56 protein-coding genes and 1 tRNA gene (1 of these 57 running past the window's edge) are annotated in these 57671 nt (G+C 54.4%); 20 read left to right on the plus strand and 37 right to left on the minus strand.

Features of this window, described 5'->3' with window-relative positions:
- Positions 1–204 precede the first annotated feature (204 nt).
- Together KA369_22140 and KA369_22145 are read right to left on the minus strand one after the other, a co-directional pair.
- Positions 205–846, minus strand: a complete 642-nt coding sequence (locus tag KA369_22140) for a phosphohydrolase (GenBank protein MBP7738692.1) — start codon at positions 844–846, stop codon at positions 205–207.
- On the minus strand, positions 843–1268 hold the full coding sequence (locus KA369_22145) for an Rrf2 family transcriptional regulator (protein MBP7738693.1): 426 nt from the start codon (positions 1266–1268) through the stop codon (positions 843–845). Before KA369_22145 ends, KA369_22140 begins: the two co-directional genes overlap by 4 nt.
- Before the next feature lie 241 nt (positions 1269–1509).
- Between KA369_22145 and KA369_22150 the strand changes: the two genes are divergently transcribed.
- The 6 genes from KA369_22150 to KA369_22175 all read left to right on the plus strand — a co-directional run bounded on the left by KA369_22150 (position 1510) and on the right by KA369_22175 (position 7656).
- Positions 1510–3261, plus strand: a complete 1752-nt coding sequence (locus tag KA369_22150; GenBank protein ID MBP7738694.1) for a hypothetical protein — start codon at positions 1510–1512, stop codon at positions 3259–3261.
- 29 nt (positions 3262–3290) lie between these two features.
- Positions 3291–3830 carry a GTP-binding protein gene (locus KA369_22155; protein MBP7738695.1) on the plus strand — a complete coding sequence of 180 codons (540 nt, stop codon included), beginning with the start codon at positions 3291–3293 and terminating at the stop codon, positions 3828–3830.
- A complete protein-coding gene (locus KA369_22160; protein ID MBP7738696.1) occupies positions 3827–4960 on the plus strand; it encodes an HD domain-containing protein in 1134 nt (377 codons plus the stop codon). The genes KA369_22155 and KA369_22160 overlap by 4 nt, the downstream gene beginning before the upstream one ends.
- 81 nt (positions 4961–5041) lie before the next feature.
- On the plus strand, positions 5042–5635 hold the full coding sequence (locus KA369_22165; GenBank protein MBP7738697.1) for a flavodoxin family protein: 594 nt from the start codon (positions 5042–5044) through the stop codon (positions 5633–5635).
- On the plus strand, positions 5632–6546 hold the full coding sequence (locus KA369_22170; protein MBP7738698.1) for a 2-dehydropantoate 2-reductase: 915 nt from the start codon (positions 5632–5634) through the stop codon (positions 6544–6546). Before KA369_22165 ends, KA369_22170 begins: the two co-directional genes overlap by 4 nt.
- Before the next feature lie 156 nt (positions 6547–6702).
- Entirely contained in the window at positions 6703–7656 is a 954-nt protein-coding gene (locus KA369_22175) for a hypothetical protein (protein ID MBP7738699.1), read from the plus strand.
- A gap of 104 nt (positions 7657–7760) precedes the next feature.
- On the opposite strand, the gene KA369_22180 is transcribed toward KA369_22175, so the two are convergent.
- Positions 7761–8204 carry a hypothetical protein gene (locus tag KA369_22180; protein ID MBP7738700.1) on the minus strand — a complete coding sequence of 148 codons (444 nt, stop codon included), beginning with the start codon at positions 8202–8204 and terminating at the stop codon, positions 7761–7763.
- A 152-nt stretch (positions 8205–8356) separates the two neighbouring features.
- Between KA369_22180 and fdhD the strand changes: the two genes are divergently transcribed.
- Positions 8357–9064: a formate dehydrogenase accessory sulfurtransferase FdhD gene (gene fdhD, locus KA369_22185; GenBank protein MBP7738701.1), complete on the plus strand. Its 708-nt coding sequence runs from the start codon at positions 8357–8359 to the stop codon at positions 9062–9064.
- Positions 9065–9110: 46 nt separating this feature from the next.
- Here the strand turns inward: fdhD and KA369_22190 are convergent, their stop codons facing one another.
- The 4 genes from KA369_22190 to fdnG form a co-directional block, all read right to left on the minus strand.
- Complete coding sequence (locus KA369_22190; protein MBP7738702.1) at positions 9111–9956, minus strand: formate dehydrogenase accessory protein FdhE; 846 nt, start codon at positions 9954–9956, stop codon at positions 9111–9113.
- 24 nt (positions 9957–9980) lie between these two features.
- Positions 9981–10556 carry a molybdenum cofactor guanylyltransferase gene (locus KA369_22195; protein MBP7738703.1) on the minus strand — a complete coding sequence of 192 codons (576 nt, stop codon included), beginning with the start codon at positions 10554–10556 and terminating at the stop codon, positions 9981–9983.
- A gap of 107 nt (positions 10557–10663) precedes the next feature.
- Positions 10664–11467 (minus strand): 4Fe-4S dicluster domain-containing protein, encoded by an 804-nt coding sequence (locus tag KA369_22200; GenBank protein MBP7738704.1) that lies wholly within the window; start codon positions 11465–11467, stop codon positions 10664–10666.
- 3 nt (positions 11468–11470) lie between these two features.
- Entirely contained in the window at positions 11471–14449 is a 2979-nt protein-coding gene (fdnG, locus tag KA369_22205; GenBank protein ID MBP7738705.1) for a formate dehydrogenase-N subunit alpha, read from the minus strand.
- Between the two features lie 444 nt (positions 14450–14893).
- Here fdnG and KA369_22210 point away from each other — a divergent pair, with 444 nt between their 5' ends.
- Together KA369_22210 and KA369_22215 are read left to right on the plus strand one after the other, a co-directional pair.
- Positions 14894–15499: a peroxiredoxin gene (locus KA369_22210; protein ID MBP7738706.1), complete on the plus strand. Its 606-nt coding sequence runs from the start codon at positions 14894–14896 to the stop codon at positions 15497–15499.
- Positions 15500–15520: 21 nt separating this feature from the next.
- Positions 15521–16021, plus strand: a complete 501-nt coding sequence (locus KA369_22215; GenBank protein ID MBP7738707.1) for a hypothetical protein — start codon at positions 15521–15523, stop codon at positions 16019–16021.
- Between the two features lie 101 nt (positions 16022–16122).
- On the opposite strand, the gene KA369_22220 is transcribed toward KA369_22215, so the two are convergent.
- Positions 16123–16335 carry a hypothetical protein gene (locus KA369_22220; GenBank protein MBP7738708.1) on the minus strand — a complete coding sequence of 71 codons (213 nt, stop codon included), beginning with the start codon at positions 16333–16335 and terminating at the stop codon, positions 16123–16125.
- A gap of 82 nt (positions 16336–16417) precedes the next feature.
- Here KA369_22220 and KA369_22225 point away from each other — a divergent pair, with 82 nt between their 5' ends.
- The 3 genes from KA369_22225 (at position 16418) to KA369_22235 (ending at position 18766) form a co-directional block, all read left to right on the plus strand.
- The gene (locus tag KA369_22225) at positions 16418–17518 is read left to right on the plus strand and encodes a CoA transferase subunit A (protein ID MBP7738709.1); all 1101 of its coding nucleotides are present in this window, start codon (positions 16418–16420) and stop codon (positions 17516–17518) included.
- Positions 17519–17558: 40 nt separating this feature from the next.
- Positions 17559–18350, plus strand: a complete 792-nt coding sequence (locus tag KA369_22230) for a hypothetical protein (protein MBP7738710.1) — start codon at positions 17559–17561, stop codon at positions 18348–18350.
- Positions 18351–18487: 137 nt separating this feature from the next.
- Positions 18488–18766 (plus strand): hypothetical protein, encoded by a 279-nt coding sequence (locus KA369_22235; protein MBP7738711.1) that lies wholly within the window; start codon positions 18488–18490, stop codon positions 18764–18766.
- A gap of 44 nt (positions 18767–18810) precedes the next feature.
- Here the strand turns inward: KA369_22235 and KA369_22240 are convergent, their stop codons facing one another.
- From KA369_22240 to KA369_22250, 3 genes are all read right to left on the minus strand, one after another.
- The gene (locus KA369_22240) at positions 18811–19290 is read right to left on the minus strand and encodes a GNAT family N-acetyltransferase (GenBank protein MBP7738712.1); all 480 of its coding nucleotides are present in this window, start codon (positions 19288–19290) and stop codon (positions 18811–18813) included.
- Between the two features lie 78 nt (positions 19291–19368).
- Entirely contained in the window at positions 19369–21378 is a 2010-nt protein-coding gene (locus tag KA369_22245; GenBank protein ID MBP7738713.1) for a response regulator, read from the minus strand.
- Positions 21379–21585: 207 nt separating this feature from the next.
- A complete protein-coding gene (locus KA369_22250; protein ID MBP7738714.1) occupies positions 21586–22296 on the minus strand; it encodes an alpha/beta hydrolase in 711 nt (236 codons plus the stop codon).
- 258 nt (positions 22297–22554) lie between these two features.
- Here KA369_22250 and KA369_22255 point away from each other — a divergent pair, with 258 nt between their 5' ends.
- A complete protein-coding gene (locus KA369_22255; protein MBP7738715.1) occupies positions 22555–23259 on the plus strand; it encodes a lysoplasmalogenase in 705 nt (234 codons plus the stop codon).
- A 37-nt stretch (positions 23260–23296) separates the two neighbouring features.
- On the opposite strand, the gene KA369_22260 is transcribed toward KA369_22255, so the two are convergent.
- Positions 23297–23370: transfer RNA gene (locus tag KA369_22260), tRNA-Val, on the minus strand.
- Positions 23371–23583: 213 nt separating this feature from the next.
- On the opposite strand from KA369_22260, the gene KA369_22265 reads away from it, so the two are divergent.
- Together KA369_22265 and queD are read left to right on the plus strand one after the other, a co-directional pair.
- A complete protein-coding gene (locus KA369_22265) occupies positions 23584–24882 on the plus strand; it encodes a serine hydroxymethyltransferase (GenBank protein ID MBP7738716.1) in 1299 nt (432 codons plus the stop codon).
- Positions 24883–24887: 5 nt separating this feature from the next.
- On the plus strand, positions 24888–25253 hold the full coding sequence (gene queD / locus KA369_22270; protein ID MBP7738717.1) for a 6-carboxytetrahydropterin synthase QueD: 366 nt from the start codon (positions 24888–24890) through the stop codon (positions 25251–25253).
- Between the two features lie 19 nt (positions 25254–25272).
- On the opposite strand, the gene KA369_22275 is transcribed toward queD, so the two are convergent.
- A complete protein-coding gene (locus tag KA369_22275) occupies positions 25273–26034 on the minus strand; it encodes an AAA family ATPase (protein ID MBP7738718.1) in 762 nt (253 codons plus the stop codon).
- A gap of 177 nt (positions 26035–26211) precedes the next feature.
- Here KA369_22275 and KA369_22280 point away from each other — a divergent pair, with 177 nt between their 5' ends.
- Positions 26212–27003, plus strand: coding sequence for an EFR1 family ferrodoxin (locus KA369_22280; protein ID MBP7738719.1), 792 nt, complete (start codon positions 26212–26214; stop codon positions 27001–27003).
- An 11-nt stretch (positions 27004–27014) separates the two neighbouring features.
- Here KA369_22280 and KA369_22285 read toward each other — a convergent pair whose 3' ends face one another.
- The 19 genes from KA369_22285 to KA369_22375 all read right to left on the minus strand — a co-directional run bounded on the left by KA369_22285 (position 27015) and on the right by KA369_22375 (position 47440).
- Positions 27015–27686, minus strand: a complete 672-nt coding sequence (locus KA369_22285; protein MBP7738720.1) for a DUF3786 domain-containing protein — start codon at positions 27684–27686, stop codon at positions 27015–27017.
- Positions 27687–27944: 258 nt separating this feature from the next.
- Positions 27945–29108 (minus strand): hypothetical protein, encoded by a 1164-nt coding sequence (locus tag KA369_22290; protein ID MBP7738721.1) that lies wholly within the window; start codon positions 29106–29108, stop codon positions 27945–27947.
- 15 nt (positions 29109–29123) lie between these two features.
- Positions 29124–29684 carry an RNA polymerase sigma factor gene (locus tag KA369_22295; protein MBP7738722.1) on the minus strand — a complete coding sequence of 187 codons (561 nt, stop codon included), beginning with the start codon at positions 29682–29684 and terminating at the stop codon, positions 29124–29126.
- Between the two features lie 184 nt (positions 29685–29868).
- A complete protein-coding gene (locus tag KA369_22300) occupies positions 29869–30942 on the minus strand; it encodes a hypothetical protein (protein ID MBP7738723.1) in 1074 nt (357 codons plus the stop codon).
- Positions 30943–31065: 123 nt separating this feature from the next.
- Positions 31066–32268 (minus strand): hypothetical protein, encoded by a 1203-nt coding sequence (locus tag KA369_22305; protein ID MBP7738724.1) that lies wholly within the window; start codon positions 32266–32268, stop codon positions 31066–31068.
- Positions 32269–32444: 176 nt separating this feature from the next.
- Complete coding sequence (locus KA369_22310; protein ID MBP7738725.1) at positions 32445–33131, minus strand: NAD(P)H-dependent oxidoreductase; 687 nt, start codon at positions 33129–33131, stop codon at positions 32445–32447.
- Positions 33112–33663 carry a flavodoxin family protein gene (locus tag KA369_22315; protein ID MBP7738726.1) on the minus strand — a complete coding sequence of 184 codons (552 nt, stop codon included), beginning with the start codon at positions 33661–33663 and terminating at the stop codon, positions 33112–33114. Before KA369_22315 ends, KA369_22310 begins: the two co-directional genes overlap by 20 nt.
- Before the next feature lie 274 nt (positions 33664–33937).
- Entirely contained in the window at positions 33938–34303 is a 366-nt protein-coding gene (locus KA369_22320) for a hypothetical protein (GenBank protein MBP7738727.1), read from the minus strand.
- Positions 34304–34420: 117 nt separating this feature from the next.
- Positions 34421–34984 (minus strand): hypothetical protein, encoded by a 564-nt coding sequence (locus tag KA369_22325; protein ID MBP7738728.1) that lies wholly within the window; start codon positions 34982–34984, stop codon positions 34421–34423.
- A gap of 7 nt (positions 34985–34991) precedes the next feature.
- Entirely contained in the window at positions 34992–36062 is a 1071-nt protein-coding gene (locus KA369_22330; GenBank protein MBP7738729.1) for a DUF1207 domain-containing protein, read from the minus strand.
- 19 nt (positions 36063–36081) lie between these two features.
- Positions 36082–37416, minus strand: a complete 1335-nt coding sequence (locus KA369_22335) for an acetyl-CoA decarbonylase/synthase complex subunit gamma (protein MBP7738730.1) — start codon at positions 37414–37416, stop codon at positions 36082–36084.
- A 119-nt stretch (positions 37417–37535) separates the two neighbouring features.
- Positions 37536–39740, minus strand: coding sequence for a CO dehydrogenase/CO-methylating acetyl-CoA synthase complex subunit beta (gene cdhC, locus KA369_22340; GenBank protein MBP7738731.1), 2205 nt, complete (start codon positions 39738–39740; stop codon positions 37536–37538).
- Between the two features lie 238 nt (positions 39741–39978).
- Positions 39979–41925, minus strand: coding sequence for an anaerobic carbon-monoxide dehydrogenase catalytic subunit (gene cooS, locus KA369_22345; protein MBP7738732.1), 1947 nt, complete (start codon positions 41923–41925; stop codon positions 39979–39981).
- A 22-nt stretch (positions 41926–41947) separates the two neighbouring features.
- The gene (locus tag KA369_22350) at positions 41948–42892 is read right to left on the minus strand and encodes an acetyl-CoA decarbonylase/synthase complex subunit delta (protein ID MBP7738733.1); all 945 of its coding nucleotides are present in this window, start codon (positions 42890–42892) and stop codon (positions 41948–41950) included.
- A gap of 38 nt (positions 42893–42930) precedes the next feature.
- Positions 42931–43149: a hypothetical protein gene (locus tag KA369_22355; GenBank protein MBP7738734.1), complete on the minus strand. Its 219-nt coding sequence runs from the start codon at positions 43147–43149 to the stop codon at positions 42931–42933.
- A gap of 95 nt (positions 43150–43244) precedes the next feature.
- Positions 43245–44138, minus strand: a complete 894-nt coding sequence (locus tag KA369_22360; protein ID MBP7738735.1) for a bifunctional 5,10-methylene-tetrahydrofolate dehydrogenase/5,10-methylene-tetrahydrofolate cyclohydrolase — start codon at positions 44136–44138, stop codon at positions 43245–43247.
- A 134-nt stretch (positions 44139–44272) separates the two neighbouring features.
- Positions 44273–44668 carry a FosX/FosE/FosI family fosfomycin resistance hydrolase gene (gene fosX, locus KA369_22365; protein MBP7738736.1) on the minus strand — a complete coding sequence of 132 codons (396 nt, stop codon included), beginning with the start codon at positions 44666–44668 and terminating at the stop codon, positions 44273–44275.
- A gap of 40 nt (positions 44669–44708) precedes the next feature.
- Positions 44709–45467 carry an AAA family ATPase gene (locus KA369_22370; protein MBP7738737.1) on the minus strand — a complete coding sequence of 253 codons (759 nt, stop codon included), beginning with the start codon at positions 45465–45467 and terminating at the stop codon, positions 44709–44711.
- Positions 45464–47440, minus strand: a complete 1977-nt coding sequence (locus tag KA369_22375; GenBank protein ID MBP7738738.1) for a DUF4445 domain-containing protein — start codon at positions 47438–47440, stop codon at positions 45464–45466. The genes KA369_22370 and KA369_22375 overlap by 4 nt, the downstream gene beginning before the upstream one ends.
- A 412-nt stretch (positions 47441–47852) precedes the next feature.
- Here KA369_22375 and KA369_22380 point away from each other — a divergent pair, with 412 nt between their 5' ends.
- Positions 47853–48908, plus strand: coding sequence for a DUF2279 domain-containing protein (locus KA369_22380; protein MBP7738739.1), 1056 nt, complete (start codon positions 47853–47855; stop codon positions 48906–48908).
- 29 nt (positions 48909–48937) lie between these two features.
- Here KA369_22380 and KA369_22385 read toward each other — a convergent pair whose 3' ends face one another.
- A complete protein-coding gene (locus KA369_22385) occupies positions 48938–50707 on the minus strand; it encodes a formate--tetrahydrofolate ligase (GenBank protein MBP7738740.1) in 1770 nt (589 codons plus the stop codon).
- A gap of 108 nt (positions 50708–50815) precedes the next feature.
- Positions 50816–51265, minus strand: coding sequence for a hypothetical protein (locus KA369_22390; GenBank protein MBP7738741.1), 450 nt, complete (start codon positions 51263–51265; stop codon positions 50816–50818).
- Between the two features lie 690 nt (positions 51266–51955).
- On the opposite strand from KA369_22390, the gene KA369_22395 reads away from it, so the two are divergent.
- The gene (locus KA369_22395) at positions 51956–52186 is read left to right on the plus strand and encodes a hypothetical protein (protein MBP7738742.1); all 231 of its coding nucleotides are present in this window, start codon (positions 51956–51958) and stop codon (positions 52184–52186) included.
- A gap of 25 nt (positions 52187–52211) precedes the next feature.
- Here the strand turns inward: KA369_22395 and KA369_22400 are convergent, their stop codons facing one another.
- Entirely contained in the window at positions 52212–53519 is a 1308-nt protein-coding gene (locus tag KA369_22400; GenBank protein MBP7738743.1) for a 4Fe-4S binding protein, read from the minus strand.
- 159 nt (positions 53520–53678) lie between these two features.
- On the opposite strand from KA369_22400, the gene KA369_22405 reads away from it, so the two are divergent.
- A complete protein-coding gene (locus tag KA369_22405) occupies positions 53679–54695 on the plus strand; it encodes a HEAT repeat domain-containing protein (GenBank protein ID MBP7738744.1) in 1017 nt (338 codons plus the stop codon).
- A gap of 44 nt (positions 54696–54739) precedes the next feature.
- On the opposite strand, the gene KA369_22410 is transcribed toward KA369_22405, so the two are convergent.
- Positions 54740–56140 (minus strand): sodium:alanine symporter family protein, encoded by a 1401-nt coding sequence (locus KA369_22410; GenBank protein ID MBP7738745.1) that lies wholly within the window; start codon positions 56138–56140, stop codon positions 54740–54742.
- Between the two features lie 105 nt (positions 56141–56245).
- Positions 56246–57073, minus strand: a complete 828-nt coding sequence (locus tag KA369_22415; GenBank protein ID MBP7738746.1) for a thymidylate synthase — start codon at positions 57071–57073, stop codon at positions 56246–56248.
- Positions 57074–57395: 322 nt separating this feature from the next.
- Here KA369_22415 and KA369_22420 point away from each other — a divergent pair, with 322 nt between their 5' ends.
- Positions 57396–57671: the start of a M20/M25/M40 family metallo-hydrolase gene (locus KA369_22420; protein ID MBP7738747.1), read on the plus strand. Its footprint extends 972 nt past the window's final position; 276 of the gene's 1248 nt are visible here — the first part of the coding sequence; its start codon is at positions 57396–57398; the stop codon falls past the right edge of the window.

Raw genomic sequence — 57671 nt, forward strand, 5'->3', positions numbered from 1 at the left:
GCAGATAAATTTTAGTTTTTATAGGTTGGGCTATATTGATTTACACAAAAAGAGAGTTATTAGAACCTTGTTAAAAGTGTAACCTATGTGCCCAGTTTAAAATGTAACCCATGTGGCCGTTCCAACAACCCCCAGCCCCCTCTCCTTGGTCAGGAGAGGGGGAAATGCTGGATTTATAAAAGTGTGCGCAGAGGGCGTGCATTTTCAATTGCCACGCATCGAAGGGCCGCGGGATTCCATGACAATGCGGTATTCAGCTGTATCTATCGGCGTTCCCCGGTGAAAGGCCCGGATGATGGCGCAGGTATCTTCAATGTCGCCGCGGTCCGCTCCTGATAATCGCAGGATTTTTTCCGTTACCGGTAATGGCATATTTTCAGGGGATTCTGTCCGCCCATCGGCAAGGCCGTCGCTTCGATGATCGCCGTCGGCCATGAGAAGAAGAACGGCGGGAATGACAATACGGGGATTTGCCGGTGATGATTCCAGGAGAGAATTTGCCCGCCCGAGGGCTTCCATGGCTTCGAGGGCAACATCGCTGGAAGGGCCGAATTCTTTTAAAATCAATTCGACAAGAGAGTCGGCCATGGAGGATCCCGCGGTGATGGCGTCGGTCAAATTTTCCGTGGGGTCATAGCCGAGGCACTCCTTTGCGTGACCGCACCACCGGGCGCATCCCATGGAGAGGCGGGGATTCTGCACGGTGGCGCCGCATTTATTGCAGCGTCGCCGCGCGTCGTCCTTGAAAAACTCAACGTCGTTCCCGCACGAAGAGCACCGGACATTGAAAATGTCACCGGGACGCCAGTAGCGAGTGTCCTGGCCGGGGCACATGGTTTTGTTCATCTGGGGGCCTCCACTCTGTAGGCTTCGGAAATATCGGAAATATATGTGGATTTCAGGTGCTTCCTGAAAATATCCCACATCGTTCCCATCGAATCGCCCAGTATGCAGCGCTTTTTGTTGCAGGTCTTTTTACGCATCAGGCAGGCCCTTTCTTTCAGAGGACCCTCAATGGCCTCGTACACGTCAAGAAGGGTGATGGCACCGCTCTTTTTTGCGAGAGTGAATCCTCCCCGGGGGCCGCGGGTCGACCTGACAAGGCCGCACCGGGCCAGGCGCTGTAGCACCTTGGCCAGGTGGTGTTCCGATACGCCAAGGCGCCCGGCAACGTCCTTTGCGCTGGAGAGGCCGTCCCTGGAAGCCATGACGGCCATGGAGTGCATCGCCAGCGAGACCGCGTCAGAAATGAGAATGCCCTGTGACATGATCTGATTCCTTAAAATGGTATTTCGGTACAATAATACCTAATAAAAGCGGATATGTCAATCGAAAAATTAATGCGGAGATCAAGCCGGTGACTCATGTCGTCACCATGTCATTGCCGGAGGCAACGGGAGGTATGGCATGAAAAAATTCAAATTCGCGCTTGACATTGATTGAAGACGGTATTTTAAAAAAGAGAGCGTCAATGACCATTTTAATCGGAAGCAATCAGCCAGGTATGGTATGCAGGAAAAAACAGACAAACAAGCTCTTTCCGGTTTCAGCCTCATACGCAAGGTCAGTGCTATCGATAACCCGATTCTCCGTCATTTTATAAAAAAGCATAAACTGGACGATCGTGACTCGCTGCTCCTTGGGGTCCTCCTGGACCTGACCGACCAGATGAAGACACCCATCAAGACCACCTATCGCGCTATTGCGGACACGACTGAACTCACGACCATGCAGGTCTATCGCAGTATCGGATCCCTCCATCGGAACCGGATCATAGAGTATAAACCGAGCGGCGATTATGTCCACATATCATTCAGGGATATCGATGAATCGATCGAGGAGATTACTCTCGCCTATGAGAACGCGAAAAAGATAAAAAAGATAGAGGAGTATCTCGCCTTTATCCGCGCGCAGAAATATGTTCCTTCGGCCGAACTATACGACCTCATGTATCCTCTTGTCGGAAGGCTTGTGATGGCCAAAGTGGCGGAAGCCTTTCGTTCGCTGGTCAATTATATCAATGCCCGCCTCGAATCTTCGTTCAGCATCGCCATGTGGAAATACCGGATCACGAGCTTTCGAACGGGCATACCGCTGGCGGAAATCGTATTGAGAGAGTCGCTCCCGTATTATATCGACGAGATATTCCTTCTTCAGAAAAGGTCGTCGATCCTGCTGGGGCACGTGTCGCGTGACGACGAAAGATCGGTCGACAAGGATCTCGTGGGCGGGATGCTGGGCGCCATCAATGATTTTATCAAAACATCTTTTAAAAAGTCGAAGTCAGGCGTCGGAGAGATCCAATTCGATGAATACCGGATCATGATTTTCGAAAGCATGTATTTTTATGCGGCAGTGGTCCTGTACGGCTCGCCGGACATGGATTTCCTCCATAGGGTCGACGCCGTCCTGAACGGGATTCATCAAGCGTACTCGCGCCGCTTGAAAAATTTCGACGGCGACATGGCGAAGCTTCAAGGCATCGACGCCCAGCTGCGCGACCTTGTCGACGCGACCAATACCTCCGGGGGTTCCGGGGAGAAGGCGTCGCTTGCCAGGGTGAAGGCCGCCGGTGCCCTGCTCGCGATGTTCGCCGTGGCCGGCGTCGTCTGGCTGGGCTACACGTCATATAGGGACCGGCGGCTCGAGGGGAGGATCTCACATCGAGTCAACCAGGCGCTGCCTCCCTACTCCCATGATGTCGACATCGATGTCAGCGGCGATACCGCCTCGGTCACCGGCACGGTCAGTTCGCGGCAGGCGGGGGACGCTATTTCCAGGGAAATACGTGCTTTTAAGGAGATCAGCCAGGTGCGCAACAGGACAGTGACGGCCGATTTCCGTTCCGTGGAGGCGTATAAAAAGGACCTCGATGAAATGCGGTCACGCCTTGAGTCCTTCCAGCTGGTCGCGGCACGGCAGGAGCTTGAGAAGATAGTCGTTCAGTTTCCCGCAGGCGTGTCCGCCATGGACAATCCGCAAACGCTCCAGGTCAGGCGGGCCTATGAGATTTTAAAGCAATATCCGCGCGTCCATGCGGATATTGTCGCCTTCAATGATCCCGCAGGCGGGTACGATGTCAACAAGGCTCTTGCGGAGAAGCGGATGAGATCGGTGCGCGATTCCCTGGCGGCCATGGGTATCGCCGGGGAACGGCTTCACCTGGTTGATTTTGATCCGGACATCCTTACCTCCGATTCGCGTTATACCGAATTCAGCGATCGCAGGGGGATCATGATGTTCGCACGGTATCCTGATTGATGAACGGTTATCTGGAGGGAGAGGGAAAAATGAGCACGGTTGAATTCAAGTTTAAAATCGTCATGCTGGGGGACTTTGCCGTCGGGAAGACCAGCCTCGTCAAGCGGTTCGTTTATAATGTTTTCGACGATATGTACCTGACCACGATAGGAGTGCGGGTGATGAAAAAGGAGGTCGTCATCAACGACAGGGGCCAGATTCAAATTACCCTGCTTCTCTGGGATATCGGGGGTCATCAGGATTTTCAGGAGGTCACACCCCAGTATCTTCAGGGCGCAAGCGGCGCCATTATCGTCGCGGATCAAACGCGCATACAGACGATGGAAAAAATTGAAAGCCACATCGGGCAGTTCAGGGCGGAAAATCCCGGCGGCGCCATTGCCATTGCCTTCAACAAGAACGACCTGCGCCTGGAGACGGATAATCCTGACGGGGCGGAGCGACAGATCGCATTGAACCGGGAACGCCATGGCGATGCGGTATTCAGGACCAGCGCCAGAGACGGTGAAAATGTCCAGGATCTCTTTATATACCTTGCCGGAACGGTCTTGGGCGGGTTGCGCCGATGAAGGATGAACGGCTCAGCTTTTTAGTCGTCCGCTTCGGTATCTATTACGGAACAGTGGATAAGAAGCTTCGGGTGCGTTTCAGTGACGACGGCGTATTCGCGTTTCTCGGGGAAGAACCGGTAAACATGTGGATGATTCTCTCCGATTTTCTCCCTGAAACGGTGGGAATGGAAAAGGAAATAATGCGCATTATCAGCGGGGAGAAGGATGAGTGCAGCATTCTGAGCGTGAACAGGCAAACCGGCAACGAAATATTCTTCAACATCTATTTTCTGCGCGATCACCGTGAACCTGACAATTGCATCGTTGTGATCAAGGACCTCACCAATGAGCTACTCTATCGACAGGCCATTCAGCAGAAAAAAAACGAGATCGAGCTCCTGCACCAGATTCTGATGAAAAAGAACGCTGACCTGGACATGGCAAACCAGGAGCTGATGAAAAGCCACGATGAGCAATTCCGTCTGAACCAGAGCCTGGAGATAAAGGTTCACGAACGAACGCACCAGCTGGAGGAAAGCACCATGCTTGCCCGGAGGCTCTTCAGCCAGACCGTCAACGCGCTGATGCTTGCCCTAGAAAAGCGCGACACCTATACCGTGGGCCATCAGCAGCGGGTCTCGGAGCTTGCCTGCGCTATAGCCAGGGAAATGAGGCTGGATGAATTCATCGTCGAGGGAATAATCGTGGCCGGAAATCTCCATGATATCGGCAAGATCTATGTTCCCAGCGAGTTCCTGACTAAGCCCGGCGATCTTTCCGAGGAGGAGTTCGGCGTGATGAAGGCCCATCCGAAAATCGGGTTCGATATCCTGAGCGGAATCGAGTTCCCCTGGCCCGTGGCGGCCATCATCCTGCAGCATCACGAGCGCCTTGACGGGAGCGGGTACCCTTACGGTCTGACGGAGAAGGATATCCTTCTCGAGGCCAAGATTTTAAGCGTCGCGGACGTGGTTGAGGCAATGGCGACGATGAGACCCTACCGTATCGCCCCCGGCCTTGAGCTGGCCCTGGAGGAGGTCAAACGGTACAGCGGCATACGCTATGACAGCACGGTGGCGGAAACCTGCATCGGCCTGTTTGCCTCCCAAAAATTTGCGTGGAGCCATCTCGCCGGTCACCTCCGGTAAAAAATTCAGTAATGGCGGCACCGGAAAATATGCCGTGAATATTTCAGCAATTTTCGACGGAAGGCCGCAATCGGGAAAAATATGAAAGTACTTGGCATATACGGAAGTCCCCGGAAGGAGGGGAACAGCGATATCATCCTTGACCGGGCCCTGGAAGGAGCGGCGGCGGCCGGCGCCGAGGTCGTACGGATCTATGTGAGGGATATGAAGTTTTCCGGGTGCATTGAATGCGGCGGCTGCGACGAAACGGGCCGCTGCGTCGTCATGGATGACATGCAGGGCGCCTATGAAATCCTCCTGGACGCCCGCGTCATTTTCCTGGCGTCGCCGGTATTTTTCTGCGGCCTGACCGCCCAGGCGAAGGCCTTCATCGACCGCTGCCAGGCCCTCTGGAACAGGCGGAGGATCGCCACCACACCGGAGGAGCGGAGGCGCCATGCCGGAGGGACCGGGTATCTCCTCATGGCAGGGGCCGCGTCGGGTCTTTACCTGTTCACCGGCGCCGAGTTTACCGCGAAATATTTTTTCGACGCCCTGGACAAGTCCTACGGCGGCGGCGTGTTCATCAAGGCGGAGCACCGGGGCGATGCCGCGGGTAACGCCGCTGACTTGAAGCGGGCCTTTGCATGCGGAGCTGATGCAGTCAGCCTGGAAAGGGAGGGACGGGGAGAATGAAAATCGCCATAGTCGGTCCCGGGGCCGTGGGGCTCCTCCTTGCCGGATATCTCCAGAAGAGCGGCGCCGCGGTGACCCTGGTGGATGAGCTGGCTGAACGGGCGGTCCTTCTGAACAGGGATGGGATCCGCTGGGAGGGAGCTGAATTGGATTTCAGATTTTCCGTGCCGGTGACCCTGGGCCTGAAGGACCCGCGGGGCACCGACCTGGTCATACTCTGCGTCAAGGCCTATCATACCGATGGCGCAGCCCGCCAGCTCCGTGAGTCTGGGTATCGCGGGCCGGTGATGACCCTGCAGAACGGTGTCGGCAATATCGAAATGATCATGGCCAATTGCCCCGGCAATGCCGTGATAGCCGGAGTCACATCGGAAGGGGCGAACCTGGCGGCCGAGAATCACGTTCGCCATGCCGGCAAAGGTAAAACCCTTTTCGGGACGGTCATGGAGGGGCGGCCCGACGGCGGCTTCATGGAGGAATTGGTTGCGACCATGAGAAAGGGAGGTCTTGACGCGGAGCTGTCGGCGGATCCGCAGTCACTGGTGTGGGGAAAGGTGCTGGTGAACGCCGGCATAAACGCCCTTACGGCGATCTTCCGGGTGAGGAACGGCCGGCTTCTCGAGATCGAGCCGGCCCGGGCCCTCATGAAGGACCTGGTTCTGGAAGGAAAAGAGGTCATCCTGCGAAAGGGGCTTAGGCTGATCGACGCGGACCCGGTGGCCCGGGTCGAGGAGGTGTGCCGTCGGACCGCCGAGAATTATTCATCCATGTACATGGATATTAAGAATGGCCGGAGGACGGAGATTGATTTTATCAACGGCGCCATTGTCCGGGAAGGGGCGGCGCTGAATATGCCGTGCCCCTATAACGATGCCGTTGTGAAGATAGTGAAAGGGCTGGAGAGCTCCTGATAAAAAAATTGATCACTCGTCAAAAAAAAGTTGCATTAAAGGGTAAGGGTGTGGATATACACAATATAACACATTTACATGTTAATGCTCACAATCATTGGGCTCGCCAGTGATTACGGGATGATTAAAATTATTATTAATTTGTTGAGGGTTTATATGAAAAAAATATCTACAACGGTAGTTGTCTTCATCGCCGCCGCTCTGATGGTGACGGGCTGTGAAAAGAAGAAAGATGATGACAAGGGATTACTCCTGGGCATGGCATATCTTGCGGCTAACGCGTTGCCGCCTACTCAGTATTCAGGCAGCGAACAAAACGTTGCCAGCGCCAGCAGCGCGCTTTTTGCCACATCTGCGGCAATGTCTCAAGTCAGAATTGAGGCAAATCCGGGGACCGGCATGATGCAAAGCGTATTCGGTGATGTGGACCCGAGCGCAAAAGATGGCCTTAAAAAATCCATACTTGATGCAGTGAATGCAAATGCAATCGAAAAAATGAAATATGTCAATACATCGTGCAGTGGCACTAATCAGATAAAATTTGATTTAACCCCTGCTGATGCTATTATTGGCACCAATTATACGATAACACCTGAAGTGCATGTTTCCGGAAGTTTTACCTGTAATAGTGCTGCAACTTCAGGCTCTTACAATGTGGCGATAACAATAATCGGAAAAGTTACGGCGACTTTTAACAATACTGTTCAAGTATTTGACATTGTAAATTATCAAAATACAACACCACACAAAATTAATTTTAAAGAAGTCTCCGTTAATGGCACTGTAACTATTTCTGATGTTAATGTCACAACCAATGTGTCATTTAACTATTCAGCCCTTCCACTTCCCAGTTTAGCACTCGTGGTAAATAATCTCAGCGGGGTAGCCATAGCAAGTGATTTGCAAATCGATGGGGGTACAGCTGTAGCGCTTAACCTGAATGTGGCTGAAAAATTTAATTTCAATTTATCTCTCCTTGGCATATCAGGATCAGCGTCGGCGATTGTTGATGGAACTGTTAATAGCGAAGAAGTTTACATGAGCTACGGTTTTAGCGGTGATAATATATTCCAATTTAATTTACCGGCCCAGATCGGATATGCGCGATGATGTAACCAAAGTTTTGTATGTCTGTTTAATTGCCCGGTGTTAAGGGATATCTGAATTATTTCATTAAAGAGAGGCTGTCCCATATTACGGGATGGCCCCTTTGCTTAGTCAAAAGTGATGAATTTGGTTATGTCCGGCGGGTATCCCCAGATGAGTTTCCAGCAGACTATGTTGTCAATGACCATTTTAGCCAAAACGTAATTCTTAAATAGATAGTTATCGGTAATATTTTTATTCATTATTCTTTTCAGATATTTTTTAACTGCATAGGCTAGAATTAAAGAAACAGACATCTTCAGCAGCTTCCTCAGGTCCAGGAAATACTCATAGTCATCCTCCCGTAAGCTTACATGGAACGTGCGCCACTCGCAGGGCATGCTTTTTTCCTGATATTGCACCAGCTTCCCAAGGCGGGAAGGATTGGCGATATCATCCATTACCTTTTTTAATAAAGTAACAATCAAATCAGAGCGCGAGATTCCTCTGGCCTTAGCCGCAGAATTGATCAGCCTGAAAATATCGACATGAATATTGAGTGTGGTTTCCATGGATTTTCTCTTGTCAATAAAAGATAGTATCAATATATTGTACGAATAGTAGTGAAAATCGTTAAAAAAAAATCTGGATGCTGAGAATGCTGCCTCCTACCGTAACAATAAAAACACATCGGTATTCACCGGCAGGGGTGGAGCCTGTTGATTTGCTGATAAGCTCGGAGTATCATATTACCTTGCTGCTGAACGGCAGGCCCTGCCTTTCCGTGGCGTGTTCCGGTTCTGACCTGGAAATGCTGGCAGTGGGACACATGATCACCGAGGGGATCATCCTCTCAAAGGATGAAATCAAAGCAATACAGGTTGATGAGGAACGGAAAACGGTTAATGTGCTCCTCGTGGATAATGCCGATGTGTTCGGGCGCCTGATAAAAATACGAACCCTTGTGTCGGGATGCGCCGGATCGGGATCTGAATCGTCTGAAGATGTTCCCGTAAGACGGGATCTTCCGCGGGTCAATCCTGCGGTCATTACCTCCGCGATGCATGAGTTTTTGGGGCTATCGGAAATTCACAGCAAGACCCATGGCGTTCACAGCGCGGCGCTCTATGCCGTTGACGGGACGCGTGTCGTGTTTTTTGATGAGATCGGGAGGCACAATGCCGTTGACAAGGTGATCGGATTCGCCATGACCCATGGAGTTTCCCTGGACCGCATGATGCTCTTCAGCACCGGGCGGATAGCGACCGAGATCGCGTTAAAGGCGGCCAGGGCCGGCATACCCGTCCTCGTGACGCGGGCGTCCCCTACCAGCATGGCGGTGGATTTTGTCCGAAAAAAAAATATCATCCTCATTACCGGCGTGCGCAAGGATGCCTTCTATGTTCACAATGGCGCCGAATACGTGGGATGATCGCAGCGCGCGCAAACCCTGGGGCTCCGCTCCGGGGTATTTTATATCAGGGCTTATGGTATCCTTCTTTGAGGGCGGCGCTGTCAAGGCTTGCGGTAAGGATATTTTCCACGGTTAGGTCGCATCCCTCGATATCCTCGAATTTTTCCAGGCAAACCGTTTTCATGAAGCCCTTGCAGGTGGCGCACAGGTCAAGACGATGGCGGGAATCGTTCTCGGCGGAAAGGTATTCGAGCATGGCGGCATCCTCGGTGCCGCAGACGGCGCAGGCTATCCTCTTGTAGGCCCACCGGTTCTCGCACAGTGAGCAGTGAAGGAACCTCTTCCCCTCCGAGCCGGGGACTATTGCGGCCATGTCGGGCTGATTGCCGCAGAAAGGACAGTATGGCGAGTCAAGCGTATCGGGATTCAAAATATCACTCTTCTCTCTCAGGCTGATAAAAAACGGCTTCAGCCAGTTAATTAGCACGAATATCGTTCCGTCGGGACTGATCTTATGGGTGATGGCGAACTGGTTAAGCCGATCGGCATCCATATCGAGGACCGCGTCAAGGATCCGGCTCAGTGTGCCGGGATCTGACGCAACAGCCTGATGAAGGGGCTCGAGATGGAGTCCCGGATTGCGGGTCTCTACGATTTCGATGATCGGCGCCAGACCGGGTAGAAGAAGGTCGGCCAGTGCGGTTCCGTCCACTTTTGCTTTTCCATTTTTCGAAACGGGCAAATCCGTTTCAATGATCTTAGGGAGGCGGGGGTCGTTTATGATGCGATCGAACTGCTTCCGATGGTATGAAAACAGGTCCTGGTAAAAGCTGATCATGTCGTCGGTCAATACGCCGCCGGCCTGGATCGTTTTATTCTTGTCATTTAAATAAGCGATGTGATCTTCCATGTCGAAACTCCCGATTTGCAATGGTCATTGCTCCGCGTCAATTCGATAATTGATATTTCTGAAGACTGCCTCAGGGTCTGCATATGCCCGAATTTCATCAGCCGTTACCTGCCTGACGGTTACTTGATCGAAAAATCTGAAAATCTGGCGTTTGCCCTCCTGTATGAGTGTCTCCATCGGGGCAATGCATGACTTTGAATATATCGCGTGGAGCGGTTCGTAAAATCCGCCTATAAAAGGTATTACTACATCAACGTTTTCGGAAAGTTCAATCATGTGCCGTATCAGTCCGGTGTTAAGGCCCGGCATGTCGCAGGCGAATATGAAAATCCGTCCGGTATCGGCTACCCGGAGCGCCGTATATAATCCACCGAGGGGACCGATGCCGGGTACAATGTCCCGATGGGAAGGGAGGCCGAGGTAATCGAATTTTTCCGCGTCGTCGCCGATGATGGCGATACGATTGAAAACCGGCCGTATTGCCTCAATCACGTGCTCGATGAGGGGTTTGCCGTGGTATAAGAAAACGGCCTTATCCTCGCCGAACCTGCTGCTTTTGCCGCCGGCAATGATGAAGGCTGATATGTCATTGGAATGCATTGGCATGATACTTCTACGAAAAGATCGTGTTCACGCTGGAACAGAAAATAAACCCCGCGGAAGGATGTTCCATTCCGCAGGGTTTCCGTGTCAAATTAAATATAGGATTATCCCACCATCTTTTTGGCCATCTTATAGGCCATGCGCTTCAGCGTGGGAACACCCATGGAGAAGAGCGCCAGGGCGCGGTAGGTGTCCTTGATCGCTTCCGCCTTGTGAATGTCGATTGCCTTCGGATGGAGCGGCAGTCCGTATTTGTCGGGGCTGTCCTTCAGGATCGTGATGACCCGCAGCCCGCCGAACTGCTCGTCGCCGTAAAGGCTTGCCCGGGGAAACTCGGTCGAAACCTGTTTCAGCCGTGTCCGCGCCTTGCGCATCAGGGCCGCCCGCTCCCCGAAGGTAAGGGCGCCGGTGGGGCAATGATACGCGCAGGCGGGCACGTCCCGCTTGTTCACCGTGCAGGCGTGGCACTTGTACGACTTGTCCCTGATGAGGGGCTGTTCCGACCCGTACTTGTGCATGTTTTCGTCAAGGACATGGGGAACCTTGTAGATGCATTCGTTCACGCAGGCCCCGCAGCCGATGCATTTTGACTGGTCGATGACCGTCCACCCGTCGAGCTTGCTTATCGCGTGCTCTGGGCAAATGCGCAGGCAGTTGGCCTCCTCGCAGTGATAGCACTTCTTGTGCATGATCGTCCAGACCGGCTTTTCCGGGTTTGAACGATCGATGGGGAAGAACTTCACGTGGTTGAAGGTTATCGCCGTAAGCTCGGCCGGGTTGGTGTATTCCGGCCCGGCGAAGAAGGTGGTCTTCTCGCCGGGAAGGTTGTTCCACTGCTTGCACGCCACCTGGCATGACCGGCACCCGGAGCACTTGGTTGTATCCACTAAAAACGCTTTTCCTGACATGGTTTATGCCTCCTTCCTGATGTCCACCAGGAACGCCTTGAATTCAGGGATCATGGTGTTGGCGTCCCCGATCGAGGGGGTGAGCTGGTTGCAAGCGTCGCCGGTGGCGGCGCATCCCGGGCCGAAATGCCAGATCATGCCTACCATCTCGACCATCCTTCCATTGACGTTAAGGGGCTGGACGCGTTCGGTCACCAGTGCGTAGGCGGTGATCCTGCCCCTGGCGTTGAAGATGCTTACCTTGTCGCCGTGCTTGATCCCCTTGGCTGCCGCCAGGGTGGGGCTTATTTCGCAGAACATGTCGGGAACGAGCTCCGTGAGCCAGGGCAGGTTACGCGTCATGGCGCCGGCCTGCCAGTGCTCGACCACCCGGTATGATGTTCCGATGTAGGGATACTGGCCGGGATTGCCGAATTGACCGGCGACCTCGCCTATAATGACCGAGGCCGGATTGACCTTCTGGCTGTTCATCATGTTCGGTATCGGCGTCTCCATCGGCTCATAATGCTCGGTGAAGGGACCGTCGGTGAGAGCCTTGCCGGGAGAGAAGAGGCGTCCCATGCCCTCGTTGTTCATGATGAAGGGGTTCTTGGCTTCGGGGCCGAATTTCGGGCCGCCGTCCGGGATATCGCCCTTCCATTTGCTGCCGGTCCACTTTACGACCCAGCGGTTCGGGTCCCACGGCTCGCCCTTGCGGTTGACCGCCGCCCTGTTGTAAATGATGCGCCGGTTCAGGGGCCAGCACCAGGACCATTCAGGGAACATGCCTATCTTGTTGGAGGCGTCGCTCGTTCCGCGGCGCGCCATCAGGTTCTTGCTTGAGCCCGGGTAGCTGCCGCAGTAGATCCAGCATCCGCAGGCGGTGGATCCGTCGTCCTTGAGGTCCATGAAGGTTTTCATCTGGTCCTTGTCGGGCCAGGTGTAGCCGTTGATCTCCTTCGCGACCAGGTGCGGCGATGCTTCGTGCTCGCCTTCCTCAACGTAATTCCAGTTCGATTTAAGTATCGGATCGGGAAACTTGCCCCCTTCTTTTTTGTAAAGGTTTCTGATTTCCTTGAACAAAAGGTCGACGATGTCCAGGTCGGATTTAGATTTGCCAACCGGGTGCACCGCCTTGTAGCGCCACTGGGCCCACCGCCCGGAATTGGAAATGCTTCCTTCCTTTTCCACGGAGGATGCCGCCGGAAGGAGGAATACCTCTGTCTTGATCTGGGCCGGATTCACTCCCGGACGCTTCCAGAACACCGACGAATCCGTTTCCCACAGGTCTACCGCGACGAGCCAGTCGAGCTTGTCCATGGCCTGGGCGTTCCGGTTCGCGTTGGGACCGCCCACGACCGGGTTGGTTCCCATGTAGAAGGCGCCCTTGATGATGCCTTTCAGCATGTCCTCGAAAAGGATTATGTAGGGGGACGGCTTGCCAAACTTCGGCAGCCAGTTATAGCAGAAGTCGTTTTTCTTCGTTGCCGCGTCGCCGTACCAGGCTTTCAGCATGCTCACCAGGTACTTGGGCCTGTTAGACCACCAGTTGATGCTCATCGGGTCATTGCTCTGGGGCGTCGTCTTGTTGTACGCTTCCAGGGTGGGGTGGTCCTTGGCGCTGGGGCACGGCATGTAGCCCGGTATTATATGGAAAAGGAGGGCGTGATCCGTCGATCCCTGGACATTGGATTCGCCGCGGAGGGCGTTGATGCCGCCGCCGGCGAGACCCATGTTGCCCATGAGAAGCTGGAGGATTGCCAGCGCCCGCACGTTCTGGGTGCCCACCGTGTGCTGGGTGATGCCCATGGCATACATGAAGTTCGCCACCTTGTCCGGTTTGTGGGTTGACGTGAACAGCTCGGCGACCTTGAGGAATGTATCCTTCGGGCATCCGGTGATTGCCGCCACTTTCTCCGGCGTGTAGCGCTCGTAATGCTTCTTCATGAGCTGGTATACGCACTGGGGATTCTTGAGCGACTTGTCCCTTTTGGGTATCTTCTTGTCATCCGCCTGGTAGGTCCAGGTCTTGCGGTCGCCGTAATTGCGCTTGCCCGCGTCATATCCTGAAAAGAGGCCGTCGTTGAACTTGTAGTCGGGGTTCACCAGGTATGACGCGTTGGTGTATTCCACCACGTATTCCTTCTGAATCCTGTTTGTCTCAAGGGCGTAATTGATTATGCCGTTGAGAAAGGCCAGGTCCGTACCGGACCGAATGGGCGCGTACAGCGTCGCGAGGGAGGCCGATTTGGTGTAGCGGGGATCCACAACGATGAGCTTGGTCCCGCGCTCCTCCATCCCCTTTACGATCCAGCGGAATGAAATGGGATGGTTTTCGGCAGCGTTACTGCCTATCATGAAAACAACGTCAGAGTTCTTAATATCAATCCAGTGATTCGTCATGGCACCCCGGCCGAATGATGCCGCCAGACCGGCGACAGTTGCGGAGTGTCAAATACGGGCCTGATGTTCTAGATAGGTGACGCCCATGGTCCTCATGAATTTCGAGAGGACGTAGCATTCCTCGTTGTCGAGGGCGGCGCCGCCGAGGCTCGCGATGCCCGGCGTACGGTTCACGATAACATCGCCGTCCTTTTCCTGGAACGTGGCGTCGCGCGTTTCCTTGACGCGGCGGGCAATTTTCTTGATGGCGTCTTCCCATGATATTTCTTCCCACTCGGTGCCGTAGGGCTTACGGTACTGCACCTTGGCGAGACGACGCTCGTTCACGCCCACCTGGAACAGGGCGCTTCCCTTGGAGCAGAGGCTTCCCTGGTTGATGGGATGATCTGGATCGCCTTCGATGTTCACGATCTTACCGCCCTTGGTCGAGACGATAAGGCCGCACCCAACGCCGCAGTACGGGCAAATGGTGGTCGATTCTTTCGTGCCGCTCAGTTTATCTGCTGATTTACAGCCGCTCAGGAACGCAGTGCCGCCGATAAAGGCGCCGGCAGCGGTCATTCCCGAGAGTTTAAGAAAATCCCTACGGGATAAAGGCATAGGATACCTCCTTGGAATATGTGCGCAAAATTAATTGCATTGTTATGCGACAATTATTCTTCATTATTATGAGTATTTTTTTCTGTGTGTTTTATTGCAACATGTTTTTATTAACATGTTGCGGGATGGATGTATAAATTTAAAAAAAATTTCTTTAAGGATGAAGTGGATTTTATTATGATAACAAAAAATAACAAAATCTTACTAAATATGATTATTGTAAAAAATTGATTTAGCTTAATGACAGATGAAAAAATATTCGCAGGTGCTTGACAACAACCGGCTGAGATGAGATATATCAGGCAACCATCCCGATAAATTTATGATTGATACCGGTGATGACGAATTATAATCGCCCTGTCCATTGTGCCGATTATCGAATATAGTGAGAGGTGGCATCCCATGAGCAAAACTTTCCCCGTAATGGTCCTCGCCGCGGCACTGATGCTCTCGTGCGCAAAGGAAGCTGAGCCGGGCCGGTCCCATCGGGAACGGGAGGAGCGCGGGCCGGTTTCACTCATAAACCGCCGCGCGCCCGTCTTTTCTCTCGACGCGTTTCAGGGCGGTGTCATAAAAAAAATCAGCCTCGGGGATTTCCGTGGGAAATGGCTGGTCCTGTATTTTTATCCGGCCGACTTCACCTTCGTATGTCCCACTGAGCTGAAGGAGCTGGCTGACTTCTACCCTGAGTTTAAAAAGCTGGGTGCTGAGATAGCCGGCGTAAGCACCGACTCGGTCTATGTCCACAGGGCATGGCACGGTCAGAATGAGCTGGTGAAGGCTGTAACCTATCCGATGCTTTCCGACCGCAACGGCCGGCTGAGCAGGGCCTTCGGCGTCTACAATGAGGACGCCGGCACGGCCTACCGGGCCAGCTTCGTCATCAATCCCGACGGCGTCATCGTGGCATGCGAGATCCATGACGACGCTATCGGCAGGAGCGCCGAGGAGCTGCTCCGCAAGGTGTCGGCCGCGGTTACGGTCGGGAAAGGCGGCGGTTATTGCCCGGCGGGATGGAAACAGGGCGAAGCGCTTATCAAGCCGCAATAATTCCGTACGGGGGTGTAGAGCATGAAAAAAATGACCGGTTTCTCCTGTTTGATGATATTTTGTTCGTTCTTTGCCGCGGCGCTGCGGGCCGATGGAGCTGAAAACCGCCTTTATCTCCATTTCTTTAAGAGCCAGGTATGCCCTCACTGCAAGCAGGCCGAAAAGGAGCTTCCACCCGTCCTCAAGCGCTATCCCCGCATCACCATGGTTGCCTATGACGTGCGTAACGCCATGAACCAGGTCGACGCCTCAAACAGGCAGAACCTGGGAAAACTGATCGCCATGCTGCAGCAGATTCAGGCCCGCAACGGCGGCAAGCCCTTTATTTATGAAGGCAATACGCCCCATGCCTTTGTCCTGGTCAACGGGGTCCCTTACTATATGAAAAAGCTGTCTGACGTGACGACGATCAAAAAAGAGGTGCCCATCCCGGTCTTTATCCTCGGCAACAGGGTCTATGTGGGATATCAGGCATCCGTGCTCAATCAGGCAATTGCGGGGTTCGCAAGCGGGAAAAACTGAAGGCTCCGGCGCGTTAATCCGCGTATTTACGGCGCATAGATACTCTCTCTATAATAGAAACTGAATCGACAATGGCGGATTTTATACGCTGTATTGTTATTTCAGGGCCTGGCTATGCTCTTGCTTGCGCCGTTGCTTGCCTCATCGAAGCTAAAGGACACCTGGCCGGCGCCGGTGCCGCATCCGATGGCTGATGCCAGGAGCTGGCTGATAATTGATATTGCCCAAATCAGTGAAGCCGAATACTTCCAAAAATCAAGTATTGTAACCGTTTCTGTTATGCTAATGCCACCGGTGTTGTGGGATTTTCTCACATAAAATCACTTCCACAAAGGATGGTTTAATGTATAAAAAGATAGTATTTTAAAGATGTAACGATCAAGGAAGGAGGCGGCCATGGCGGTCTACGATTATAACCGGGATGCAATAGCCAATCTTAAAATTGAAGATGCTTCCATACTCGATCCGCTTATTAATTTCGCCTCCGCTCGCGAAGCGCACCTCAGGAAAGACCACTCGCGCCGTGATAAAAGGCTTTCCCTCAAGGAGGCCATCGGCGAATTCGTGAGGGACGGCGACGTGCTGTCGGATACCGGTTTCAGCTATGTCCGGACCCCGATGCAGGCCTACTTCGAAATACTCCGCCAGAAAAAAAAGAACATCCAGATGATCGGCTCGCCGAACTCGAACCAGAGCTACATGATCGCCTTCGGCGCCGCGCGGTATTCCCACAATTCCTATTCAGGCGCGGAGATGCGCGGATACGACCGGGCCTATTCGCGGGCCGTCATAGAGGGTAAGACGAAGATACTGTCCGAGTGGAGCCACGGCACCATGGCCCAGGGCTTCAAGGCGGCCCAGCTCGGCGTCCCGGGCGTGTTCAGCAAGCAGCTCCTCGGCTCGGACATACTGAAGTACAACGCCTACGTGAAGGTGATGCAGAACCCGATGCGCTCCGACCCGGACCCGGTGGTCTTCGTGCCTGCCCTGTACCCGGACATCGCCATCATCCATGTCCAGGCGGCGGACCGCTTCGGCAACGCCCGGATGTACGGCCCGCCGATAAACGATATCGCCCTGGCGGCTGCGGCGCGGCGGATCATCGTCACCGCCGAGGAGATCGTGCCCCCGGGCGACATCAGGAGCAACAACAAGGGCGTGGTCATCCCCTTTACCTGCGTGGACGCCGTCGTCGAGCTGCCCTACGGCGCGGCGCCCGGGAGCATGCCAGGCTGCTACTACTGGTCGCGACAGTGGTGGGAAAAGCTGATGCGCTGGGCCTGCCAGTCCCAGAAGAACATCGATGAATACTTCGAATACTGGGTCTTCACCTCGAAAGACCAGTTTGACTTTATAGAAAAGCTGGGCGGGGCCAGATGGATCGCCAATTCGCGCCGCCTCACCAAGGCGGAGGAATATGACAATGAAGACCTTGGGTTTGATTTCTCATACGAGGAGTTCAAATCGATTGAAACCGAGTCCGGCATTTACTACTGAGGGGCGCGGCCTTCGTTATTTCGAAAGGAGGAAATGATCCATGACAGAGATGAAACCAGCCAATCCCCTTGAAATGGTCGCCTACAATCTCTCGCTGCAGATCGAGGACCACCAGGTGGTCTACGTGGGCACCGGCCTCCCGATGGTGGCGGCCATCCTCGCCCGCAAGACCCACGCGCCGAGCATCACCCTGGTGTACGAATCCGGAGCGCAGGATCCCCTCGAGGGGGGCATGCCCTGGTCCGTGGGCGGTCCCTTCACCTGGCGCAAGTCGCCCATGATCCTGGAAATGTCGTACTCCTTCGGCCAGGCCTACAACGGTTATGTCGACATCGGCTTCCTGGGTTTCGCGCAGATAGACATGTACGGGAACATCAACACCCACATGATCGGGAACGACCTCCTGAAGCCGAAGGTGCGCCTCACCGGCTCCGGGGGCAACAACGACCTTTCGTCCCTGAGCGAGAAGATGGTACTGGTGGGGCTGCAGTCGCCGGACAAGTTCGTCAAGAGGGTGGACTTCATCACCTCGGTGGGTTTCCTCGACGGGAGCGATTCGAGGAAAAAAGCCGGCCTCCTGGGACAGGGCCCGGTGGCGGTGGTGACCAACGCGGGAATATATGATTTCGAGCCTGAGTCGAAGCGCATGCGGGTGAAATCGCTCCATCCGGGCGTGGCCTTCGGACTGGCACAGATGGCCACCGGTTTCGAGCTCCTGAAGCCTGACGGTGAAATTCCGGTAACGCCGACCCCGTCCGGGGAAATCCTTGGCATTCTGCGCAATGACGTCGACCCCCTTGGTGTGTTCACGTCAATGCCCGGGTCTAAATAGGCGGGGACCGGCGGATGGTGGATTTCAGGATTGAAGGTTGTGATTCTTATTGCAATGAATGATGGATGACAGGGAATGGGGAACCGCCCGTATTACAAAGGGTTTCCGGCAAAATATAAAAGCAAGGGAGGTGCCACATGCATAAGAAATACGAATCGGGAACGTTTTGCAGGAGCATCAATTGTCCGCAGCATGCGCCGCTGGAAGGATTGTCAGGAGATGCCTACCTGGAAAAGAAGGCCGTGCACTGCAAGGAGTGCTACGCGTGGAAATTCCTCAACTGGACCAAGGATAAGGGATGGCGCATCGTCATGACCATGCCGGAAATTTCTTCCAAGCAGCTGGCGGCCATGATCAAGGGCATCGACATCGTGAGGGTGGAAGACCTCACCGAGGACGAGATCCTCTGCCTGTAGCATTCTCCGCGCTTCGATGGCAGGCCGTTGTTGCGGTCGGTGGATTATCGGTCGGAAAGGACAACCGATGTTTCCACCTGCCGCGGCGGTATCTTCCAGTATTTTTTCAGGAGCCTGTCTTTTTCTTCGGGCGTGACCAGACGAAATCCGTGTTTCCGGTAGAAGCTGATGGCCCATGACGCGTCGGCCCAGGTCCCGATGAGGAGGGGCCTGTCTGTTTTCGTGACAAGTTCCGAGAGGAGCTTTGCGCCGATGCCCTTCCTCCGCTCTTTCGTTGTAACATAGGCATGGCGAATCAATGTAACGTCGATCACATCCTGGATCCCCATTACTCCGATTAGAGTTCCGTTTTCATCATAACCCCAGAATTGCACGCCGTCCTCGATTTCGCGACGCAGCTCTTCCCGCGGCATGTAGGGATCGTGCCACCGGTCCCCGGGGATCACGCCCCGGTAGGCCTGGGCCGCGTCGTTGATGATGCCGAACATGGCCTCAAAGTCGGATTCAACGCATCTGCGTATCATTGCCTGCGCACCTTTTTCTATTCCAGTGTTAGAGAGCTGTTTTTCCGGATTTCCTGTTGATAGTTTTCCGGATATGATCTACGGCGCAAGCAGATTTTTAAGATTGGATGAGAATTCGGCAGCAGTATAGGGCTTCTGCATGAAGCCGCCGTAGCCGCCGGAGGTTATCTTTTTTATCTCCTCGTCCTCGGCAAGGCCCGATGTGACCAGGACCCTGACCGAGGGGTTGATCTCGCGGAGACGTTTCAGCACTTCGTGGCCGGAGATCCCCGGCATGGAGAGGTCAAGAACGACGGCATCAAAGGGATCGGGCCCCTGCTCGTAAATCGCGATACCCTCTTTCCCATTGTCGGCCGTGACGACCTCGTAGCCGCACTGCTCGAGCATGCCCCGGGCGATGCGGAGGATGGCCGGTTCATCGTCAATGACGAGGATGCGCCCGGCGCCGCGGATTATGCCGTCGGGCTTTTCCTTGGAAACGCCATGGACGGCGCCTTCTTCAATGGCGGGAAGGTAGACCGTGAAGGTTGAGCCGCTGCCCTCTTCGGAATAAACGTCGATAAAACCGGTGTGCTGGTTGATGATGCTGTAGACCATGGCGAGTCCGAGGCCGGTGCCGCTCCCCTGGGCCTTGGTGGTGAAGAAAGGCTCAAAGATGCATTTGCGGACGTCCTCGTTCATGCCGATTCCGGTATCGCTTACGGATATGCGGATATAATCGATGCCGGTCTGCGCCTGGGGATGGAGTGCGGAGAATTCCGCGTCGCATTTTATCCTGGCGGCCTGCACTGTCAGCGATCCTCCCATCTTCGATCCTTCGGGTCGCATGATGGTCATGGCGTGGGAAGCGTTCACGCACAGGTTGAGGAGGATCTGCTCGACCTGGGTGAAATCGGCGTTGGCCATCAGGGGGAGGTCCTGAATGATGAAATCAAGGTTGATGGATTTCGGGAAGCTGTTCTTGCAGATTTTCTGCACGTTCCTCAGGGACTGGGTGATGTCAACAGGCGCAAAGCTGAGCTCCTGGCGCCGCGACAGGGTAAGGAGCTGCTTGGTGGTTTCCGCTGCCCTGCGCGACGATTCCATGGCCGTATCCAGGTATTTCCTGAGGGCCTCTTTCTGGACCAGGTTTTCCTTCTCCGTCAGCAGGTCTATCAGGTTGAGGCTCCCGATGATGCCGCCGAGCATGTTGTTGAAGTCGTGGGCGATGCCGCCCGCCAGGGTCCCGATGGCTTCCATCTTCTGCGCCTGGATGAGCTGGGCCTGTATCCGCTCCTTTTCCGCCTCGGCCCGCTTCCGGTCGCTGATGTCCCGCACGATGACCTGGAGGTGGATCCCCGAGCGCAGCTCGATCGTATTAAGGCTGATTTCGGCGTTGAAGGAGCTGCCGTCCTTGCGGGAGTGGAGCCATTCAAAGTATTGGGGCATGCCGCCCAGGGCGGCATGTATCTTTTCGTCCCCCATCATCGCTGAATCTCCGCCGTCCGGCTGGCGGGGCGACGATAATTCATCAAACCTGTGCCCGATGATATCATCCTGGCCGCAGCCGAAGATTTCCATGGTGCGCCTGTTGCAATCCACGAAAACGTTGTTTTTCATGATGAGGATGGCGTCCCCGGAGTTGTCGAAAAGCTTCTTGTAACGCTCCTTTCCCTCCTCCATGGTCACGTTGGCCGTCTCGAGCTCCTCTCTTTTCTTTTTCAGCTCGGTTTCCAGGTAGTGGCGGTGCAGGGCGGTGTCGATGGTGGAGTAGAGGTTCTGGCGGTTGATCGGCTTCACGATATAGCCGTACGGAGCGGTTTCGCGGGCCCTGTTGACGGTCATGATATCGGCGTTGCCCGTCATGTAAATGACCGGTATGTCATACCGCTCCTTTATGGTCATGGAAGCGGCTATACCGTCGATCTTGCCGGCCAGGATGATGTCCATGAGGATGATGTCGGGGCGGATCCGCTCGGCCTGCTCGATGGCCTCTTCGCCGGTGGAAACGATGCCGACGACGTTAAAGCCGAAGCCCAGGAGAAAGTTCTTCACATCGAGGGCGGTGATGGCTTCGTCTTCGACAATGAGTATTGAATAATTATCCATTAATCAGATCATGCCTTTGTAGTGTTCGCATCTAACATTGAGATGTGGCGAAACCAGCGTTTCGCTCCCGGCAAAGTCCCCTGGTAGGATGTAAACGGGAACCCGGCCTCCCGGCACCTGAGTCTGAATTACATACACCCATGTATAATATATATAGAATTATTTCAAGCAGCATTCATTTTAATAAAAAAATTAAATAATGCAGGATCAGGCAAACCTGAGTTCGCTATTCAGGATAGAAAAAAACTCATCCCGGCCGTGTCGTTCTTTCCACGGGTAATGGCCGCAGCGTGTGAGGAGGATCGGCTTAAAAAGCCTGATGTTTCGCGAGAGGGGGTCAATGACTCCCCTGTAGGGATGGGGATCATGATCTCCGTGAATAGCAATAACAGGGCACGTGATGTTCTTCCCCATATCCAGGAGGGCCCCGCTTTTACGAAGCTCCAGGGCTTCCTTCATCACAGGCAGAAATATCCCGGGCCGAAGGTCCGTCGTTTCTTTGTCGATGCTGATCGGGTCATAGGAATCCGCCCTGGCGATCAGGTCGCCCAGCTTCTTCAATATCTCTTTCCTGTTTTTCGCGCCGGGCGACTCCAGGGCCAGGGTCAAAGTCTCGGCTTCACGTCGTTCCCCGGCGGTGAGTCGTTTTCGTCTTGTTTCATTCATGACGGGAACGTAGCGCTCTTCGAAGGGTCCGGCGCCGACAAGGATGCATTTATTCATCATTTCGGGATATCGCGAGGCGAAGATAAAGGCAAGCCAGGCGCCCCAGGAATGGCCTATCAGGGTTACCGGGAGCTCCGCTTTCAGGCGCAAAACGCCGAGCAGCTCCAGGACCTGGCTGTCTATGGTCGATTTGGTCTGCAGGGGCTCCAGGACCCCGTGGCCCCGGCATAGCTCTTCCGCCACGGGCGCCATGTCGCCTGCGGCCCCGGGGCCGCCATGGATGACCGCGATGGAGAAGGGCGGGCTGCCGTGTGTTCTCAGGTTGTCCACTGGTGTCTGATTCTGCCTGCTTGTTATTATCTTAATCCGGAAGTACTAGTTAATGGTATAATTATGCAAAGTCAAGGAAATACGATGATGGCGATGTATAGAAAAGATTAATTCTGCTTGCATTATTATGACTTATCCCTTAATAAAATATGATATATTGATGGTTAAGTGAGGAAAAACATGGCTGGCATCGGCATATACTGGATCGCACTTATTCCCGGCATTGTGACAACGATTCTTTTCATTGCGTTGAGAGTTAAAAAAGTGAGCGTGCCCGTACTTGTCACGAAGGCGGCCGCAAGCGTATTTTTCATATCAACGGCCTGTGCGGCGCTTGCCGTGAACTCAATGGCGCTTAGCTACGGCCTCCTTATTATTATCGGCCTTGTCTGCGGTCTTCTGGGAGACATCTGGCTGGACCTTAAATATATTTATCTCCAGGACAGGGATGCGTATCTCTACGCCGGGTTCTATTCCTTCTTTGTGGGTCACCTCTTCTTTTTGGCGGCGATATTCTCGCATTATAACTGGACACCAGTAACGCTTGTGCTGTCAATAGCGCCGGCGCTCATCGGCGCGGCAGCGACAGTGGCGTTGGAAAAACCCATGAAATTGATTTACGGTAAGTTCAAGCCCACCTGTTTCATATACGGCTTTATTTTGATGGCAATGGCCGCATCGTCTATTGTGGCGGCAGTTGTAACAGGCGAAACGGTCTGGATAGTCATGTCAATCGGCGGGGTGTTATTTTTACTCTCCGACTTTATGCTTTCCGGAACGTATTTCGGCGAGGGAAAAAACACGCCGGTATATGTTGTTATGAATCACGTCCTCTACTACGCGGCGCAGTTCGTGATCGCCTCATCTGTTCTCTTTGCGGATTAAATAAAAAAGCCCCCGCTTTTACGAGGGCTCTTTCCTGTGGGCAATAATGGACTCGAACCATCGACCTCCTGCATGTGAGGCAGGCGCTCTAACCGACTGAGCTAATTGCCCGATTGATGAATCTTTTAATTGGATGCCGCCTGCCTGTCAATACAAAAAATTGGGGATATTTTTATAAAAAATCGGTTTTTTATTGGAATTGCATATCCCGTATCCAGGCCTATCTTTTTTAGGCTGATGGCTCTTTCTGGTTGACTTACCGGTAAAACCATTAGTAACTTAGTATCTACCGGATATCCTGCTCTACAATCGGAGGGGGCCGCCATGATATACCAGCGTAACATCGAGCGCATTGAAGAGCTTGTCAGGACGCAGAACCAGTGGCGCCTGAGCACCATCAACCTCATAGCCAGCGAGAACGTGATGAGCAAGCGCGCCCGGGGCGTAATGGGGTCCGATTTCTGCCACCGCTACGCAGAGGGGCACCCTGGGGAGCGCTATTACCAGGGCACGGAGATCATCGACGAGATCGAGGCGAGGGTGAAGCAGCACCTGAAGTCCCTCCTGGACTGCAAGCACCTGGACGTGCGTCCCGTGTCCGGCACCGTGGCCAATGACGCCGTTTTCAGCCGGTATATCAGGCCCGGCGATATCGTCATGGTGAACTCAACGTCGGGCGGCGGCCATATCAGCCATCACCGCCACGGGTCAGTGGGAAAGTACTCGTCGAACATCATCAATTTTCCCCTCACGCCCGACGGATACCATATAGATGTGAAGGAGACTATCAATATATTGCAGAAGGTGCCGGTAAAGGTCATGATCATGGGGAAGAGCCTCTATCTCTTTCCTGACCCGGTGAAGGAGCTGGCCCCCATCTGCCGCGACAACGGCATTATCCTCATATACGACGCGGCCCATGTGCTGGGCCTCATCGCGGGGAAGCGCTTCCACAATCCGCTCCGGGAGGGCGCCCACGTGGTGAACGCCAGCACGCACAAGACCTTCTTCGGCTCCCAGCGGGGCATCATCTTCAGCAACATGAAGGACTCTGACTGGTCGAAGATAGACAAGGGGGCATTCCCCGGCAGCTCCAGCAACCACCACCTTGACACCCTGGTGGCCCTGGCGGTGACGACCTTCGAATTCATGGTATTCGGCGAGGCCTATGCCGACCAGGTGATCAAGAACGCCAGGGCCCTGGCCGCGGCGCTGGATAACAGGGGGTTCTCCGTCGAGGCGAAGGAGTTCGGCTTTACCGAGAGCCACCAGGTGGCGGTCAACGTCAGGGAGCTCGGCGGCGGCGACGAGGTGAGCCGCGTCCTGAAGGACAACAGCATCATCCTGAACATGAACCTTCTGCCCCATGATCCGCTGGGGAAGGTGAGCAATCCCAGCGGCGTCCGCATCGGCGTGCAGGAGATGACGCGCTTCGGCATGCAGGAGCGCGAGATGGAGATGATCGCGGATTTCATGAAGCACTGCCTCATCGACGGAAGGTTCGTCGGCGACGACGTGAAGGATTTCCGTAAGGATTACGGTATCGTGTGGTATTCCTTCGACGAGGATTTTCTTTCCCTTGAGAACAGCCAGCAGCTCAGAACAGCCCACGTGGAGGCGTAAGATCGATGTTTCAGCTAACAGTTCATGATTACTTTTCTTCGGCCCACCAGCTCAAGGGGTACAAGGGCAAGTGCGAGGCCGTCCATGGCCACAACTGGAGGGTGGAAGTGACGGTGCAGGGAGAGACCCTTAATGATATCGGGCTCCTCATGGATTTTTCAGATTTGAAGAAGCTCCTGAAAAAGACCATCGACCCGCTGGACCACGTGATGCTGAACGATGTGGCCGGGCTCCGGGGAGAGAACCCGAGCTCCGAAATAATCGCGCGCCATATCTATCACCAGATGAAGGAGGGGCTTCCCGCGGGCATTGCCATGGTCTCCGTGATCGTGTGGGAGTCGGAGAACGCCCGGGCCCTCTACTTCGAGTAGCGCGGGGGCCGCGGCCGCGTCATCGGTTGGCGGTGACTATCTGCTTCAATATATCACCTATGGCTTCGTCCATCTCCGGGGGCGCTTCGTGTCCCTCCATGTCAGCCTCTATCAATCTCTCGTCGAAAGGTATGAACCCCAGTATCCTCATGGCGGGAAGGCTTTCACGGATAAAGGCCCTGTCAGCGTCGCCGCGGACCTTGTTCCCCACCACTCCGATGCGCCCGATGCCGAGATCGGCGGCGAGCTTCCTGATCTTCTCCGCCGTTTCGACGCTGCGCCGCCCGGGCTCCACCACCACGATGACCATGTCCACGGCCGTGGCGGTGCCGCGGCCCAGGTGCTCGATGCCGGCCTCCATGTCCATCACCACCACGTCGTCGCGGTAAAAGACCACGTGGGATATCAGGTTCTTCAAGAGGGTGCTCTCCGGGCACACGCACCCGCCGCCCCCTTTCTTGACCGTGCCCATGACCATGAGGCGTATCGATCCTTTTTCCAGCCAGAGCTTTTCCGGCAGGTCGTCCACCCTGGGGTTTATCGTGAAGAAGGACCCGGACTGTCCCGGCTTTGCGCCGGTTCGCTCCTCCACCAGGGCCTCCATGTCGGCTATGGGAACGATTGCGCCGGTATCCTTGAATCCGAGGGCGGAAGCGAGGTTCGCGTCAGGGTCCGCGTCGATGGCGATGACACGCTTCCCATGCCTGGCGAGGTGCCTGATTATCAGGGCGGCGGTCGTTGTTTTGCCGACGCCGCCCTTTCCGGTAACAGCGAGTTTCACATCTCTTCTCCGGGCGCGGTTTATCGCGGAGCGATGCGCCTTTTGATTGTAAGGATAGAAACGGAGAGTGCCCTGTCCAGAAGGAAATCCGGAAATCATGCAATTTTTAGTGGACATGGGGGATGAACAGGGATCTTTTATTTGTAGAGATGATAATTTTCCGTTTTAGAGGGGACCATGAAAACAGTGATTTATTACTACACCGGAACCGGCAACTCTCTCTGGACCGCCCGCGCCGCGGCCGCCGAGATCGGCGATGCGCGGCTCATTCCCATGGCCTACGCGGATAATGACAATGAATCGGCCGGAGCCGACGCCGTGGGTCTGGTCTTTCCGGTGCACATGTGGGGCGTTCCCTCCCTCGCCATGCGGTTCATAGAAAAAATGACCGCGGACCCGAAAAAATACTACTTCGCCTTTGCCGTGAACGCGGGCCAGGTGGCCCGCACCCTGGTGCAGCTTAAGAAGCTGCTGGCCTCCCGCGGCATGACCCTGTCGGCGGGCTTCGATATCATGCTCCCGAGCAACTACATCCCCTGGGGAGGGCCGGGACCTGCCGAAAAGCTCCGGGAGATGCACCGGGAGGCGGGGGAAAAGATAAAGCGGGCAGCCGCTATCATCAAGGGAAACGAATCAGGCCATATAGAAAAGGGCCCCCTGTGGCAACGGATCATATTCACCGCCCTTTATAAAATGACCTATACCATGGTCCCGAAGATGGACAAGGATTTCTGGACCGATGACAAGTGCAACGGCTGCGCCCTTTGCGCGAAGCTATGTCCCGTGGACAATATCGCCATGAAGAATGACAGGCCTGATTGGCTCCATCATTGCGAGCAGTGCCTCGCCTGCATCCAGTGGTGTCCGCAGGAGGCGATACAGTTCGGAAAGAAAACGCCGGCCTATGAGCGCTACCATCATCCGGAGATAAAAATGAAGGACCTGATCGCCGGCTCCGGCAAAAAGTGACAAGTATAAGACTAGGGCAGGGGCGTTTTCAGTATCCTGACCGCGATCATGTTGCAGAGGACCGCCACGTCCTCGGTGGACAGATAACCCGATATGGACGAATCGAAGACCACGCTCCCCGAAGGGGGAAATTCGTCATCGCCTTTCCAGAATAAAAAGGTTACATCAACCTTCGGGAAAGCCCTGAAGAGAAGGCCATGGTCGCCAAGGGATGACCGGATGCCACCGGCCGCCAGTCCAGTCTCCATAAGCCTGTCCATATCGTTGCCGAAGGCCTCCAGGAGCGGAGTTATGCTTCGGCGCTCAAACGCCGGATAGTAGCCGAGCCCTCCCTCCAGCTGTTTGAAGGTTACCTGGTCGCACCGGGCCGGTGCGCCATTGGCGCGGACAAGGTAGTGGAGCGCCAGGATCTTTTCCCACATGGGGACTTCTTTATCCCCGTCCCTGTGGATGACTGTAATGTCAGGGTGGGTAACCAGGAGGCTCTCCCCGATAAAGGGCAGGACCAGGGCTTTGCCTGGGCCTGTTTCGGTGACCATGGCGCCGCTCCTGAGGGCGATATCACCGATAGTTATCGGTGACAGCTGGTCCGCCGCTTCCCTGTAGGCGGTCTCGTAGTTGTTCTGTTTTCCCGGCAGGGCGGCTTCGGTTTTATACAGGCTCTGATAGTTATCGGTAGACATTGTATTTTCCGGATGTTGGACGATAACAATCAATAAATAAGGATTGTTCTGTATGGTCAATATTTTTTTATTGTCCAGAAAATCGGGCCATGAATATGGCGGTGTCAGAGTAAATCATAAAAAGACCGATTGTTATCGGTACTCTTTATTCATAATTAAGGTGTCAGAATAAAATTTATTATTTGCGCCGATAGTTATCGGTAAACAGCCGTTCAGAAATGGTGTCAGAGCTACACCCTCATCTGTAATATAGCTATCCTACCTCAATGCCCTTCTTTGCTGCCGTATAGCTTTCCGTGTTTCCCTGATAACCTTCTTCTGCTTATTTATCCGCCCCTGTTCTTTCAGGCCGGGTTTTGCGGGATTATCGATTGAATCCCTTCGGATCATGTTCCTTTGATTTTTGTTCTCTCCATCCGGTGCTGTTAATGTCCCCTGATTGTTATCGCTCCGGGATTTTCCGGAATCCGCGGCGGGTCCTCCATGGAATTTTACCTCTCTATCAATTGGCTTTGAATTCAGGAGCCGCTGCTTGAAAGCCCCGGCCCGGAGCTGATCGATGTTCCCGAATATCTTCAAATCTTCAATTTCGGCTTTCCTGATCTCGGCTTTTTCCGCGACCATGCATTTATTGCCGGCAGTGACCGTCACTGTTTCAGCCGATTGGACCGGCTTCACTCGGACGCTTCCGCTTTTCATGACAACCAGGGTTTTTCCGCCGGCAGATTGCAGGAGGAATTCCGTGCCGACAGGCTCCACCCGGGCCCCCGGCGTGGTATAGGAGTAGGAGATGCCGCCCGTGCTGGAGGATATTAGCATCCCCTGATCGAGGGCGCATTCAATATCCATTCGATTTGAAGATGTCCCGGATGCGAAGCGTCTGATTGAAAAAGCGCCCGGACCGATAAGGGTTATGGAAAAATTGCGGCCGTGGACCAGGCGCGCCATGGTTTTGTCCGGGAGGCTGACGGCGCTTCCTCCGTAGACCCGGGGCAGTTCACCGGGGGACTTGCCGTCAATGGTGACACCCCTGTCGAGCTGGACCGCGGAAAGATAAGGCCGTGGCGGCTCTGTCGGTGTTCGGATCAACAGGACAGATATAACTGCTACAGACGCGGCCAGGGCCAGGGACGCGGCAATGACAGACCGCGGATGGAAGGCCAGGAAGGAGCGGAGGCGTGATGGGGCAGGGGATGATCCCTCCCGGGCAAGTTTTTCCCAGGAGCGAATGACCCTGATCCAGGCGGCGTCGCTTGCCCGCAGATCGCGGTAACGCGGCGCTATGGCTGCGAGGATCCTGTCATGGCGGGCCCTGCACTGGACGCACTCTTCCAGGTGCTTGCTCACACGGCTTCGTGACCGGTCACCGGCTGTCCCGGCAATGAGCGCCGCGAGGTCCCTATTTGATATGTGCCGTGTCACTGGTCATGCCCCTCATCATTTATATATAACGATCAAAATCGCCAGTAGTGCCAGCATAAACAGGACTAATAGCTTGAATCCGGCCTTTTCCAGGGTATCGGCCAGGTATTCCACCATGGAGCGCATCTTCCTTTTGGCCGTCCGCACTGATATTCCCAGGGCGCCGGCTATTTCCTCGTAGGGCATCTCCAGTTCGGTCCTCATCAGGTACACTGACTTGGATTCAGCGTCCCGGGCGTCCACCAGTGAGTTGACCGTGCGGCGCAGCTCTTTCATTTCCATGGCTTCCTGCGGATCGGTGCCCGGGGACTCGGTATTATCCGCCAGGGCCGTCATCTCCACTTTTCTGTTCCTCCGGGCGTGGTCGATGCAGATATTCCGGGCGGTCCGGTACAGGAAGGCCCGGATGTTGCTTTCATCGAGGGGATACTTCTCTGAATAGCGGATGAGACGCACGAAGGCGTCATGGAGGAAATCCTCCGCCAGCTCCGGCATTCGCGTGAACCCGCAGATATAGATGAAGAGCTCGTGGTGATGGCGGTCGTAGATGTCGCTTAAAAGCTTATTGTCGATCATTGAGGATAACAATTGCGCTCATGAAATGCGGCGGTATCCCGCCTGGTTCATTACAGCTCGTAGTTGAATGGATTGTCAATTTGATTTTAATGATTTACCGGAGAAGGCTTGTCAACTTATGATAAAAGTTATTCCTCCCCCGACAGGGGAGGAATAACTTCGTAATGAGATCTCACCGGTGTTGTTATTGGCACCCTGACACGACAAAGGAGCCCTGGCCGGTGACCGTCCTTCCGCGTTCGTTGGAATATGAATAGGTGTAGTTGGCCAAACCGTTGCCTGTATAGGTAATGGTGCCGCTGCCGTCCCAGTACCCCGATATGGCCACTGTGGCGGTGCCCGAGGTCGGTGAGCATGTGCTCATCGGTATGACGAGACTGCTGAAGGTAGTGGTAACTATGGCCCCGGTCCTGACGTGCTCAACCTGGACGCTTCCTGACACGGTCCTGGTGCCCGCGGATGTATCAGCCGTGACATTGAGGGCTGTCGGTGTCGTCACGTGATGCTCGAACAGTAGGGTCCCCAGGCCGCTGTAGCCTTTCCGTGTAAGGTCCGTTGCTATGGTGAAGGTCCTCGATGAGCCGCTCACGGCGCTCCAGTTCACCGTGTGGGCCACTTTGCCTGAGAGAGTGCCGTTGGTAATGACGCCGCCGTTCCCTTCAACGCTGATATATGCGCCGGTGGCGTTCCTGGTGAAGCGCTTGTTGACCTGCGCCTGCTCGACTTTGGAGCCGGCCTGGAGCTTGGCCGATCCGGTAGCGCTGGCCATGCCGGACCAGGAGAGGAGGCCGGAGCCGCTCACCTTGAAGAAGCCAAAGGGGCCGGTGCAGTCACTGAATGTCCTCGCGACATAGAATGCGGTATTGCTCGAATTCCATGTGGCCGCGGTGTCGGTCACCTCAACGGATCCGCCGCCGGGGCAGGTGGCTGTAGCGGCTTTCGCTGAAAAAGGCTCCATCATGTTCCCCTCCGCCATGAGGATACGCTCATCAATCGTGGGATTTGCCTGCCACGATCCGGGGTACGTGACGTTGTATGACAGGCTCGTCTGTCCTGACGTGTTGATGTCCGCCAGGCTGTCATTGACCGTGTCCAGGGACGCCTGGGACATCTCCGCGATGGTGTCTCCCGATGACGATGCCATGACGGCCAGCAGGGCCAGTCCGGTATTGTTGTCATTCTTTTCGGATTTCTCGCACCCGGCCATAACAATGGCTGTCCCGGCCAGTAGCGATACTGCTATGATTCTTATCTTCATGTGTTCCTCCCATCAGAGAAAAAGTTGATATTCCGCAGGAATTAATCTCCTGCTGACCTATACAACGTTTTTCCCCTCAAAGAGTGCCACTGATCCTGTGTTTTTTTTAAATTTGTGAAATGTTTAAATTTTAATAGTCCAGAGACTTTTTCCGGTCTTGTAATCATACCCCATCAGCCCCACGCCCTTCAGCTGGAGCACCACCAGTCCGCCCAATCGCCTGACCTTGATGTTGTCCTTGGTGAAAAAGTGGCTCGAAAAGGAGTCATCCTCTTCATCGATCTTCATCTTGCTGAACATCCGGTCGGGAGTTACGGTCCACAGGCGGCTGCCGGTGGCCAGGTCGTAACAGTCCATGAGGCGGTTCGCCTTTTTCCCGATCTGGTCGAGGTACATGATGATGGCGCATTCTTTGTCCTGGTGGTAGATGATCCCTTCGAGGAAGATTTTTTCCGTGAGCTGTTTTCCCGTCGCGCCGGTGAAAAAACGAAGGCTGCTCTCGCTGGCCGCGTAGATTTCAAGGCTTGAAGCGTTATCCGCCAGCTTTCCCCGGGGACCGGAAACCAGGACCAATTTTTTCCGGGGCCCGCCGCTGTCGTCTCTGGCCATGACGGCCACCGAATCAGGGGTCCTGTCCTTGATGATCTCATCTCTCCATTCCCCCTGGCCCCTGTACAGGACCCCTGTCTCAAGACAGTATTTCACTCCCTGCAGCCCGTCCCTGGTGTTGATGGAGAGAGTCTTTTCTTTATCGTTATAGTAAATGTTTGCAAGCCTCCCTTTCAGGAGAGGATATCGGGAAGTAAATGTCCTTGTGTCCATGATCAATTGCGCAGTGGCCGCGTCGTAGGCTTCGACGCGGGGCTCGTTTTTGCCATACCCGCCCGTGATGATCCAGACCTTTCCGCCGGCGTAGGTTGACTCCAGCATTAAGACAATATCATCCTGCTCCGTTTCAATCTTATGAATGACCTTTTCCCGGGCCGGATCGTACACATAGGTCCAGGTCTTGCAGAAAAGGCATTTCGTTCCGATCGACGTGCGCCCCGGTGTTTTGGTCGATTGTACATATTTGAAGGAGCCGTCGGCCACGATCCAGAGGAGGGGAGGCCCTTCTTTCGACGGCGCCATGGTCACCGATAGGACGCTGCCGCGGATTTTATCCGGTGTCAGGTATGGGTACAAAAAAAAGTAAAAGGCGAGGATGCCGATGATGAGCGAGGGAATCAGCCATATCAGTTTTATGGCGCCCCGCGGTTTAATGCTCTGGAAAGAACTCTTTTGTGCCATGGTGCGAAGCTCCTGGGTCTCGCTGTATGCCAGCATGATGTTCTCAAATTCGCCTTTGATTGAATCCGAAGGCTTCCATCGGGTGGGTGCAGAAAGGCATCGGCTTCCTTCACTTATCGAGGATAGGTAAAGGTAATAACTTCCGAGTAATGATCTGTCAATAGAAATACAGGGGAAACTCTGTCATGCCGGTCATTGCCGCCGGATTTATATCAGGACTGATAGGGTTTGTCGAAGCGGCGCTCATAGGCGCCGTTCTGCTTCAGGGGCTTGATCCAACCGCTGTCAGCAAGGCCGGTGTGCAGCAGGAGCCTGATGAAGAATCTGCCGACAGGGGAGAATCTCTCCATCCCGGCGAGCTTTTTCATTATTATTGGATGGAACTCCTTGGTGACGCCGAAATGGCGGCCCAGGCTGCGAAAGGCCATGAATAGCCTCTTATTGAGAAAATCCGGCTTTTCCTGTATGCCCTCGACGCCGCCCTTGATGATCGTTCCGATGTAGCGTCCGTTCAGCCGCCGGGCCAGCTTTTCCAGGTAGCGCTCCACGTAGCGCGAATGGATCGCTTCGGGAAAGCCGGACTGCACGATGAACCCTATGGGCGGGAATTCCTTTTGTTTCTTTGACGCGCGGCCTTTGGGCTGCTCAGACCCCAGGGTTTCGATGAAGTCCTTGACTATGGCCGGCATGGAATCGGCGTAAAGCGGAAAGGCGATGATGACCGCGCCGGCAGCGCGGGCTTTTTCCGCGATGGAGGCATACTCCTTGACCCGCTGGAGATAGGCCACCTCGAAGGTATTCTCCGGGTAGGCCGCGAAGCCGTCGGTGAAATGCTTCAGCAGCAGGGCCGTGTTTCCCCCCTTGCCGCGGGGTGACCCGTTACAGATCAGCAATCGCATGAGTCACCTCCGAAACGGGCCGGTCCGTCGTGAAGGCGCATCGGAAGGATGTCCTGAAGTTGATGGCCTCACGGCGGTATATATCGGTAATGATGGCAATGTCTTCGTCGTCGGTGTCGGTCCCCCTTTGCAGGAGAAGGCCGATGCCGGGATAGCGGTCGTATCGTCCCCTGTGGTGGCATTCCCCCTCGACCAGGGCGAGGTAAGGATGGATAAGGGGGATGAACCGTTCGTTGGCGCGCTTGAGCAGGGCGCTCACGAATCCCATGATGACCGGCGACGCGAACAGGACCAGGTCCGCCGCCATGACGCTTTTATATATCACGGCCATGTCGTCCCTGTGCACGCAGAGCCCCGGCGTTGTGACCCAGCAGGTCCAGCACCCGATGCAGTAGCGGATGTCCAGCTCCCTGAGCAGGTAGGCCTGGAATGAATGGCCCCTGGCGGTAAGCCCTGACCCCAGCGACGCAATGTAGCGGTCAAGGTCCTTGCGCTTCGGGTCGGGGTTGCCGTTAAGGATAACTATATTCATGGTGCGCGGTTGTCGCCGAATTATTCAGTCCGGTAATAATCGCGGTGATACAGATTGACGTCAATGCATTTTTTATCCACGATCTCTATCTGTGGCGCGACCTCACCCCCCCGACCCCCTCTCCATGATATGGAGAGGGAGTATCAGGAATGAATAATTACAACTGAAGCCCTCTCCTTATTAAGGAGAGGGCGCGCATAGCGCGGGTGAGGATAAAAAAGGTAGCTGAAGGGCGTGAGGATTGATCTGCGTTTAAGGCTCAATGTTAGTCATTTCAATTGGACCTGCAGATGCTGATGGTCGAATCCTCCTGGTCGCCGTCATCGTAGCTGATATGGATCGATTCCCCCTGCATCCTGGTAATGGTCCCCTTGTAATACATGCCGCCCCTTTTCCAGTTGCACTGTACCCTGGTGCCGACCTTCCAGTCGATCTTTCTGATTTTTGACGCGGGAAGCACCGCCGTGTCGCCGTCGTCAAAGGAAACGTTGAAGTCCGCCCCTTCCATGCCGGTTATCCGCGCCGGATACCATTGGCCGTCACTCCACTGCCCGAGGATCCGGTCGCCTGTAGTCCATGCGAAGGCAGCAACGGTTACCAAAACCAGGATAAAAGCTGCTCCGTATTTCAATAGTCTCATTTCTACCTCCTTACCCGTTTGTTATGAGGAATTATGCATGTAATTGTAAAATAAATGATTTAATGGATTAGGCAAATGTTTTTTTAACGATGGAAGATTATTATTGAAGAAAAAGCCTTAAAAAAGGAAGCACACATCAATGAAGGGCATCGGCAGGGCGATCCGCCGCCCCTTTTTCCTCATGCCATTGCGGGTGTCGATCTTGTAGTCGTAATTGATCCAGCAGTTGGCGCCGATACGACAGAAGGGCGAGACGATGAAGCCGAGGCCCGCGCCGCCGCCGAAGGTGACATCGTTGATTATTCCGTTTATCCTGAAATAGGGGGATTTCCACCGGTAATGGGAATATGACACGCCGAAAAAGACGACAGGGTCGAGGAAATCGACCGGCGTCTGGATGTAGACAGCCGGAGCAAGCACAGCCGAAAAGAGATTCTCGCCTTTCTTCACTATGGGGCTGTTTTTCGTTCCCATTCCGTACACGTACACTCCCATGAACCTGATGGCAAGGGGTTTGATGAAACGGTATTCCGCCTCAACCGCCGCAGCTATGCCGGCCGTGGCAGTGCCGACCATCCCCTTTTTCCATTTCCCCCCGGTCTCTTCACCGGCAAGGGCATGGGTTGAAATTGCAAGGATTACCGCCGCGAGAATGATAATGGTTTTCTTGCTCACTCCCATGGGGCCCTCATATCAGCTGGAAGGTGAGGGTCAGGCTGTAATAGGTGGTCGAGAAATGATAGAACTGCCCCTCCTGTGAGGGCCCGTGGCTGAAGGTGAAAAAGAGCTGCATCTTCGGCGTGAAGCTCTCCCGGGTGGCTTCGAATTCTATCCCGATGGAATAATTCCCGTTTATGGCGAAGTGGTTGTTCTGCCAGTTTTTCAGATGGGCCGCTATGAAGGGTTGGAAATTGACGTTCTTCGCGACGCCAACGGCGCCGAAGGGCCTGAACTCCGCGCCGTATTCCACGTAGAAGGGATCGAACTTCGCCCCACTGAAGGAGTGATAAACGCACCCGAGGCCGGCGAAAAGCCTCACCTGCCTGATGATCGCGTAGGACACGAACAGATCGATCCCCTCGTTGCTGACGTTCTTGCGCCAGATCTCCGGGTAAAGCTGCATGAATTCGTCCCCGAGGTGGGACGACAGGTGCCAGAAGCGGAGCTGCAGCGCCAGGCTGTTGTACGAGTAGGATGTGATGAATGCCATGGAGTAATCCGCGTTGAGCAGGGTCGAGCCCTCGCGGAGCCAGCCCCGCGGCTTCTTGAAGGCGAAGATCGCCCACACGCACCCTTCGATTTCGGCCTGGAGATAACCCTTCTTCACGTCCCACCGGTAGAGAGGGAGGCGCGCGCCCAGGGACACGGCGCCGAACATCCTGTCCGATCCGAGGACATGGCTGTCGGAGCCATAGCGCGTGCGAAAGCGGTTGAAGGCGTCGTCATGGTAGCGGAGGCCGCCGGAGAAGGCCGCCCGGCGCGGATCGGCGATGGATGCGGGAAAGAGCCGCGATCCGGGGAAGAGCCCGGTGCCGCGTTTGGCCGCGTCTTCAGGCTTGCCGGGATCCGTTTCTTTGGGTGTGCCGCTTTCGGGCGTCTCGTTGTTCGCGCCGTCCCAGAGCTGACGGCCGCCGGGTTCCTTCTCGACCGCGGGACCGGGGGCGTCGTTCGCGGCGAATGCCAGGCATGGGAGAACCGGGAGACTGCAACAGATGAAGAAAATCAGGCAGGCTCGATGTATTCCATCCCGCGGTTTCATGGTGTCCGGAGCGCCGGCCTCAGGCCTGGTACTGTTTCAGGAAGGCCGGAATATGGGCCGCCTCGCGGGGACCGATGGTGATCTTCCAGTCTGCCAGCTCTTCTTCCAGCTCGCCGCTGATGGAGGCCGAATAACCCGGGATGACCAGGGAGCGGTGCTTCACCTTGTCGGCGATGCCGCTTTTCTTGACGTAGGAGCCGATGGCGTCCGCCACGAACTTGCCAGCGGCCCAGGCGGTGAGGACGCTCAGGCCCTCGCAGTCCATGACCAGGAGCCACGCCGGTACCCGGCTTCCCTCGATCTCGCCGGAGACGATAAAATAGGTGAGGGAGAAATTCGTGGTGATCATCACCGGGGAGTTCTCATCCGGGTTGTTGATCGGGTAGATGCCCTGCTCCGTGGCCATGGGGCGCTGGGGATCGGTGAAGATGTTCATCCGCTCCACCAGGAGGGGGAAGAGCCCCTCGCCGCGCAGCTCCGAGAGCACCACGATGCCCGCGTACTTGGCGATAAGGGCAGACGCGATCAGCGTCTCCTCGCGGTAGTCCTTCGCCATCTCGCAGGGGAAGGTAATGGTGGGATAACCCAGGGGCCGAAAGGCGCCCTTGACCGCGGCGCGCCGGATCACGACCTGGTCCTCGAAGGCTTTTTTCAAAGTGCGGGCCCCGGAATCGATGATGATTTCCTTCAGGCCCATGGCTGAGAGCTTCTGCGTGAGCTCGATGACCTCGTCGATGTTCGCGCCCTTGACCGCGACCGGGCACTTGTTGTCCAGGGCGAGCTTGCCCATCGCGTCGGCGTTGGCCTTCGTGGCGGCGTAGAGGAGGGGCTTTTTCGCGGCCACGTGCTTCAGGGCTGCGCCGAGGATGTCGGCGTTCTCGCTCATGAGGATGAGACCCGCGTCCACCGCGCCGGCAACCTTCTGCGCCAGCTTCTCGAAGGAGGCTGCGTCGCCCTTCTCGGATTTTATGGCAACCAGGTCGGCCGCGAGCTGGACCCCGACCCGCTCGTATCGGAGCTCGATATAGGATTTCAGGCGCCGGTCCACATCGGCGTCGGCCATGGTATCGCTGACCAGGACCGCGATGCCCGTGGGGCTCACGAAGGTCTTTTCATGGCGGAAGAGGACCGTCTCGCCCCCCGTCTTGAAGGGGCCGATGGCGGCGGTCATGACCGGCGGCGCCGACGCCGAATCGAGCTTCGCCTTCGAAGCCTCGGATACGTGGGGACACTTGGCCAGCTCCGCCTGTCCAGCCGCGAGCTTCATAGCGAAGGCGAGGCACGTCGGCACCCCGCAGTCCCCGCAGTTGGTCTGGGGCAGCAGTTTATAGATTTCAATTCCGGTCATTCCCATGATGTGATCTCCTCAATAAATGTTTCTCTCCCCTCCCTTGATGGGAGGGGCCGGGGGAGGGTGAAATCGTTTTATCACCCCCACCTGTCCTCCCCCATCAAGGGGGAGGGATTTTATGTCTAAAACAGCGGCTCCATCGTCAGGGCCGGGTGCTGCTTCTCCGTGAGGAAGTTGATGATCGCCTCCTCGGTGGTTCCCACTGTCTCGTCCGCGATCCGGTCCAGCAGGTCCGGCATGCCGATCTCGGCCGCGCGCTCGTTGAAACGCTCCCTGATCTCTTCCTTCAATGATTTAGGCATCCACACCAGGCGCTTGATGCCGCCCTCGGCGTGGAGGAACTTTCTGCTCGTGATATAGTACTTGCTGTGACCCACGAAACCTGGCGTGATGTTGCCGCCCCCGACCATGCCGGCCAGGGTGGTGAACTTCATCCCGGACGGCGTCATTGATGACGTATCCCGGTCGACGGTCATGACGCCGTTGCAGATGGGGAGGATCGCAGCGATGCACTCGAAGCATCCGCAGGAGGTCATCGGGTTTCGCATGATGCTGTAGGCGTCCACGGTGGCGACCGTTCCCCGGGAGGCCTTGGCCACGAAGTCGTCCACGCCCTTCCACCGGCCGTAGCGCGCATCAAGGACGGCGCCCTTGTGCACCGGCTGGTTCGGGCCTGTGGGATTGATCTCGAAGGAGGCCTTGCAGTCGAGCCAGTTGTAGGCGCCGCAGAGCCCGGTCCGCTCCGGCGTCACCACGCACACGTGGTTCGGCGCGAAGGACTGGCAGAGGAGGCAGGAGTAGAAGGGGTCCGTGTCCTCGTCGGTCATGCCGGCGATCCGCTCGTCCCGCTGCTTGTACAGGGAGCGGGCCTTTTCCAGGATTCTCTTGACCTCGTTCTCGTCGGTATAAATGGTCACCTGCACCTTATCGAAGATCTTGCCGAAGTCCTGGTGCAGCTTCGCGTGGAGGATGCTCCCCAGGTGGGCCATGCGGAATCCCTTGTCCACGGCCTGCTTGCTCACGCGGAGCCAGGCGATGTCGCGCTGGCCGATGTGCATGATGCCCTGGGCGTAGTTGATCAGGTGGTGGATCTGCCGCTCCAGAATCGGCTCGAAATCGGGCTGCATCTGGCGGCCCGCCACTTCCACGTAGATGGCCATGGGAAGCTGGCTTCCCGGCTTTACATCGGTGATCTCCGGTCCCACGACCTCGATCTTGTTGTCGGTGACGGCGTTCATGTCAGCCGAGACCACGAGCTCCACGGCCGGGGTACGGCCGCCTCCCGCCTCAAGGTAGATATCATCGCCGCGTACCCGCTCACCCTCGAAGGCGGGACCGTAGGCCACGGGGACCGGAACCTTGCTCACGGTGACCTTGAGTCCCCGCACCTCGATGGCGCGGGCCACGATGGCGTCGTGGGGGATGTTGGAGACCACGTGCTCGTAGGTGCACACCCCCGTGGGGAGGATCTGCGGCGTCGGCGTATCGGTGATGATGGGAAAGCCGTAGTTGATGCAGCCGGCTCCGTTGGCGTACCACTCGTCGTTCACGAAGCCGAAAGTGATGCCGAAGGCGAAGACGCGGTCCTTGTTGTATATGAGTATCTTCCGGTAGTCGCCGGGATCGATGCCGCCGAAGGACATGGCCGCCCTGGTGGCAAAGCCGATGGAGAAGACCGTGGCGGTCACGTCCGATCCGAAGGGCACGAGCCTGGTGGGCCAGCCGATCTGCACGCCCTGGTCGATGAGCTGCTGCGACATGGTCTTTCCCTCTGTGTTGGCGCTCATGAACACGTACAGGTTCTTCTGCTGGAGCTCCAGGGCGATCTGCGCGGCAGCGGCCGCGTTCTCCGGCGCTCCCAGCATGGCAGCGAAGCCCGGGGCCGTTCCGTCGACGAACTCCACGCCGCGCTTCCGCATGATGACGTCGTCGGCGGCGCCGAGCCAGATATTGTCGTCCCGGGGGTCCTCGCCGGGCACGTACACCGACGGGTTGTCGATGTACTTGATCGCCTCGATGAGCTCCTCCGCGAAAAAAGTCGCCATGCCCGCGTCAAGGGCCGGTCCCAGGTAGGGAAGGTGATGGTTCTCCTTCACCGGAGGCGGGAGCAGGTTCCTGCTCACCTTGATCACGTGCTCCATGTCCGAAAGCTTCTGTACCTTGTATCCCATGATGCCGTATATGACGGGCAGATAGTACCCCGTGTTGGGGAAGGCGACTTCCCTGTTGGGGCCGTAGGCGTCGATGGCGCGCTTCACTTCTTTCTCGGCGCGGTCAATTATGGAATAGGCGCCCCGTATCGCCGCTGATGCTATTATCTTGGACACGATCGTTCTCCTATATCAATCTTCTATATCTTTACCCCCCCTCACCCGCACTTACGGGGCTCGCCGAGCGCTTTTTGGCCGTCCTGGCCGCGCTCGGCACTGCGACATCCTGTCGGGAGCCTCTCCCATTAAGCTTAGAAAAAAGGAGAGGGTTTCCGTAGAATTTACTTCCTATTCCCCCTCTCCTTTTTTTAATTTTTCATGGGAGAGGGGGCAGGGGGTGAGGGCACTTTTTCTTCTACGCCAGATCCCTTCTATCGGCCATGTCAAACAACACGCGCTCCCGCGCCTTGTCGATGCCGAGGTCTTTCCGCTTTTTATCGATATGCTCGATCATCTTCCGGGCCATCTCCTTCGGGTCGGCGGCGAAATCCCACTTGCCGCCGTAGATCTTTTCCATGTCCCCGAAGAGGTGCTTCGTGAGCTCTTTGCTCCCGGAGGTCGGCCAGGTGACGCCGAAGACCGTGTACACGCCGGAAGCGACGAAGTACTGGCCGATGGAAATGGCCTTTTCGCTCATCCACTCCGGCGCCGCCCCTGCCGCGGGCAGGTCGCTGATGTCGTTCCCGAGGCCCCCGTCCTTCACCACGGCCGTGGCAGCGATGAGGATCCGGCTGTTGTCAACGCAGGAGCCCATGTGGAGGACCGGCGGGATGCCGACTGTTTCGCACACCTCGGCGAGGCCTGGGCCGGCGAATTCACGGGCGGCCTCGGGCGTGAGCAGTCCCTCCTTGCCGAGGCCGATGGCGGTGCAGCCGGTGGTGAGGACCAGCACGTCGTTCTTGATGAGCTCCTTGACCAGGGTAAGGGTGTTGCCGTCGAGCTCGGTGCGGGCGTTGTTGCATCCCACCACTCCGGCAAGGCCCCGGATCCTGCCATTTATGATGTTGTCATTTAAAGGCCGGTATGACGCGCGAAAGGTGCCGCCCAGCATGTAGTTCACTGTCTCGTGGCTGAAGCCAGCGATCATGGGCGATTTTGCTTTCGGGATAAGGACGTCGCTTTTCCGGTTCCGGAAATTCTCAACGGCGGCGGTCACGATGGCCCTGGCCGAGTTGAGGGCGTCGTGCTCGTTGAATTCCATGCGCACCGACCCGGTGATATCGGCCTTCGGGTTGGTGGTGATGAGCTTTGTGTGGTAGCATGACGCCACGCTCTGGAGCGACTGCATCACGCACTGCACGTCCACGACCATCGCCTCCACTGCGCCGGTGGTGATGGCCAGCTCCTGCTGCAAGAAGTTCCCGGCGATAGGAATGCCGTGGCGCATAAGGATCTCGTTGGCGGTGCAGCAGATGCCGGCGATGTTGATGCCGTTGGCGCCATGGGACCGGGCAAGCTCGATCATCTGCGGGTCCCGGGAGGCGATAACAATCATCTCCGAAAGGAGCGGCTCGTGGCCGTGGACGATGATGTTGACTTCTTCTTTTTTGAGCACGCCCAGGTTTACCTCGGCGTAGACCGGCACCGGCGTCCCGAAAAGGATGTCCTGGAGATCGGTGGCTAACATCGATCCGCCCCATCCGTCTGCCAGGGCCGCCCTGGTCCCCTGTTTTATGAGACTCTTATAATCCTGGTCGACGCCCATGTGGGTGCGGTGCATGATCTCGACCACTTCGCGGTCGATGCCCCGGGGAACGACGCCCTCCTTCCGCCATATCTCCTGGCGCCGCTGCGGCGCCTTCTTTACATAGGCAAGCTCGCCGCTCTGCTGGCCGAACATGGCCAGGGCCTTCTCACCCACCTCGACTGCGATGGCCTTCGTCTCTTTTCCCTCGACGGTAATGCCGAGGTCCATGGCCACGGCCAGGAGCTTCTGCTCGTCCTTGATGCCGTAGCCGGGGATCTCTCCCTTCGCGGCGGCCAGGAAGATTTCAGCCACGCCGCGGCCATGGTCCGAATGGGCCGCGGAACCCGCGGCGATCATGCGGAGAAAGTTACGCGCCGATATGGTCTCGGCCGTGGCGCCGCAGAGGCCGACCTTGCGCACGGCCCCGGCGGTCTTCGGCTCCGGCACCCGGCAGGGGCCCATCCCGCAGTGCTTGCAACAGTCCCCGGCAGACCCGATGGGGCAGGGCTTGAGCTCGGCAGCCTTCTCGAACACCGTGCTGACCGAGTCTTGTTTCGCTTTTTCGTATATCTCCTGCGATGCCTTGTCGGCAAAGAGTTTCTTTTCTTCTGACATGTGGCGCTCCTTGTAGTATCTTCTATCCCATCAAACTCTGAATCATCTTCTTCATCTGCTTCACCGATTCCGGGTGGCGCAGGATGAGGATGTCCGCGCCTGCCAGGAGAAGGCTCGTGGCGGTGACGCATTCCATCAGGATGCCACGCTCTTTCGCGTTTCCCAGCTTCGGGTCATCCGCCTCGGCCGTCTTCGCCTCTTTCGTTTTCCATACCTCGATGCCGACGTTGCAGACGAGGGGGTACTGCAGCTTTTCGTCCTCCTGGGTGAGGGCGGCCATGCGGTCCCTCTCCATGACCGAGTATGTGTACTCCAGGCCGTAGCCCAGGGCGCCGGTGGTGGGGTCCACAAGGATCTTGTCCGCCGGAACGCCCAGGTTGCCGAGGAGGATGTTCAGTTGCTTGGCCAGGTTCACGTCGATGGGGGAGGAGGCCACGGCCACATGCTTGTAGGCCAGGGCGCCGGCGCCGATCTGCTTGTAGTCTCCCTCCTCGACGGGTCCCATGGAGAGGTTCTTTCCGTCGCATTCCTCGGCCAGGATGCGCAGCACTTCAGTGTCCTTTTCATGGTTGCTCACTCCCCAGAGGATGACCGGCACCTCCACGGCGGCGATGACTTTCTTGGCGATATCCGCCGCTTCGCGGGCCGCCCGGTTCATGCCGTTTGGATCGATGCTGGTCAGTTGGAGCGCGATCATGTCAGCGCCGTATTCAGCCACGTTCTTCTTGGCCCAGGCCGCCGGATCGTCCAGGACATCGGCAAAGGGCTCTACCGCGGCTTCTGGCCATTCTTCGGGCCTGTGGTCAAAGACATCCATGGCGATCCTTGGCGGATGGGGCATGGTCCCCTCGAAGAGGTGGAAGGGATAGGACGTCGCCCCGCCCACGGTGACCGACTTCACGCCGGTGCCGAGGGTTATCTCCCTGATCTTTCCCGAGTAGTTTATTTTGGGTATATCGAATGCCATGATGTTCCTCCTGTTTTGCCCCTGGTTTAAACCAGGGGTTATCTCTTCTTCTCGCTGCCGTACCATTCGCCGGAGTACCAGTAGCGCTCGCCGTTTTTCAGGTACCGCAGCATCTCGTTCCTGTCCATGAGATGACCGCGCCATCCCCGGTCCTCGCCGACGCCCCTGCTCTCGGGATTTCCCGGCGCGTAGGTCTCGCCAAGGACCTTGACTTTAGTTCCGGCGTGATCTTCTTTTTCGATTGTTTTGTATTCCATAATGAGCCTCTAATTCTTTTACTCCCCCCTGTCCCCACAAGGGGCATCAGGGATGAACCTGAATCGTGTGCCCCCTCAGGGGGCTAGGGGGGTCTTTACTCCAACGGCATCCCCGCCGCCAGCTTCGCTGCCCGTACCGTGTTGAGCATCAGCATGGTTATGGTCATGGGGCCGACGCCGCCCGGCACCGGCGTGATGATGCTGGCCTTCTCCTTCACGGCGTCGAAATCGACGTCGCCCCGGAGGATCGCCTTGCCTTCCGGTGTGTAGCCGATGCGGTTCACGCCCACGTCGATGACCACCGCGCCTGGTTTCACCATGTCAGCGGTCACGGCGTTCTGCACGCCTGCGGCGACGATGAGAATGTCTGCGCGAAGGGTATGGGACTTCAGGTCCTTCGTCCTGGTGTGGCACACGGTCACGGTGGCGTTGGCGTTCTTCTGCTTCTGCACGAGCATCATGGCGATCGGCTTGCCTACGAGATTGCTTCTCCCAACCACGACCACATCCGCTCCCTCGATGGGCACGCCGGAACGGACCAGCATCTGCTGCACGCCATAGGGCGTGCAGGGATAGAACCGCGCGTCGCCGATCATGATCCGCCCCACGTTTGCCGGGTGGAAACCGTCCACGTCTTTGTCCGGATTGATGGCGTACAGTATGTTGTTTTCGTTGATGTGCTTCGGCAGGGGGAGCTGCACCAGGATGCCGTGGATATCCTTGTCTTTATTATACTTATCCACGAGCTTCAGTAGCTTTTCTTCTGTTATATCAGCCGGCTGGGTGTCCTGGATGGAATGAAATCCCAGCTCGTGGGCGGCCTTCTGCTTGCCCGTCACGTAGCTCATGGACGCCGGGTCTTCGCCTACCAGGATGGTCACCAGGCCAGGGGTGATGTTGTTTGTTGATTTAAGGAGAGCCACCTCTTTTTTGAGCTCTTCCCGTATCTGCGCGGCGATTTCCTTGCCGCTGATGATCCTTGCAGTCATGCGCTCCTCCCGATATATGGGCAGGTATAGTAAAATTGATTCTGTATCAAATAAAATTTATTAATTTATTAAAAAAATATCATTGAATGCGAGGTCCCCGTAGGCGGGGTCACGTGACCCCGCCTACGGGGACCTCAATAATTCCTTAACCTTTCGTCCAGGGAGCCTGTGTGCAGTTCAAAGAGATGATTGTCATAATCATAGAAATAAATTGATCTGCCTTCTCCCTCAATCCGGTTTCTGTCATGTATTGTTTCAAGGCCCAATGCGGCTATCATATCAGTATACCTATCAAAATCATCATCAGAAATGGAAAAAGCTATGTGATTATAGGATTTTTCCTGCAATGAATCACCTTCCATGATGGCGAACCAGGCGTCATTGATCAAAAAGAATTTCTCCTTTGATCTCGAATGATAGTTATCGCCGCTTGAATAGACCTCCCTGGCGTTGAATATCTTCCTGAAAAGATCCGCTGACCGGTCAAGATCTTTTACTATTAGTGTAATATGGCTGATACCGTGTATCATGATAATTCATCCGTGAAGGCTCGGTTGCGCAACCGCGCCTTCACGGGAGTATCCTCCCCAGCATCTCTTCAAATCGTCCCACGGTCTTCGAGCTGTCCGGCAGGTCGAGGAGGGGCACTCCCTTGATCTCCGACTCCTCTATTTCCGTATCCATCGGGGTATATCCCAGCAACGGGATGCCGGTCTCCTCTATGCCGTTGAGAAATTCCTGTTCCAGCGTCTCCGGCGTCCGGTTCACCAGGAGATAGCGTTCACCCACATCGATCTTGAGCTCCTTCACCAGCCCGGCTATGGTCCTTACGGTCTTGAGTCCCTTCAGGGAGTAATTCGAGCAGAAGATCAGCGTATCGATGCGAGCCGCGGTCTTCCGGCTGAAGTGCTCCATCCCGGCCTCGTTGTCCACCACTACGTATTTATAATTGCCGGAAAGGTGATCGAAATAATCTTTTAAAATGGAATTGGCGGCGCAGTAGCACCCGGGTCCGTCGGGACAACCCATCACCAGCATGTCCATGTCCTTACCTTCTTTTAATATCTGGTGGAACTTCATGTCAAGGTACGATTGCTTTGTCATCCCCGCGGGGACCTGGGCGCGGTCGCGCATGAAATCGGAGAGGACCGTGCCGATGGTGTCATTCACCTTCACCCCCAGGGATTCGGCCAGGTTCGCATTGGGATCGGCGTCCATGGCAAGGAGGGGCGTCTTCCCTGCTTTTAGTAGATGGCGGATGATCAGCGCCGACGTCGTGGTTTTTCCCGTCCCGCCCTTGCCAGCCACAGCAACAATCCTGCTCATCATGATTCCCCCTGTGCCGTGCCGCATGTCCCGCCGATATTCCTGAACTTCTCCATGACCGTGGGAAAATTCCTGATCTCGGTGTGGGGGAAGAAGAGGGACGCAACGTAATGATCCATGAAGGACTTGTTCTCGCTCAGCTCGAAGTTGGTCATCTTGGCCGCGATCATTTCTGCTTCGGCGAGCAGCTCCCGCGACAGGGTGGCCAGACGGGCCCCCTGGAGGGAGCTGTTGCCAATGAAGGAGAAGCGCTCCACCGGGAGATCGGGGAAGAGTCCCGTGACGATGGATTTCTCGATGTCGACGTAGCTCCCGAAGGCGCCGGCGATGATCACCTCGTCGAGGTCGTTGTGTGTGAGGCCGACACTCTCCAGGAGGGTCTGGTACCCGGCGTACATGGCGCCCTTGGCCCGCATGAAGTTGTCGATGTCTACCTCGGTAATGACAATGTCGCCGTCAATGCCGCTCCGATCGGCGGTGACCAGCACGTATTCCATGCCGTCGCTGCCGCGGCGCAGGCGGGTTGAGCTTAAATCTGTCCTGAATTTTCCATTCGGTTCAAGGAGCCCTGTTTCAAGGAATTCCGCCACTATATTGATAATGCCGGATCCGCAAATCCCCTTCGGCTTTTCCTCGCCGATGGTAAAGACCACCGGCTCGCAGGTGGCAGGGTCGATGCGGACTTCCTCGATGGCGCCGAAGGTGGCCCGCATGCCGTGGCGTATGCCGCCCCCCTCGAAAGCCGGACCGGCGGAGCAGGAGGCGGTGACGAGCCATTCCCTGTTGCCCACCACGATCTCGCCGTTGGTGCCGATATCGATAAAGAGCGTATTCTTATCGTGTCGATAAAGGCCGGAGGCGAGAACTCCGGCCACGATGTCGCCTCCGACATAGCTGGAGATCATCGGCATGGCATAGAGGTACGCGTGGCCGGGGAGGTCGATGCCGAGGTCGGACACTTTGACCGGCGGCATCTGGTTCACCACGGGTGTGTAGGGAGCGGAGCGGATGTAGCGCGTGTCAAGGCCAAGAAGGATATGGGTCATGGCGGTATTGGCCGCTATGGTCATATGGGACACGTCTTCCCGGCGGACGCCGCTCTTCCTGAGCAGGTTTTCGATAACACCGTTTATGGTGGCAACAACGGTTTTTTGGAGCATGGAAAGCCCCTCTCCCTTCTGAGCGAAGACCATTCTGCTGATAACATCTTCACCATATCGGATTTGCCCGTTATAATCGGATGCCTCGGCTTTGGTCTCACCGCGAGCCAGGTCAATGAGCTCGCCGCAGACCGTCGTGGTGCCCACGTCGATAACAATACTGTAGTGGCATGATGCCGTATCGCCCGCTTCGATGTTGATGATGCGGGGATGGCTGCTTCCCGGTTTTGTCCCAAAGCATGTGTGCAGTATTGTTATCGTGGCCTTCCAATCGCATTCCCTGAGGGCGCCGGGGAGCCTGCGGATTGCCGGGTAATCTATGGTCAAATCATTAATATTGTGTTGTTTTTTTAAGGCCCGTACTATACGCGACAGGTCGCTCGCATTGTCATCAGTATCAGGCGGATCGACAATAATGGTTTTTTTCTCGATAACGGCTTGATGGGTGCCTGACGTTTTCTCTACATCGCGTCGGATTGCCAGCCTTCCTGTGGCCTTAGTGATCTTAGGTGCGTCAAGTATCCCCCGGTGTAAGCGTGACTCCGGCGGAATCTCAACTTTCAGCGGCGTTTCAACATAGCTTAGGCAGGCGAGACGATATCCCTTCTTATAATCCTCGTCGGATATCTTTTCTGTTTTACCGCCCGTAACACTACCTGTGGTGACCATTACCCTGCATTTACCACAGGTTCCCTGACCACCGCAGGATGAGTTTATATGAACACCGGCCGCATGGGCGGCGCGCAGGAGGTTCTCGCCCTGGGGCACTGCTACTGTCACGTCATCGGGCAGCAATATTATATCGATTCCCTGCATAATATTATATTACTATATCAAGATATATCAATATAGTAATATAATATTATGCTCCTGTCAAGATTAATTTTTTAAAAAATATACTGAAGAACAAAGACATTCAACTATTAATTGTGAATTGGGAATTACATATTAAATTAATGGAAGGTAAGTTTGCATCAACGATAATATGTCCGACTGATCGGTAGGAATACTTACACCGTGTTTTATTGCGGAATTAAATATCTAGCTGGAGAGTTGATCTAAACATAATGGTGTTTCTGATTATAAATAATAATTGAGGGACTTAGATTTATCATCACATAGTTAATTATGAAAAAATGGTTGACACGAAAACCCTATTATTTAACCATTTGGTTAAATAATGTTAACCAAATGGTTAAATGATTATGGGCATGCGGAGGTTTATCTTATGACAGACTTGCCAATAAAAATAGGCCGAGTTGCTGTCAACATAATCAAAGAAAGAATGATTTCATTAATCATGATATGCACGATAACAATCTTCGCAGGTCCGGTATACACGGCTTGTTTTGTGTCGAAAAACCTCGGTGGAATTGCTTTTGCGGCGGAAAAAACCGAAAAAAATAAATCAGAAATTAAGAATGATGAGATTGATTTAGATAAGAATGATGAAGTTAAACGCGATGCACTGCGCTATATCTATTCAGTCGGTTTTCCGGGCCTGACCTTCGCCTACGCTTTTTCCTCCTGGGGATGGGGTAAAAGAGATTATTGGAAGTGGTCCCATGAGGGATTTTTCGAACATAATACCCATTATGGAGGGTTTGACAAGATCGGCCATCTGTTTACACATTACAGCGCCATGCGTCTCAGTTGCTCTGTGTTTAATTATACGGAGCGCGGTTCGAATATGCGATTTCTCTACGGGGCACTGCTGACGTTCCTCATGGGCCTTTCAATAGAAATCGGGGATGCCTATTCCGGATACGGCTTTGCATATCATGATATCATTTTTGATTCCGCAGGCATATTGATCGGCGGACTTCTCGAAGTTTTTCCCAAGGTGGATGCCTTCATCAGCCTGAGCATCGAATACTGGCCAAGTGCCTTTTTCAGGAAACATCCGCAAAAGTTATTGCTGTTATTCGACGATTTCGGCGGCATGATTGTGATGGCCAACATCAAGCTTGCCGGTTTTAAGGAAGTGGGGATCAACATCCCGAATTTTATGCGCTATATAATGATTGACGTCGGTTATGGCGTGAAGGGCTATACTTCCTATGACCGCCGTGTTGCCTGGGATAACTATCACCTACCAATGAAATCGCAAAACTTTTATATCGGAATATCTATTAATTTTGTGGAAATAGTGAAAGACTTTTTCAAAGACCAGCAGAGCCTTGCATGTAGGGGCACCCAGCAGGTTTTTAAATATTATCATATTCCGGCGGGATACAAGCATCGCTTTAATTTAAATGGAAGCATGAATACGCCACGAGATTGACTTTTTTGTATTCAACAGATTGTTATCGGTTAGAACACTCCGATAACCTTTCTTCTTTCGATATCAACATCGATACGCCGGAATGCAGGATCTGAAGCAGTACCCGGCATAAGGCTGATGGCGCCAGCCACCGGAACAACAAAGCCCGCTCCCTGGTAGGTTAAGATATCCCGTACTGGCAAAACCCAGCCGGTTGGAACGCCTTTCAGGTTGGGATCGTGTGAAAGAGACAGGTGGGTCTTTACCATGCAGGTGCCGAGCTTTGATAGCTCAGGATCGGCATCCATTTTTTTCAGTTTATCCTCTGCATCGGGAAGGTATTTTACGCCATCGGCACCATATACTTCTTTGGCGATAGTTTCGATGCGTTTTGATAACGGCATGGAAAGATCGTAAAGAAAATTGAAATTGTTTTCATCCTCACAGGCGTCGATGACCGCATCTGTGAGTTCCAGAGCTCCATCGCCGCCCTTCAGCCAGTGTCTCGAAACGGCCACTCGAGCCCCCGCGGATTCTGCCTGGCGTTTGATCTCAGTGATCTCTGCGTCTGTATCTGTTGAAAAGGGATTGATGCACACAACGGGGCTTATGCCCGCCTTTTTCACAGTCTGGATATGGCGAATAAGGTTCTCGCATCCCTTTTCCACCAATCCGACATTCTCCTCTGTATAAACGGGGTCAAGGGGATGGCCCGGAGGCACCGGTGGACCGCCGCCATGGCTCTTCAGAGCACGGACCGTGGCAACGATGACCGCGCAATGTGGGCGGAGGCCGCTCATGCGGCACTTCAGGTTCCAGAATTTCTCGAAACCGATATCGGCGCCGAAGCCGCTTTCCGTTACATGGTAATCGGACAGCTTGAGCGCAAGCTTGTCAGCAGCTATGGAGGATTGTCCTATAGCTATGTTCGCAAAGGGTCCGGCATGAACGAAAAGCGGTTGTCCTTCCAGCGTCTGGAGGAGGTTTGGCTTCAGGGTGTTGAACATCCAGGCCGTCATGGCGCCATCAACCTCGAGGTCAGCTGTGGTGATGGGATCGCCAGACTGGCTGCGGGCCATTACAATTTTACCGATACGTTCCCGCATATCCGCCATGCTTGTTGATACAGCCAGGATAGCCATGAGCTCGGAGCTTGCCGCAATTTGGAACTTGGACTCCATGAGAAATCCATCCGTGGTGCCGCCAAGGCCGATAAGAATCTTCCTCAGGGACTGTGCGCAAAAATCGATGACCCATCCCATCTCAACGCTTCTCGGGTCTATGCTGAGCCTCCGGAGGTTTTTTGATGCGAGCATGGCATTGTCATAATTGAATTCATGTTGCATCCTGGCGCTTAAGGCAACCATGGCCAGGTTGTGGGCGTTCATAATATCGTTGATATCGCCGGTAAGTCCGAAGGAAAAGGGTATCAGTGGAATACATTGTGAGAGACCACCGCCGGCGGCGCTCCCCTTGATATTCATGGTGGGACCTCCGGACGGCTGGCGGATGGCACCGGTTGCTTTTTTACCCCTTCGGCCAAGGCCCTGTAACAATCCTATCGTGGACGTGCTCTTCCCCTCTCCGAGCGGTGTCGGGGTTATTGCCGTTACATCGATATACTTGCCGTCTGGTTTTTTCTTGAGTCGCTCCAGGACCAGTTCAAAATCGACTTTGCCATAATAGTGGCTGTTTGGTAATAGTTCTTCATTGCGGATGCCCAATTCTTCGGCAAGCCTGTAAACAGTTTTCATTTCTTTTTCGTATTCTTCTGCTATTTGCCAGTCTGCCAATTTTGTAGGATCCGGTTTTAACAACACATTCCTCCTGATGAATCTTCAAATGAACCTTGTATTCGAACATCCGAAAACATGGTATATTAATCAAGAAATTTTGTGTTTTATATAGTGAAATTGCACTATAAGGGGTTAATAGTCATGGAAAAGAATTCCCATATTTGCGGGGAATCCCCATATTAGTTTCCAGCAAAGTATTCCATTAATTGTTTCTTTTATTAGAATGTAGTTTGTAAAATGATACTTATCTTTGATTGTTGTTTTCATCAATTCATCAAGGTATTTGTCAACAGCCATAGCAAGAATGTGCGAGACAGACATCTTGAGGAGTTTTCTTAAATCCAAAAGACACTCATAATCATTCGGTCTCAATCGTATATGGAGGGTATTCCATATCCCATGATTGTTCCTGCTTTGATATTTTATTCTTTTACCATGACAGACATGATGAGGGGTGTCATCCATAACCTTCTTGAATAGAAGGATTATCAATTCAATTCGGGACAGGCCTTTCCTGTGAGCCGCGTTATTAATTTTTTTTAGAAGGTGATTCTGAATATTAAGAGTGGTTTCAATGATCATCTGGTTTTTCCTGTTATAACTCGTGTATATTATATAAACGAATAAGAAAGGAAAAAATAAACGATATTTACTGACCTATTGTTATCGGTTTTCCATGTTTTTGAAATTTATTGATAATACAAGATGATCTGAATTTGCAAAAACTTTTAGGATCTTTACAGGAAATACACTCTTCGCAATAATAAGCTGTATACTTTGCGCAGAAATAAATCCCTTCTTTGTTATTATGCTTAAGACATTTTTGTAACATGGTGATTTATTAGATAATTAATATATTTTAAAATACTTAAAAAATATTGTTTTGACAACAATGAATTAGATTTTATGCCAAATATTAAAAAATGGAAGTAGTAAATTCATTGTTATAGAGAATGGTTTTAATACTTTTAAAAATTTACTCGAACAGACCCATCTGGAATTTGATTATCTAGATTGTTATCGCCACAACGTGTATCAAAATAAAAAAAAATTGAAAACCATAGATTTCCAGTATGTCGCACATTAAAAACCTATTGGTTAACATATGATCATTTTAAATTTCTGTCGGATTTATTAGTTAAATGCTAATTTATGTTGCTTATAATGTTGATTTTATATATTAATATTAATATGTTTATCATAAAAAGCAGTGTCATGGACCATTTCTTTATAGATCAATAGAACGTAAATACAGGTTCAGGAGGGAGTGCGATGCTATCTAAAAAAAACACGACCGAACAGGCGGTCTCGAAAATCGGCATCCTGCGAAATAAAAAAAAGAAAAGTGAAGCAACCATTGAATTTTCCGGATTTCAGGATGAGATAAGAATACTGGCATATTACAATTACATCAAGAGGATGAACGATAATACGCCGGGTAATGAAATAACGGACTGGCTGGATGCGGAAAAGAGTGTTCGGTCTAAAAAGAGCACCCATTGATTAATCCGATCGGATCCTCCGAAAATTATAATTTCATAACCCATCCTTTGCCCTGAAGGGCAACGCCTTTTTTCATCACGTCGAGAAAGCGGGAACGCATTTGTTCGCTCATGAGATTTCGTTTAACTATCGGAATGCGGAGAAATCCTCCCACCAGGCCCCGCATAAATTTCTGCGTCACACTCTCCGGATTGTCGAAGATCTGGTTTTGAAGTGTGCCAAGCTCCAGGTTTCTCAGAATTACCTTTTCAAATACGTTTTCCGGGTGCAACACGCGGCTTTTCCGGTGGGTCAGCTTCATTGCGTTTTTTGGGCATTTGACCGCGCAGACGCCGCAGCCCAGGCAGTAGGCGGTATCGATGACCGGTTCCATCCTTCTTTTTGATCCGGGCCTTTGCACGGGCCGCATCTCAATTGCATCTATCGGACAGGCTTTTGCGCAAATGCCGCAGCCGGTGCATTTCTCATCGTGGCAGAGGGCAATGTAGTTCGATGTCGCAACCGCATTGGCGTATCCGTACTTGCTGATGCCGGAGAGAGCTACGCAGCAGCACTTGCAGCAGTGGCAGATGAAGGTTACATTGTTCTTCACGTTGTCGCCGCAGAAGGCAAGCCCCAGTTCCCTGGAGCGGGCGATGTTTTCAAGCATCTCCGTGCGGGACACTTTTTTCGCCAGCTTGTTCCTGATCCAGTAGTCGGCCGCGTAACCGAAGGTGGAACAGGTATTGAGAGGCATGGCGCAGCCCTTGATGCCGGCGTGCTTCTTCTTGTGCCGGCAGGAGCAGGTGCCGATGGAGAATGTCTCGTGATCCCGGATGATGGCTTCGGCTTTTTCGTAATCCAGTATTTCCGTGTATTCAGATTCTTCGATCGAACCCTCATGGGGGATTGAACGCATAATGGATATAACCTGGTTGTCATCATGGTTGACGTCGAAAAAACCGCCGGTCAGGTATTCGTTGAAAAGGCCGGCCCATTTTTTGTAATTGAGCTCTCCCCGGGTGCGCATCATGGTGAATTCGAAGACGCCGATGACCATGGGAGAAGGCATGTAGTGGTATTCGTCCTGGGCCCACAGGTCGATGACAAGGCCCTTGTGCGCCAGTCCCTCCAGGATATTTTGGAGCTTCGCAGGCTCAAAGCCGGTGATGTCCGATATCCGGTCGAGGGTGGCAAGTCCGTAGGGCATTGTGGCAACCACTTCGGCCTCTTCAGGGGTGTATAGCTCTTTCAGGATTTTGTTCAGTGTTTCATTTCTTGGTATCCTGGTGCCGAGGCCGTCTATTTTTTCGCCCAGTTGCAGATATAGTTCTTTTGGTCCGAGATGTCCCATTCGTTTCCCCTGAAATTGTTTTCGGTATGATGGAGTGAATAATGGTCATGTCAAGTCAATATTAAAAAGAGTACAATTGGATTAGTATTGACATTTATCTTTCCTTATTATCATTCAAAAAGTAGTGATGATACCGGAGGCTTTTAATGGAGGTGTGCCATGGGGCTCTTTTCGCCGAATATTGAGAGGATGAGAAAAAAGAATGATCTTGCCGGGCTGGTCAAGTGTCTTGATCACAGGAGCTCATCTGTCCGCTACCATGCCTTTCTGGCCCTGGCCGGGGAAAAGCAGATCAGCGATGAGATAATCGGCAGGCTGAAAAAGATGCTCAATGATACTGACGAGCGCGCGAGGACCGCGGCGACGCTGAAGTTCGCGGCTCTGGGCGCGCCGCTCCTTTCGAAGAACCTTGTCGAATTGATATCGAACGGCACCAGAAGGGAAAAGATAAGCCTGCTGAAGATCATTGTCGGCCGCGGCCGCGACGTGGACGGTCCCATCCTGGAGGCGGTGGTCCTGGCCCTGGAGGACCGGAACGGCATCGTCAAGCTTCACGCCATTGAGGCCGCGGGCTCGACGGGAAGCGGCCACCTGGTGTCAAAAATCGCTGAATTTCTGAACGACCGGCACACCGATATGAGGACCAAGGTCGCCCAGGCCCTGTGCGGCATAGGCAATGATGCAAGCATCGACCATTTGATCGGACTCCTTGCTGACCCGGACGCCGGCGTACGAAGCGCTGCCCGAGCCTGCCTTGAGAATATCGATTCCCCCCGGATAAGCATGGCGCTCAATGACACGCGTTACATACAGCTTATCCGCGGCATGGGGGGCCTGGTCCCTGATCGTATCGAGACGGCCAGGAAGATCGGCATCGAAGGAACCAGAGAAGGCCTTCCGCTCCTTCACCGGGCCTGCCGGGACAAGTATAAGGGGGTGCGCCTTGAGGCGGCGCGGTCCATTGCCGTCTTCGGCGATCCGTCCTCAGTGGAGGCGCTGTCAAAGCTGCTCAATGATAAGTTTTATGATGTGCGCCTTGAAGCGGTCAGGGCCCTGGGAAGGATCGCCGGTAAAGCGTCGATCGATGCGCTCGCGCCGGCCCTTGAGGACCGGAACAAGCGGGTGCGCGGTGAGGCGCGCCACGCCATCAATGAAATCAAGTCAATGGTTGAGTGACGGATTGTATCTTTATGCATTGCCCCAATGCAGCTCTCGTCTGATTATTCTGCTTCAGCCTTCACTCGTCCGGCAGCATAATCATGGGAATCCGTTGCGGTGTCATGGACGCTTCCATCCCACAGGTACTTCCTGGTTTCCGCTACGATGATTCCGCTCAGGAGAATCAGGGCGATCAGGTTCGGGATAGCCATGAGCATGTTCATCATGTCCGCCATATCCCATACCAGGGGGAGCGATACCACGGAGCCCACCATGACAGCCAGCACCCATAGGACCCGGTAGGGGACTATCGACCTCTTGCCGAAGAGGTATTCCACGGAGCGCTCGCCGTAGTAGGACCAGCCCAGTATCGTCGAATAAACGAAGGTGAGAAGTCCCACGGTGAGGATTATCGGACCCACCACGGGTATCTCCGCGAAGGCCCGCTTGGTCATGACCGCGCCGTTGATCGATCCGAAGTCGTTTGGAAATCGTATGATGGTGCTCACCAGCACGAGGCCCGTAATGGCGCAGACCACCACCGTGTCCCAGAAGGTGCCGGTGGCCGAGACCAGCGCCTGCTTGACCGGATTGTTCGTTTTCGCCGCCGCAGCCACGATGGGCGCTGATCCCAGGCCCGCCTCGTTTGAGAAAAGACCCCGGGCGATGCCGAAGCGGGCGGCCATCATGACCGATGAGCCGATAAATCCGCCGCCGGCGGCCTGGGGTGTGAAGGCCGACTGGCCGATGAGGATGATTGTCTGCAGCATCACCTCGCGGTTGATGAAAAGGATGATGAGGCACCCGATGATGTAGAAGACAGCCATGAAGGGGACCAGAAGGGTGCATACACGCGCTATTGATTTAACTCCGCCTAGAATAACCACTCCGGTGATTATGGTGACGAATAATCCCGTTACCCAGAGGGGAGCGCCCAGGGTTTCCTTGGCCAGGGTCGATATGGAGTTGGCCTGGACCATGTTGCCGATGCCAAAGGCGGCGATGGACGTGAAAACGCAGAAAAGAACCGCCAGCCATCTTTTCCCCAAACCCCGTTCGAGGGCGTACATGGGCCCTCCCAGCATGGTGCCGTCCGATGTTTTCACCCGGTACTTGACCGATAGCACCGCCTCGCCGTACTTGGTTGCGAATCCAAATACGCCGGTGAGCCAGCACCAGAGCACTGCGCCTGGCCCTCCCAGTGCCACGGCCGTGGCCACGCCCACGATATTGCCGGTACCGATAGTGGCGGCCAGGGCGGTGGTGAGAGCGCCGAAGTGATGCACATCGCCATGACCGTCTGTATCCCTTGAAAAGGAGAGTTTTATGGCAAGGCCGATATAGCGCTGGATGAACTTCAGCCTGAAGGTGAGGAACAGGTGCGTGCCAAAGAGGATGACCAGCATCGGCGGCCCCCAGAGGTAGCCGTTGATCCATTTGATGATTTCATGAATAAATTCCATCGGGGCCTCGCGCAGGTGTTATTAAAAAGAAAAATTCATTGTTAGAAATATATAAATGAGAGCCATGTCAAACCATTTTTGCAAGCAGGGGCCAGAGTAAGTAAATCACTTTCCGTCGCGAAACTCCTCTATCGTCTTTCCCCTGATGCACTCCGCCAGCTCCCAGACATAGTCATAGATATGAAGCCCCTTGGAGCAGGCAATGATCTCGCCGTCCTCGACGCCGATCTCGGAGGCCATGTATTCCTTCATCATCTGCATGGCGGCCAGGTTTGCGGGGAAGCCGCCCCAGAGGTCCCAGGATCTGAAATAGATGATGAAATTGAGCCTGCCATCCTGGATGCGGGTGTCGATGAGGCGCAGGCAGGGCGGGTCCAGGAGGACCATGTCCGCCGGGTGAGCCACCTGGAGCACCATCTGGTTGTTGCGGTGACCCTTGTTCCTGTAGGTCCAGATGCAGAGTTCCATCTGGTTGATATAGAACCTTCCGTCTTCCTCGTTGATTATTTTTCGATCTTCCCAGATTTCCCGATCCTGAATAAGGATATGCTCATATCCGTGGGTATCGTACTTTTCCGCGTAGCCTGTCGGTATAGGATACTTGCAGATGCGCTGGCCGTAAGTGTAGGATTCTCCCGGTTTTGCTTCCCCCGTCATCAGGTAAGGCAGGTAGTCCGTCAGGTAATCGTCAGCCACCGGATTGGGCAGTTTGTACTGGCCCGGTATCTGGGGAAGCAGAGGGTGTTCTCCCGGCCTTTTGATATGCACGGTGATAAAGTCGAACTCGAGTCGTTTCTCGCCGGCGTATGATCCGCGGTCGATAACGAAGTCCCTGCCTACTTCAAGGCATTTATACACGGTCTGGAACCATGCGTCCGGCAGGGTGGTTGCTTCTATTTGGATAGGGCGCAATCCCTTTACTGATGTATTCATATTCGCTTCCTGATCTGGGTGATTATGCTGATCTGATTTTTATGTCATATTTATTATCTGTCAAGAACTAACATGAATCCTCCACAATCTGAATTCAAAGTTATGAAGTTTTTAAGAGCTAAACAAATGCTAATTCCTTTCATTATTGATCCCTGGTGTTTTGTGATTAAAATGCCTATAGTCTCAATAAAATACTTGCCCTGTGAAGGTGTCAGAGCAAGGGTATGAGTATAGAGTGAATATGCCGATAGTTATCGGTAATCCATCAAAAAAAATGGGTGCCAGAGTAAAACTCTAAAAATCATCCCCGGTGACCTGAAACATGAGCCACTTTAATAAAGAAACAGCCGATATCATGCACTCCTTCCTCGGAAAAGGCATGCCCCGCTATATGGATATTCTCAAGGGCATGATCGGGATTAACTCCTTTACCCATAATCCGGCCGGTGTAAACCGTCTGGCTGACTACACGGCTGAGGTGTTTTGCGACCTTGGTTTTACCGATGAGCGGGTGCAATCGGTAAATCCTTCCTATGGGAAGCACCTGGTCCTTTCCAGAAACGGGAAATCCCCGATTGTTATCGGCTGCGCATCCCAC

The sequence above is a fragment of the Spirochaetota bacterium genome (assembly GCA_017999915.1).
In the GTDB taxonomy this organism is placed as follows: Bacteria; Spirochaetota; UBA4802; order UBA4802; family UBA5550; genus RBG-16-49-21.

Excerpts from the sequence above, each read along its gene's own strand:
- KA369_22140 (MBP7738692.1), bottom strand. The coding sequence starts at position 846 with ATGAACAAAACCATGTGCCCCGGCCAGGACACTCGCTACTGGCGTCCC.
- KA369_22145 (MBP7738693.1), bottom strand. The coding sequence starts at position 1,268 with ATGTCACAGGGCATTCTCATTTCTGACGCGGTCTCGCTGGCGATGCAC.
- KA369_22150 (MBP7738694.1), top strand. The coding sequence starts at position 1,510 with ATGCAGGAAAAAACAGACAAACAAGCTCTTTCCGGTTTCAGCCTCATA.
- KA369_22155 (MBP7738695.1), top strand. The coding sequence starts at position 3,291 with ATGAGCACGGTTGAATTCAAGTTTAAAATCGTCATGCTGGGGGACTTT.
- KA369_22160 (MBP7738696.1), top strand. The coding sequence starts at position 3,827 with ATGAAGGATGAACGGCTCAGCTTTTTAGTCGTCCGCTTCGGTATCTAT.
- KA369_22165 (MBP7738697.1), top strand. The coding sequence starts at position 5,042 with ATGAAAGTACTTGGCATATACGGAAGTCCCCGGAAGGAGGGGAACAGC.
- KA369_22170 (MBP7738698.1), top strand. The coding sequence starts at position 5,632 with ATGAAAATCGCCATAGTCGGTCCCGGGGCCGTGGGGCTCCTCCTTGCC.
- KA369_22175 (MBP7738699.1), top strand. The coding sequence starts at position 6,703 with ATGAAAAAAATATCTACAACGGTAGTTGTCTTCATCGCCGCCGCTCTG.
- KA369_22180 (MBP7738700.1), bottom strand. The coding sequence starts at position 8,204 with ATGGAAACCACACTCAATATTCATGTCGATATTTTCAGGCTGATCAAT.
- KA369_22190 (MBP7738702.1), bottom strand. The coding sequence starts at position 9,956 with ATGGAAGATCACATCGCTTATTTAAATGACAAGAATAAAACGATCCAG.
- KA369_22195 (MBP7738703.1), bottom strand. The coding sequence starts at position 10,556 with ATGCATTCCAATGACATATCAGCCTTCATCATTGCCGGCGGCAAAAGC.
- KA369_22200 (MBP7738704.1), bottom strand. The coding sequence starts at position 11,467 with ATGTCAGGAAAAGCGTTTTTAGTGGATACAACCAAGTGCTCCGGGTGC.
- KA369_22210 (MBP7738706.1), top strand. The coding sequence starts at position 14,894 with ATGCTCTCGTGCGCAAAGGAAGCTGAGCCGGGCCGGTCCCATCGGGAA.
- KA369_22215 (MBP7738707.1), top strand. The coding sequence starts at position 15,521 with ATGAAAAAAATGACCGGTTTCTCCTGTTTGATGATATTTTGTTCGTTC.
- KA369_22225 (MBP7738709.1), top strand. The coding sequence starts at position 16,418 with ATGGCGGTCTACGATTATAACCGGGATGCAATAGCCAATCTTAAAATT.
- KA369_22230 (MBP7738710.1), top strand. The coding sequence starts at position 17,559 with ATGACAGAGATGAAACCAGCCAATCCCCTTGAAATGGTCGCCTACAAT.
- KA369_22235 (MBP7738711.1), top strand. The coding sequence starts at position 18,488 with ATGCATAAGAAATACGAATCGGGAACGTTTTGCAGGAGCATCAATTGT.
- KA369_22240 (MBP7738712.1), bottom strand. The coding sequence starts at position 19,290 with ATGATACGCAGATGCGTTGAATCCGACTTTGAGGCCATGTTCGGCATC.
- KA369_22245 (MBP7738713.1), bottom strand. The coding sequence starts at position 21,378 with ATGGATAATTATTCAATACTCATTGTCGAAGACGAAGCCATCACCGCC.
- KA369_22250 (MBP7738714.1), bottom strand. The coding sequence starts at position 22,296 with ATGGCGCCCGTGGCGGAAGAGCTATGCCGGGGCCACGGGGTCCTGGAG.
- KA369_22255 (MBP7738715.1), top strand. The coding sequence starts at position 22,555 with ATGGCTGGCATCGGCATATACTGGATCGCACTTATTCCCGGCATTGTG.
- KA369_22265 (MBP7738716.1), top strand. The coding sequence starts at position 23,584 with ATGATATACCAGCGTAACATCGAGCGCATTGAAGAGCTTGTCAGGACG.
- queD (MBP7738717.1), top strand. The coding sequence starts at position 24,888 with ATGTTTCAGCTAACAGTTCATGATTACTTTTCTTCGGCCCACCAGCTC.
- KA369_22280 (MBP7738719.1), top strand. The coding sequence starts at position 26,212 with ATGAAAACAGTGATTTATTACTACACCGGAACCGGCAACTCTCTCTGG.
- KA369_22285 (MBP7738720.1), bottom strand. The coding sequence starts at position 27,686 with ATGTCTACCGATAACTATCAGAGCCTGTATAAAACCGAAGCCGCCCTG.
- KA369_22295 (MBP7738722.1), bottom strand. The coding sequence starts at position 29,684 with ATGATCGACAATAAGCTTTTAAGCGACATCTACGACCGCCATCACCAC.
- KA369_22300 (MBP7738723.1), bottom strand. The coding sequence starts at position 30,942 with ATGAAGATAAGAATCATAGCAGTATCGCTACTGGCCGGGACAGCCATT.
- KA369_22305 (MBP7738724.1), bottom strand. The coding sequence starts at position 32,268 with ATGCTGGCATACAGCGAGACCCAGGAGCTTCGCACCATGGCACAAAAG.
- KA369_22310 (MBP7738725.1), bottom strand. The coding sequence starts at position 33,131 with ATGCGATTGCTGATCTGTAACGGGTCACCCCGCGGCAAGGGGGGAAAC.
- KA369_22315 (MBP7738726.1), bottom strand. The coding sequence starts at position 33,663 with ATGAATATAGTTATCCTTAACGGCAACCCCGACCCGAAGCGCAAGGAC.
- KA369_22320 (MBP7738727.1), bottom strand. The coding sequence starts at position 34,303 with ATGAGACTATTGAAATACGGAGCAGCTTTTATCCTGGTTTTGGTAACC.
- KA369_22325 (MBP7738728.1), bottom strand. The coding sequence starts at position 34,984 with ATGGGAGTGAGCAAGAAAACCATTATCATTCTCGCGGCGGTAATCCTT.
- KA369_22330 (MBP7738729.1), bottom strand. The coding sequence starts at position 36,062 with ATGAAACCGCGGGATGGAATACATCGAGCCTGCCTGATTTTCTTCATC.
- KA369_22335 (MBP7738730.1), bottom strand. The coding sequence starts at position 37,416 with ATGGGAATGACCGGAATTGAAATCTATAAACTGCTGCCCCAGACCAAC.
- cooS (MBP7738732.1), bottom strand. The coding sequence starts at position 41,925 with ATGTCAGAAGAAAAGAAACTCTTTGCCGACAAGGCATCGCAGGAGATA.
- KA369_22350 (MBP7738733.1), bottom strand. The coding sequence starts at position 42,892 with ATGGCATTCGATATACCCAAAATAAACTACTCGGGAAAGATCAGGGAG.
- KA369_22355 (MBP7738734.1), bottom strand. The coding sequence starts at position 43,149 with ATGGAATACAAAACAATCGAAAAAGAAGATCACGCCGGAACTAAAGTC.
- KA369_22360 (MBP7738735.1), bottom strand. The coding sequence starts at position 44,138 with ATGACTGCAAGGATCATCAGCGGCAAGGAAATCGCCGCGCAGATACGG.
- fosX (MBP7738736.1), bottom strand. The coding sequence starts at position 44,668 with ATGATACACGGTATCAGCCATATTACACTAATAGTAAAAGATCTTGAC.
- KA369_22370 (MBP7738737.1), bottom strand. The coding sequence starts at position 45,467 with ATGATGAGCAGGATTGTTGCTGTGGCTGGCAAGGGCGGGACGGGAAAA.
- KA369_22375 (MBP7738738.1), bottom strand. The coding sequence starts at position 47,440 with ATGCAGGGAATCGATATAATATTGCTGCCCGATGACGTGACAGTAGCA.
- KA369_22380 (MBP7738739.1), top strand. The coding sequence starts at position 47,853 with ATGACAGACTTGCCAATAAAAATAGGCCGAGTTGCTGTCAACATAATC.
- KA369_22390 (MBP7738741.1), bottom strand. The coding sequence starts at position 51,265 with ATGATCATTGAAACCACTCTTAATATTCAGAATCACCTTCTAAAAAAA.
- KA369_22395 (MBP7738742.1), top strand. The coding sequence starts at position 51,956 with ATGCTATCTAAAAAAAACACGACCGAACAGGCGGTCTCGAAAATCGGC.
- KA369_22400 (MBP7738743.1), bottom strand. The coding sequence starts at position 53,519 with ATGGGACATCTCGGACCAAAAGAACTATATCTGCAACTGGGCGAAAAA.
- KA369_22405 (MBP7738744.1), top strand. The coding sequence starts at position 53,679 with ATGGGGCTCTTTTCGCCGAATATTGAGAGGATGAGAAAAAAGAATGAT.
- KA369_22410 (MBP7738745.1), bottom strand. The coding sequence starts at position 56,140 with ATGGAATTTATTCATGAAATCATCAAATGGATCAACGGCTACCTCTGG.
- KA369_22415 (MBP7738746.1), bottom strand. The coding sequence starts at position 57,073 with ATGAATACATCAGTAAAGGGATTGCGCCCTATCCAAATAGAAGCAACC.